The 42,934-nt window shown below is 64.3% G+C and carries 29 protein-coding genes and 1 pseudogene; 17 read left to right on the top strand and 13 right to left on the bottom strand.

Translation table 11 applies throughout. The features are described 5' to 3' along the window. Positions 1-175: 175 nt before the first annotated feature. Together QMX97_RS18800 and QMX97_RS18795 are read left to right on the top strand one after the other, a co-directional pair. Positions 176-343: a hypothetical protein gene (locus tag QMX97_RS18800; protein ID WP_162946051.1), complete on the top strand. Its 168-nt coding sequence runs from the start codon at positions 176-178 to the stop codon at positions 341-343. A 72-nt stretch (positions 344-415) separates the two neighbouring features. Beyond that, positions 416-2,601 (top strand): annotated as a pseudogene (locus tag QMX97_RS18795) (mechanosensitive ion channel family protein). A gap of 392 nt (positions 2,602-2,993) precedes the next feature. Here QMX97_RS18795 and QMX97_RS18790 read toward each other — a convergent pair. The 5 genes from QMX97_RS18790 to QMX97_RS18770 all read right to left on the bottom strand — a co-directional run bounded on the left by QMX97_RS18790 (position 2,994) and on the right by QMX97_RS18770 (position 7,762). After that, complete coding sequence (locus QMX97_RS18790; RefSeq protein WP_065903458.1) at positions 2,994-3,215, bottom strand: MbtH family protein; 222 nt, start codon at positions 3,213-3,215, stop codon at positions 2,994-2,996. A gap of 82 nt (positions 3,216-3,297) precedes the next feature. After that, positions 3,298-4,710 carry an aspartate aminotransferase family protein gene (locus QMX97_RS18785; RefSeq protein ID WP_262135792.1) on the bottom strand — a complete coding sequence of 471 codons (1,413 nt, stop codon included), beginning with the start codon at positions 4,708-4,710 and terminating at the stop codon, positions 3,298-3,300. 162 nt (positions 4,711-4,872) lie between these two features. Further along, positions 4,873-5,640, bottom strand: a complete 768-nt coding sequence (locus QMX97_RS18780; RefSeq protein WP_282397374.1) for an N-acetylmuramoyl-L-alanine amidase — start codon at positions 5,638-5,640, stop codon at positions 4,873-4,875. Between the two features lie 122 nt (positions 5,641-5,762). Further along, complete coding sequence (locus QMX97_RS18775) at positions 5,763-7,085, bottom strand: ATP-binding protein (protein WP_065903466.1); 1,323 nt, start codon at positions 7,083-7,085, stop codon at positions 5,763-5,765. Next, positions 7,082-7,762: a response regulator gene (locus tag QMX97_RS18770; protein WP_065903475.1), complete on the bottom strand. Its 681-nt coding sequence runs from the start codon at positions 7,760-7,762 to the stop codon at positions 7,082-7,084. Before QMX97_RS18770 ends, QMX97_RS18775 begins: the two co-directional genes overlap by 4 nt. 176 nt (positions 7,763-7,938) lie before the next feature. On the opposite strand from QMX97_RS18770, the gene dsbD reads away from it, so the two are divergent. From dsbD to dsbG, 3 genes are read left to right on the top strand one after another with little or no spacing between them, the layout of a single operon-like run. Further along, positions 7,939-9,666, top strand: coding sequence for a protein-disulfide reductase DsbD (gene dsbD, locus QMX97_RS18765; RefSeq protein WP_282397373.1), 1,728 nt, complete (start codon positions 7,939-7,941; stop codon positions 9,664-9,666). After that, positions 9,666-10,517, top strand: a complete 852-nt coding sequence (locus QMX97_RS18760) for a prolipoprotein diacylglyceryl transferase family protein (RefSeq protein WP_282397372.1) — start codon at positions 9,666-9,668, stop codon at positions 10,515-10,517. The genes dsbD and QMX97_RS18760 overlap by 1 nt, the downstream gene beginning before the upstream one ends. Continuing rightward, the gene (gene dsbG, locus QMX97_RS18755) at positions 10,493-11,269 is read left to right on the top strand and encodes a thiol:disulfide interchange protein DsbG (protein ID WP_065903488.1); all 777 of its coding nucleotides are present in this window, start codon (positions 10,493-10,495) and stop codon (positions 11,267-11,269) included. Before QMX97_RS18760 ends, dsbG begins: the two co-directional genes overlap by 25 nt. A gap of 87 nt (positions 11,270-11,356) precedes the next feature. Here dsbG and QMX97_RS18750 read toward each other — a convergent pair whose 3' ends face one another. Together QMX97_RS18750 and QMX97_RS18745 are read right to left on the bottom strand one after the other, a co-directional pair. Further along, complete coding sequence (locus QMX97_RS18750) at positions 11,357-24,253, bottom strand: non-ribosomal peptide synthetase (protein WP_282397371.1); 12,897 nt, start codon at positions 24,251-24,253, stop codon at positions 11,357-11,359. 51 nt (positions 24,254-24,304) lie between these two features. After that, on the bottom strand, positions 24,305-25,057 hold the full coding sequence (locus QMX97_RS18745) for a thioesterase domain-containing protein (protein ID WP_065903494.1): 753 nt from the start codon (positions 25,055-25,057) through the stop codon (positions 24,305-24,307). Positions 25,058-25,359: 302 nt separating this feature from the next. Between QMX97_RS18745 and QMX97_RS18740 the strand changes: the two genes are divergently transcribed. Next, the gene (locus QMX97_RS18740) at positions 25,360-25,911 is read left to right on the top strand and encodes an RNA polymerase factor sigma-70 (RefSeq protein WP_282397370.1); all 552 of its coding nucleotides are present in this window, start codon (positions 25,360-25,362) and stop codon (positions 25,909-25,911) included. On the opposite strand, the gene QMX97_RS18735 is transcribed toward QMX97_RS18740, so the two are convergent. From QMX97_RS18735 to QMX97_RS18725, 3 genes are all read right to left on the bottom strand, one after another. Then, positions 25,908-26,147 (bottom strand): hypothetical protein, encoded by a 240-nt coding sequence (locus tag QMX97_RS18735; protein ID WP_141697273.1) that lies wholly within the window; start codon positions 26,145-26,147, stop codon positions 25,908-25,910. The genes QMX97_RS18740 and QMX97_RS18735 overlap by 4 nt on opposite strands. Before the next feature lie 68 nt (positions 26,148-26,215). Beyond that, complete coding sequence (locus QMX97_RS18730) at positions 26,216-27,004, bottom strand: transporter substrate-binding domain-containing protein (RefSeq protein WP_083221366.1); 789 nt, start codon at positions 27,002-27,004, stop codon at positions 26,216-26,218. 94 nt (positions 27,005-27,098) lie between these two features. Continuing rightward, entirely contained in the window at positions 27,099-27,722 is a 624-nt protein-coding gene (locus tag QMX97_RS18725) for a TetR/AcrR family transcriptional regulator (protein WP_106803048.1), read from the bottom strand. Positions 27,723-27,875: 153 nt separating this feature from the next. On the opposite strand from QMX97_RS18725, the gene QMX97_RS18720 reads away from it, so the two are divergent. The 8 genes from QMX97_RS18720 (at position 27,876) to QMX97_RS18685 (ending at position 37,197) form a co-directional block, all read left to right on the top strand. Beyond that, positions 27,876-29,654: an acyclic terpene utilization AtuA family protein gene (locus QMX97_RS18720; protein WP_282397369.1), complete on the top strand. Its 1,779-nt coding sequence runs from the start codon at positions 27,876-27,878 to the stop codon at positions 29,652-29,654. A 12-nt stretch (positions 29,655-29,666) separates the two neighbouring features. Next, positions 29,667-30,539 carry an SDR family oxidoreductase gene (locus QMX97_RS18715; protein ID WP_065903510.1) on the top strand — a complete coding sequence of 291 codons (873 nt, stop codon included), beginning with the start codon at positions 29,667-29,669 and terminating at the stop codon, positions 30,537-30,539. Positions 30,540-30,542: 3 nt separating this feature from the next. Further along, complete coding sequence (atuC, locus tag QMX97_RS18710; RefSeq protein ID WP_065903514.1) at positions 30,543-32,159, top strand: geranyl-CoA carboxylase subunit beta; 1,617 nt, start codon at positions 30,543-30,545, stop codon at positions 32,157-32,159. 20 nt (positions 32,160-32,179) lie between these two features. Then, positions 32,180-33,337 carry a citronellyl-CoA dehydrogenase gene (gene atuD / locus QMX97_RS18705; RefSeq protein WP_282397368.1) on the top strand — a complete coding sequence of 386 codons (1,158 nt, stop codon included), beginning with the start codon at positions 32,180-32,182 and terminating at the stop codon, positions 33,335-33,337. Beyond that, positions 33,334-34,095: an enoyl-CoA hydratase-related protein gene (locus QMX97_RS18700; protein WP_282397367.1), complete on the top strand. Its 762-nt coding sequence runs from the start codon at positions 33,334-33,336 to the stop codon at positions 34,093-34,095. The genes atuD and QMX97_RS18700 overlap by 4 nt, the downstream gene beginning before the upstream one ends. Positions 34,096-34,220: 125 nt before the next feature. Then, a complete protein-coding gene (locus QMX97_RS18695; RefSeq protein WP_282397366.1) occupies positions 34,221-36,143 on the top strand; it encodes an acetyl/propionyl/methylcrotonyl-CoA carboxylase subunit alpha in 1,923 nt (640 codons plus the stop codon). A 74-nt stretch (positions 36,144-36,217) separates the two neighbouring features. Beyond that, entirely contained in the window at positions 36,218-36,760 is a 543-nt protein-coding gene (locus QMX97_RS18690; RefSeq protein ID WP_065903525.1) for an exonuclease domain-containing protein, read from the top strand. Between the two features lie 152 nt (positions 36,761-36,912). Next, positions 36,913-37,197: a pyrimidine/purine nucleoside phosphorylase gene (locus tag QMX97_RS18685; RefSeq protein WP_058424671.1), complete on the top strand. Its 285-nt coding sequence runs from the start codon at positions 36,913-36,915 to the stop codon at positions 37,195-37,197. A 66-nt stretch (positions 37,198-37,263) separates the two neighbouring features. Here QMX97_RS18685 and QMX97_RS18680 read toward each other — a convergent pair whose 3' ends face one another. Both QMX97_RS18680 and QMX97_RS18675 read right to left on the bottom strand, forming a co-directional pair. Next, a complete protein-coding gene (locus tag QMX97_RS18680) occupies positions 37,264-38,070 on the bottom strand; it encodes an MOSC domain-containing protein (RefSeq protein WP_120449320.1) in 807 nt (268 codons plus the stop codon). Positions 38,071-38,109: 39 nt separating this feature from the next. Beyond that, positions 38,110-39,045: a chemotaxis protein CheV gene (locus tag QMX97_RS18675; RefSeq protein WP_065903528.1), complete on the bottom strand. Its 936-nt coding sequence runs from the start codon at positions 39,043-39,045 to the stop codon at positions 38,110-38,112. Positions 39,046-39,596: 551 nt separating this feature from the next. On the opposite strand from QMX97_RS18675, the gene QMX97_RS18670 reads away from it, so the two are divergent. The 3 genes from QMX97_RS18670 (at position 39,597) to QMX97_RS18660 (ending at position 41,933) form a co-directional block, all read left to right on the top strand. Next, positions 39,597-40,046: a hypothetical protein gene (locus QMX97_RS18670; protein WP_201145654.1), complete on the top strand. Its 450-nt coding sequence runs from the start codon at positions 39,597-39,599 to the stop codon at positions 40,044-40,046. Between the two features lie 337 nt (positions 40,047-40,383). Then, positions 40,384-41,277 (top strand): sensor histidine kinase, encoded by an 894-nt coding sequence (locus QMX97_RS18665; RefSeq protein WP_282397375.1) that lies wholly within the window; start codon positions 40,384-40,386, stop codon positions 41,275-41,277. After that, positions 41,274-41,933, top strand: coding sequence for a response regulator transcription factor (locus tag QMX97_RS18660; protein ID WP_106803042.1), 660 nt, complete (start codon positions 41,274-41,276; stop codon positions 41,931-41,933). The genes QMX97_RS18665 and QMX97_RS18660 overlap by 4 nt, the downstream gene beginning before the upstream one ends. Here the strand turns inward: QMX97_RS18660 and yegS are convergent. Further along, on the bottom strand, positions 41,892-42,812 hold the full coding sequence (gene yegS, locus QMX97_RS18655; protein WP_065903534.1) for a lipid kinase YegS: 921 nt from the start codon (positions 42,810-42,812) through the stop codon (positions 41,892-41,894). The genes QMX97_RS18660 and yegS overlap by 42 nt on opposite strands. Positions 42,813-42,934: the final 122 nt, after the last annotated feature.

The raw sequence follows: 42,934 nt of genomic DNA, 5'->3' as shown, positions 1-42,934 counted from the left end.
CGCGAAGGCGGTGTGTCAGCCACTGAATCGGCTGACTGATGTATAGCCTTCGCGAGCAAGCCCGCTCCCACATTCATTTCTGCCCACACCTGATCTGTATCACCTGCATTTTCTGCAATCCGGCCTAGACTTGTCAGAATTCCCACTCTGACAAGGCCGTCGCCCGATGATCTCCATGTCCTCCTTCCACGCCATGCTTATCCCTATTGTGATCGGCATGATCATGCTCGCGGTCGGCTTCAACTTTCGTGACAAGCCTGCCGGGGTGTTCGGCATGTGGGTGGGCATGCTGCTGATCCTGGGCACCGTGGTGTACAAGATCCTCGCCAAACTGGCCGAATGACAAATGCACTCGCATTGGGCATAGCGGCCTCGTACACTCGGTCAATTCGTCGTTTCCAAGGTTGACCGCCTCGTGCTTTCCCGTCTGTTCGCCCTGCCCTGTTACCTCCTGATCGCTCTGCTCACGCTGCTGCCGCTCGCGCCTGCCCAGGCCGTGAGCCTGCCCAGGCCGTGAGCCTGCCCGGCCTGCTGGGCAGCACCAACAAGACCCAACCCCAGGCCGAAGTGCCGCTCGGCCAGTCCCTGGACGAGGTGATCAAGACCCTGGAAAACGACCAGCAACGCACCCAGTTGCTGAGCGACCTGAAGAAACTGCGCGAAGCCACGCAAAAGGCCCAGCCGGCCGCTGAACAAGGCGTGCTCGGGTTGATCGGCAGTACGCTGTCGGGCCTCGAGCAACAGTTCTCCGGTGCCGACAGCCCGCTGGGACGCTGGTCCAATGAAGTCGACCTGGCCAAGGATGAACTCGGCGCGCTGATGCTGCCGGCCAGCGAATGGCTGCCGATCATTTTCGGCTTTGCCTTGATCCTGGCGGTGTGGAGCCTGCTCGCAGCCGCGCTGATCTGGCTGAGCCACCGCGTGCGTGAGCGCTTCGGCCTGCCCGAGGAACTGCCGCAACACCCGCGCACCTGGGACATGCTGCGCTTTGCCCTGCGCAAACTGGGGCCGTGGCTGATCGCGCTGGTGATCACCGTGTACCTGAGCTACGCGCTGCCCTCGTCCCTGGGTAAATCCCTGGCGATGGTGCTGGCCTACGCCCTGGTGGTCGGCACGTGTTTCTCGGCGATCTGCGTCATCGCGTTTTCGGTGCTGGACGGCCCGCACCGTCACCGCGCGCTGTATATCCTGCGCCACCAGGCGTTTCGTCCGTTGTGGCTGATCGGCAGCTTTGCGGCCTTCGGCGAGGCGCTGAGCGACCCACGGATGATGCAGGCCCTGGGACAGCACCTGGCGCACACCGCCGCGACCGTGGCGAATGTGATGGCCGCGCTGTCTACCGGCGTGTTCATCCTGCGCTTTCGTCGTCCGATCGCCCACCTGATCCGCAACCAGCCGCTGTCCCGCCGCCTCACGCGCCGCGCCCTCAGCGACACCATCGAAATCATCGGTTCGTTCTGGTACATCCCGGCCTTGCTGCTGGTGGGTATCTCGCTGTTCGCCACCTTCGTATCCGCCGGCGACACCAGCACCGCCCTGCGTCAGTCACTGTTGTGCACGGTGCTGCTGGTGTTGTGCATGGTGATCAACGGCCTGGTCCGCCGCCACGCCCTCAAGCCGCAACGCGGGCACAAGCGCCATGCGCTGTACTCCGAACGCCTGAAAAGCTTCGTCTACACCCTGGCTCACCTGGTGGTGTGGCTGGTGTTTATCGAGCTGGGGCTGCGGGTCTGGGGCCTGTCGCTGATCCGCTTTACCGAAGGCGACGGCCATGAAATCAGCGTCAAGCTGTTCGGCCTGGGCGGCACGCTGCTGTTTGCCTGGCTGATCTGGATCCTCAGCGACACCGCGATCCACCACGCCCTCACCCGCTCGCGCAAAGGCCTGGCGAATGCCCGCGCGCAGACGATGATGCCGCTGATCCGCAACGTGCTGTTCGTGACCATCTTCATCATCGCGGCCATCGTCGCGCTGGCGAACATGGGCATGAACGTCACGCCCCTGCTGGCCGGTGCCGGTGTGATCGGCCTGGCCATCGGTTTCGGTGCACAGTCGCTGGTGGCGGACTTGATCACCGGCCTGTTCATCATCATCGAAGACTCCCTGGCCATCGATGACTACGTGGATGTCGGCGGCCACCTCGGCACGGTCGAAGGCTTGACCATCCGCACCGTGCGCCTGCGCGACATCGACGGCATCGTGCACACCATCCCGTTCAGCGAGATCAAGAGCATCAAGAACTACTCGCGGGAGTTCGGCTACGCGATCTTTCGCGTGGCGATCCCCTACAACATGGAAATCGACGACGCGATCAAGCTGATGCGCGATGTCGGCCAGAAGATGCGCAACGACCCGCTGCAACGCCGCAATATCTGGTCGCCACTGGAGATCCAGGGGGTGGAAAGCTTCGAATCCGGCAGCGCGATCCTGCGCGCGCGGTTCAAGACGGCACCGATCAAGCAATGGGAAGTGTCGCGGGCGTTCAACTTGTCGCTCAAACGCCACCTGGACGAAGCCGGCCTGGACCTGGCCACCCCGCGCTTGAGCGTGCAGGTGGTGACGGGGGCGTCGGGCGGGTTGGAGAAAGAGAAGAACGCATGAGTGGGAGGGGCCTGTGGTGGCCCGGGGCCGTGTAGTGGTCTGAGGTCTTGTTGGGGTGATCGGGGCTTTTGTGGTGAGCCGGCTTGTTGTGGTGAGCGGGGCTTTTGTGGTGAGCGGGCTTGTTGTGGTGAGCGGGCTTGCCCCGCGTTGGGCTGCGTAGCGGCCCCCTCTCAAGAAACACTCAGTGCATCAGGTAAACCTCAGCGGCTGGTTTTGGGGCTGCTTCGCAGCCCAACGCGGGGCAAGCCCGCTCACCACAACAGCCCTGCTCACCCCAACAAGCTTTGAGGCCACAGCCCCCTCAGACCACAGGAAACCCTCCAACCACAACCCCCCTCCAATGCCACAACAGGCCCGCATACCAAAACAATCGGGCCTGCTGCAGCGCGGGCTCAGGACAGCGCGGCGCCGTCCATCTTCTGGCGCAGGCTCAACGGACGCATGTCGGTCCAGGTTTCTTCGATGTAGGCCAGGCATTCTTTCTTCAGGCCGCTCTTGCCCACGGTGCGCCAGCCTTCTGGCACCGCCTTGTAGTCGGGCCAGATGGAATACTGTTCTTCATGGTTGACCACTACCTGAAACAGGATGTCGTCGCGGTCAAATACTGAGGTCATTGCTGTTCTCCATCGCTCAAAGGCTGGCTGCGCACCACGCGCAGCGCTGATATCTGTAGAAACGTACCAAAGCGTAAAAAAATTAGAGGCTGGCCACCGCTGCGGCCAGGGCGCGCCCGAAGATCTCGGCGACTCGGTCGACTTCGGTGGCGGTGATCACCAGCGGCGGCAGGAAGCGCACCACGCTGCCATGCCGGCCGCCGAGTTCCAGGATCAGGCCGCGCTTGAGGCATTCACGCTGCACCAGCGGCGCCAATTGGCGGTGCACCGGTGGATGGCCCTGGATATCCAGGGTGCCCTCGGGGTCGACCAATTCCACGCCGAGCATCAACCCACGCCCGCGAATGTCGCCAAGGTGCGGGAATTCACGCTGCAGGATTCTCAGGTGTTCACCGAGGCGTTCGCCCATGGCGGCCGCGTGGCCAGCCAGGTCGTGTTCCTTGAGGTAGCGCATCACCGCCGAGCCCGCCGCCATGGCCATCTGATTGCCACGGAAGGTCCCGGCATGCGCGCCCGGCAACCAGGTGTCGAGCCAGTCGCGATACACCACCACCGCCAACGGCAGGCTGCCGCCGATGGCCTTGGACATCACCACCACGTCCGGAATGATGCCGGCGTGTTCGAAGGCAAACATCTTGCCGGTACGGCCAAAACCGCTCTGGATTTCATCCACGATCAACGCCACGCCGGCCTGCTCGGTGATCCGCCGCAAACCGCGCAGCCAGTCGAGATCGGCCGGGATCACGCCGCCCTCGCCCTGCACCACCTCGACGATCACCGCCGCCGGCAGCAACACCCCGGCTTCCGGGTCATTGAGCAGGTTCTCCAGGTAATGCAGGTTGACCCGCACACCCTCGGCGCCGCCGAGCCCGAACGGGCAACGGTAGTCGTAGGGATACGGCAGGAATTGCACGCCATTGCCGAGCAAGGCGCCCAAGGGTTTCTTCGGCCCCAGGCTGCCCATCAGGCTCAACGCGCCCTGGCTCATGCCGTGGTAGCCGCCCTGGAACGACAACACCGTGCTGCGCCCGGTGGCGGTGCGCACCAGCTTCAACGCGGCTTCCACCGCGTCGGTGCCGGTCGGGCCGCAGAACTGGATCTTGGCTTCGCGCGCCAGCGCAGTCGGCAACAGGCCGAACAGGTCCTGCACGAACTGGTCCTTGACCGGCGTGGTCAGGTCCAGGGTGTGCAGGGGCAGTTCGTCACTGAGCACCTGCTGGATGGCTTCGATAACCACCGGGTGGTTATGCCCCAGCGCCAGGGTGCCGGCGCCGGCCAGGCAGTCGATGAAGCTGCGGCCTTCCACGTCTTCCACGTAGATACCCTTGGCGCGCTTGAGCGCCAGGGGAATGCGCCGCGGGTAGCTGCGCGCGTTGGATTCCTGCTGGCGCTGTCGAGCCAGCAGCGGGGTTTCGTCGAACTGGTAGAGCGTTTCCGCGGGCGCCGGGCTGGCATGCACCGGGGCATCTTCGATACGGCTGATAGCGACTGACATCTCTCGATCCCTCAATACGCTGATGATGGTGACCAAACTGCCAATCCGTTGGCGTCTGGCCCAAGGGCATGCGCACGGATTTCCTGTTCTGGAAACGCACCAGCGAGAAGAGGATTTAGGGGACAGTGACGGTTAACGGATGGATGAGCCTCGCACCCGGCGTCACAACCCGAGGTATTTTTCGTTCAGCGCATACAAAATCGCGCAGGTCTCCGCGTCCAGGCACCCGCCGTAATCCCGCGGGCGAAAGTGCATCTGGAAGGCGCGCGTGCGCCGCTCGAACATCTGGCGATTCTGCGCCGGTTTATAGCCATAGCGCTGGAACGCCCGCTCCACCTCCACTTCAGGCGGCAACCCCAGGCGAAACCGGCGCTGGTACATGGCCCGCGTCGACTCGTCAAACCACGCGCCCACTCCCGCCTCGAACAACGTGCGCCACGGCAGGCGCGGCCCCGGGTCACTCTTGCGCCAGTAGGCCACGTCCGAGTGCCCCAGTACGTCTGCCGGGCCGATCTGCGGATGGCGCCCCAGGATGTCGCGCATCAGGGCGATGAGCACCTCCACCTGCGCCTGGCTGTACGCGGGAAAGGTAAACACCCCGCCATCGTCGCGCGCCAGATTGACGATCTCGATGCCGATCGCCCGGCTGTTGAGGTTGTCACGCCCGCCCCAATGGCTGGCCCCGGCATGCCACGCACGCAGGTCCTCGCCCACCAGGCGAAAGACACGCAATTCTTCATACCCGGCGGCGCGGTAGCCGGGCTCATCGGGATCGGGCAGCAGATAGTGAGCGCTGACCCCGTTCTGCGTCAGGGTCCGCAAGGACGACGCGAAAGGCGCCGCGGTGTAGTGCAGGACCACCTGGCGCACGGGCTCGCCGCTGCGTTCGTTGAAGTCCCGCGCAGGGAAACTGGTATCGATGACCAACATAAGAACTGTCCTTTTCAGTACAGGCCGAGTCTTTCGGCCCGTTCAAGCGCAAAAAAATTACCGCCATCCTGAAGGGTTGATCTTCAGCAGGGCGGTAACTATTTGGCACATGAGAAAACGGATCAGCGTCGCAATGGCATGCCCAGGTCGACGCGCAGGCCATCTGCCTGGCTGTCGAATGTCAATGAACAGGAACACCGCTGCACGATGGCCTGCACGATCGCCAGGCCCAGGCCACAGCCTTCGCTGTTGCCATTGCGCCAGAAGCGTTGGGTAAGGTACTGCAGGTCCTCGGCGGAAATCTGCGTGCCGTGGTCACGCACGCGGAACACCACCTGATCGCCAGCGTTGAACACATTCAGCTCCACCCGGGTGTCGGCCGGGGTGTGGCGCAAGGCGTTGTCCAGCAGGTTGCGCAGGGCCGCGACGGCCAGGCCCACCGGCATTTCCACCGGAGCGCTGGTGAGGGTGTCTGCCAGGACCAGGTCGATGCGCTGATTGTCGCCGGCGTTCGCATCCTCGATCGCCAGCCGCGCGACTTCTTCGGCGCTGGACTGCAAGCCATCGTCGAATGACAGGCTGCCCTCCACCCGCGCCAGTAGCAGCAATTGCTCCAAGGTCCGGTGCAGGCGGTCGGCGCCTTCCTCGGCGTGGGCCAGCGACTGGTCGCGCGCCGCGCCCTCGGTCATGCGTGCGACTTGCAGGTGGGTCTTGATCGCGGTCAGCGGGCTACGCAACTCGTGGGCCGCATCGCCGGTCAGGCGGCGTTCGCGCTCGATGGTCTTGGCGATGCGCTGCAGCAGTTGGTTCTGCGTATCGAGCAGCGGCTTGAGCTCGCTGGGCAACGGGTGAATCTGCAGCGGCTCGAGGGAATCGGCGCTGCGGCGCATCAGCGCGTCACGCATGCGATTGAGCGGCAACAGGCTCTGGCCGATGCCCAGCCACAGCAGGCACAGGCAACCCAGCATCGCCACGCCGACCGGCACCGAGGCAGCCAGCAGGATCGACAGGTTCAGCGCCTCGCGCTCCACCTGGCGGTCGGCCGTGGTGATCAGCAGGTCGCCACGCGACAGGGTAAAACTGCGCCAGCCCACACCGTCGACCACCTGGTCGCGGAAGCCGCTCTTGCGCGACTCCAGGCCCTCTTCCGGGGTGGTATGGCTGCGCGCGAGGATTTCGCCGCGCAGGGAGCTGACCTGGCAGGCCATGCCGCCCGGCACATGCAGTTGTTCGGCGCTGAAATGCGCGCCGCCGCTGACACTCGCGAGCCCCGGCATTTGCTCGGTCAGCCCGGCCACCATGCGCGCGGACGCCACCAGGCGCTGGTCGAGGGAAAACATCATCTGGTTGCGCAGGTCATTGAGCATCCAGGCCGCTGCCAGGGCCCAGATCAGCACAAAAGCGGCGCCCAACTTGAAGGTCAGGCGCAGGCGCAGGCTTTTCACGACACGTCCTCTCCCCCGTCCGCCGGCCCGAGGCGGTAGCCCAGGCCACGCACGGTTTCGACGATGCCATTGCCCAATTTGCGCCGCAGGTGGTGGATATGCACGTTGAGGGCGTTGCTTTCCAGTTCGTCGTTGAAGCCGTAGACGCTGTCCTTGAGCTGTTCGCTGGACAGCACCCGGCCCTTGTTATGCAACAGGGCCTGCAGCAGCGCCTGCTCGCGGCGCGACAGGTCGACCGGCTGGCCGCCGAGGAAGGTCTCGCGGCTGCTGGGGTCGTAGGCCAGGCGGCCGTGCTCGATCAGGTTGACGCTGCGCCCCGCCACGCGCCGCAGCAGGGTCTGCAGGCGGGCGGCGAGTTCACGCAGGTCGAAAGGCTTGAGCAAATAGTCGTCGGCCCCGGCTTGCAGGCCGTCGACACGATTGGTCACCGAATCTCGCGCGGTGAGGATCAGCACCGGGATTTCGAGGCCCTGGCTGCGCTGCTGCTGCAACAGCTTGAGGCCATCTTCGTCGGGCAGGCCGAGGTCGAGCACCATGATGTCGAACGTGGCCGCCTTGAGCATCGCCCGCGCCGCCGCCGCCGTGGCCACGTGCTCGACGGTAAAGCCCTGGGCGCCAAGGCCGGCGACGATGCCGCTGGCGATCAGCTTGTCGTCTTCACAGACCAGTACGTGCATGGTGAACCCTTCATGAAAGATGGGGAGGATTAAAGGTGCCGCGGATTAAGCGCCGATTATGCCGTGAAAAGAGGCGCGCTCAGTCATCTCCTTCACTTTAGAATAGCGCCCGGTTAATCATCGGTTAATCAACGCCACACATTGTGTGCCTACTTGCATCGAACTAAGGCTTGACCATGCGGCATCTGTTTACCTTTCTGCTGGTGTTGTTCGCGGGATTCGCCCAGGCCGCGCCGGGCAACCCGTTCGAGACCAAACCCGACTTCCTGCCGGTGGGCAAAGCGTTCACCTTTACTTCCGAGCGCCTGGAATCCGGTGAGACCCAGCTTTACTGGCAGATTGCCGACGGGTACTACCTGTACAAGCAGCGTATGAAATTCGATGGCCTGGCCGAACAGCCAGTGCTGCCGCAGGGCGAGGCCCATAGCGATGAGTTCTTCGGCGAGCAGGAGGTGTATCGCCAGGGCCTGGAAGTGAAGATCCCCGCCGGCGCCACCGGCCAGGTCAAGCTCGGCTGGCAAGGCTGCGCCGATGCCGGCCTATGCTACCCACCGCAATCGATCACTGTAGACCTGGGCGGCAACCCCGCCGTTGCCGCTACCGCCGAGGCGCAGGACCAGAGCCTGGCCAGCGGCCTGCAGCAACGCAGCCTGGGTTGGAGCCTGCTGGTGTTCTTTGGCCTCGGGCTGCTGCTCGCGTTTGCCCCCTGTTCGTTACCGATGCTGCCGATCCTCGCCGGCCTGGTGGTGGGCAGTGGCGCCAGCCCGCGTCGTGGCTTTGCCCTGGCCAGCAGCTATGTGGTGTGCATGGCGCTGGTGTATGCCGCGCTCGGCGTGTTGGCCGCCTTGCTCGGCGCCAACCTTGCCGCACTGCTGCAAACACCGTGGATCCTCGGCAGTTTCGCCGCGCTGTTCGTGATCCTCGCGCTACCGATGTTCGGCTTCTTCGAGCTGCAACTGCCGGCCTTCCTGCGTGACCGCCTCGACAACGTCAGCCGCCAGCAAAGCGGTGGCAGCCTGCTGGGCGCCGGGGTTCTCGGCGCGCTGTCGGGCCTGTTGGTGGGGCCCTGCATGACTGCGCCCCTGGCCGGCGCCCTGCTGTACATCGCCCAGAGCGGCAATGCCGTGCACGGGGGCTTGATCCTGTTCGCCATGGGCATCGGAATCGGCATTCCGCTGTTGCTGCTGGTGACCGTGGGCAACCGCTTCCTGCCCAAGCCGGGCACCTGGATGAACGTGCTCAAGGGCGTCTTCGGCTTCCTGTTCCTGGGCACCGCGGTGCTGATGATTCGCCCGGTGGTCGACGACAGCCTGTGGATCGGCCTGTGGGGCGCACTGGCCTTGGTGATGGCTTACTGCGGCTGGACCCTGGCCCGCGAGTACGGCCTGGCCGCCAAGGTGTTCGGTGCCGGTTCGCTGGTGCTCGGCCTGTGGGGCGCGCTACTGGTGGTGGGCGCAGCCGGTGGCAGCGATGACCTGTTCCAGCCATTGAAGGTCTACAGCGGTTCGCGAGTCGCCACCGCAACGGACGCCCACGACGCCTTCATGACCATCAAGGATCCAGCCGTGCTGCAAAGCCAGCTCGACAGCGCCAAGGCCCAGGGCCAATGGGTGCTGGTGGACTACTATGCCGACTGGTGCGTGTCGTGCAAGGTCATGGAAAAACAGGTGTTCGGCAAACCCGAGGTCATGGCCGCCCTGAAGGATGTCCGCCTGCTGCGCCTGGACGTCACCGCCGACAACGCCGCCAGCCGTGCGCTGCTCGGCCGCTACAAGGTGCCGGGGCCGCCGAGCTTTGTCTGGATCGGCCCCGACGGTGAGGAGCGCCGTGCCCAACGCATCACTGGCGAAGTGGACGCCGCCGCTTTCCTGCAACGCTGGACCCAGACCCGGGACGCCCTCTGATGCTGACCCTGACCATCGGCACCTTCGCCATCGCCCTGAATCACATCCTGTTGATCGGCGCGCTGATTCTCGCCACCCTGGTGGGTTGGCGCGTGGCCAAGCGTGGCGGTGAAAACCCGGAATCGGTGCTGTTCAGCCTGTTCCTGCTGGGCATGCTGGTGGCCCGCATCAGCTTTGTGCTGATGTACTGGAGTGACTACAGCAACGACTGGCTGCAGATGGTCGACCTGCGCGACGGCGGTTTCCTCGCCTGGCCTGGCGTGATCGCACTGGTGCTCGGCGCACTGGCCTACGGCTGGCGTCGCCCGGCCCTGCGCAAGCCGCTGAGCGCCGGGGTGATCACCGGCCTGCTGTTCTGGGGCATGGCCACCCTGTCCCTGAGCCTATACGACAAAGGCACGCAACTGCCGGACATCACCCTGCGCAATGCCAATGGCGAGGTGGTGCAACTGGCCGACTACAAGGGCGGCCCGCTGGTGATCAACCTGTGGGCCACCTGGTGCCCACCGTGCCGGCGGGAAATGCCGGTGCTGGAACGCGCGCAACACCAACGCCCGGACGTGACCTTCCTGTTCGTCAACCAGGCTGAAAGCATGCAGAGCGTCAGCACCTTCCTCGCTACCCAGGGCCTGACCCTCGACAACGTACTCTTCGACGCCAGCGGCCGCCTCGGCCAGGCCGTGGGCTCCATGGCCCTGCCGACCACGTTGTTCTACCGGGCCGACGGGCGCCTGATCAACAGCCACCTGGGCGAGTTGTCCCAGGCCAGCCTGGCCCGTGCCATGGAACCCTTCGACACCGAACCTGCCGCCATAAGGAAACCGACATGCCCCGCCTCCGCCACCTGCTGACCCTGCTGCCGCTGACCTTCCTGTCACTCAGCGCGACAGCCACCCTGGCCCAGGCCGAAGACTGGCCGGCACCGATCAAGCAGATCGAGGCCAAGGGCGCCAAGATCCTCGGCAAGTTCGATGCGCCCAGCGGCCTCACCGGCTACGCCGCGCAATACCAGAATCGCGGCATGGCGCTGTACCTGACCGCCGACGGCAAGAGCGTAATCGCCGGCAACCTGTACGACGCCCAAGGCAATGACCTGAGCAGCGCGCCCCTGGAAAAACTGGTGTACGCGCCGATGGCCAAGGCAGTCTGGGCCAAGATGGAAAACAGCAGCTGGATCCAGGACGGCGACAAAAACGCGCCACGCACCGTCTACCTGTTCAGCGACCCTAACTGTCCTTACTGCAACATGTTCTGGGAACAGGCGCGGCCATGGGTGAAAGCCGGCAAGGTGCAGTTGCGCCACATCATGGTCGGCATCATCCGCGAAGACAGCCCAGGCAAATCCGCCGCACTGTTCGCCGCCAAGGACCCGCAAAAAGCCCTGGAAGAACACGAAGCCGCCGGCAAAGCCAGCAAGTTGCAGGCGCTGGCCAAGATCCCGGCGACTATCGAAGCCAAGCTCGATGCCAACATGAAGTTGATGGATGAGCTGGAACTGTCGGCAACGCCGGCGATTTTCTACCTGGATGACAAGGGCCAATTGCAGCAACAGCAAGGGGCGCCGTCGCCGGAGAAGTTGGTGAAGATTCTGGGGCCAAAGTAAGCAACGCCTGGCCTGACATCATCGCCGGCAAGCCAACTCCCGCAGGAGCCGGCTTGCCGGCGCTAAGGCCCTGGCAGACCACAACGATCAAAGCCCCTCCAGCTCCGCCATCAAATCACTCAACCGATCCACTTTCTCCGCGCTGATCTCGTTCGCCGCCAGCCCATCAATGTACTCGGCCAACTCCGCCACCGTGCTGCACTCGAACATGGCTCGCAGTGGTACATCGCGTTGCAGAGACTTCTGCACGCGCGAGGCAATCTGCGTGGCCAGCAACGAGTGGCCGCCCAGCTCGAAGAAGTTGTCCTGCACGCCCACCCGCTCGACTTTCAGTACCTCGGCCCAGATGGCGGCCAGGGTGGTCTCCAGTGCGTTGCGCGGCGCCAGGTAGTCCTGGCTGTGCAACTGGCCGATTTCGAGTGCCGGCAGGGCCTTGCGGTCGAGCTTGCCGTTGGCGTTGAGCGGCAGGCGCTCGAGCCATAACCAGTGCAACGGCACCATGTATTCCGGCAGTTCGGCGCGCAGGCGTTGCTTGATGCGGTCCAGGCGTTCGCTTGAACTCAGCGCTTCATCGGCCGCCACCAGGTAGCCGACCAGATGCTTGCCGTTGACGCCTTCCTGCACGCCCACGGCGGCATCACGCACGTACGGCTGCTCATGCAGGCGCGCTTCGATTTCACCCAGTTCGATGCGGTAACCGCGAATCTTCACCTGATGGTCGATACGCCCGACGTATTCCAGCACGCCATCACTGCGCCGACGCGCGAGGTCGCCGGTGCGGTACAGGCGCTCGCCCGGCGCGCCGAACGGGTTCGGCACAAACACCTGGGCGGTGCGCAGCGGATCGCTGACATAACCGCGGCCCACACCGGTACCGGCCACGCACAGCTCGCCGACTGCACCTTGCGGCACCAACTCCAGCGCGCCATCGAGCAGGTACAGGCGGTTGTTGTCGGTCGGTGTACCGATCGGCAGGTAAGTGCCACGGGTCGACGCCACATCGACACGGAAGAACGCCACATCGTCCGAGCATTCCGCCGGCCCGTAGGCGTTCACCAGGCCAATCTGCGGGTATCGCTGCAGCCACTGGTGCGCGAGTTCCGGCGGCATCGCTTCGCCGGTCGGCAGCATCCAGCGCAGGCCGTCCAGGCTCATGCGCTCCTGGGCCAGCATGCCCTGGATCAGCGACGGCACGCTTTCCAGCACGGTAATGCCCTGGGCCTGTACATGCGCCAGCAAGCCTTGCGGATCGTGGGCAATAGTGTTCGGCACGATGTCCACCCGCGCGCCGAACAGCGGCGCGGCAAGGAACTGCCACACGGAAATATCGAAGCTTTGCGAGGCGGTCTGGGCGATCACATCCGCCGGCCCGAGGTCCAGGTACGGCACCTTGCTCAACTGGTTGTTGAGCATGCCGCGCTGCTCGACCATCACGCCTTTGGGCAGGCCGGTGGAGCCCGAGGTGTAGATCACGTAGGCGAGGTTGTCCGCTGCGCTGTAGATGCCGGGATTGGCACCACGGCCAGGCACTTCTTCCCACACCAGCAGTTGGCAATCAAAGCCCTCCAGCAGTTCGATGGCCTGCTCGCGGCACGCCTCGGTGCACACCAGCAACGGCGTGCGGCTCAGGTCGATGATGCGGCTCAGGCGCTGGCTGGGCAGCCCCGGGTCCAGCGGCAGGTAACCGGCGCCGGCCTTGAAGCTGCCGATGATCATGCCCAGCAGGTCCAGGTTGCGCTCAGCCAGCAACGCCACCGGTTGATCCAGGCCCACACCCGCCGCTATCAACGCGTGGCCGAGGCCGTTACTGCGCCGGTTCAACTCGTCATAGGTCCACTGCTGGTCGAGGCAGCTGGCGGCAATCCGCTGCGGATGCGCGGCCACCTGCGCCTCGAACAACTCGATGTAGCTGCTCTCCAGTGGATAGGCGTGTTCGCTCTGGTTGCAGCCGTCTACCAGGAACTCGCGCTCCTGCTCGCCGATCAGCGGCAGGTCGGCCATGTCGCCATGGAAGCCCTGCACCAGCGCCAGCAGCAGGCGCTTGAATTCGCCGAGCATGCCTTGCACGGTGGTTTCGTCGAAATAACGCTGGTCGTAGGACAGGTGCAAACCGAGGTCATCCCCCGGATAACACACCGCCGTCAGCGGGAAGTTGGTGTGGGTGCGGCCGGAGTCCGAAGTGGCATTCAAGCTTTGCGCACGGTCCAGCACCGAGACTTCCACCGGAGCGTTTTCGAACACGAACAGGCTGTCGAACAGCGGTTGGCCCTTGGGCAGCTCACTGTGTTCCTGAATAGTCACCAGCGGCAGGTATTCGTACTCGCGCAGTTGCATATTGCTGTCGAGCAGGCCGTTCAACCACTCGCGCACGCTGCAACGCTGGTCGTCCTCGGGCAGCTTCACACGCAGCGCGATGCTGTTGATAAACAGGCCGACGGTGCGTTGCATCTCGGGCATTTCCACCGGGCGCCCGGCCACGGTGACGCCGAACAGCACGTCGCGGTCGCCGCTCAGGCGCCGCAGCACCAACGCCCAGGCTGCCTGGGCGAAGGTGTTGACGGTGAGCTGATGGGCCTGGGCCAATTCGCGCAACTGCGCGCCGTCGCGGGCATCGAGGCGGGTGTAGCAGTCGCCCACCACCATGCCGCCACTGTGACCGGCATGTTCACGCAGGAACGGCCGATCGCTCGGGATCGGCGTGGTGCGCTCGAACCCCTGCAGGTTCTGCTGCCACCACTGGCGCGCTGCGTTCAGGTTCTGGCGTTGCAGCCAGGCGATGTAGTCGCGATAACGCGGCGGCGTGGCCAGTTGCGCCTCGCGGCCTTCGCCGAGGGCCGTGTAGAGCTCAAAGAAGTCATTCATCAGCAGCGAGCGGCACCAGGCATCGATGAGGATGTGGTGGTTGCTCATCATGAACCAGTAGCGCGCTTCGCCGACACGGATCAGGCGCAGGTGGAACGGCGCCTGGTTGAGCAGATCGAAACCGGCTTCGCGCTCCTGCTTGAGCAGCGCCTGCAGACGCGGCTCCTGCTCGCTCTCCGGGTCGGCGCTCCAGTCCAGATACTCGATGGGCGTGCTGCCGGGCTTGTGGATCACTTGCAGCATGTCTTCGCCGACATTCCAGCAGAATGACGCGCGCAACGCTTCGTGACGGGCAATCACCGCCTGCCAGGCCTGGGCGAAACGCTCGGGGTCCAGCGCGCTGTTGATGCGGTAGCGGTCCTGCATGTAGTAGAGGCCGGTGCCCGGTTCCAGCAGCGTGTGCAGCAGCAGGCCCTCCTGCATCGGGGTCAGCGGGTAGACGTCTTCGATGGCACTGGCCGGCACGGGCAACGCGTCCAGTTGCGACTGGGTCAGGTGGGCCAGCGGGAAATCGGACGGGGTCAGCCCGCCCACGCTGTCCTCAAGGCAATGCGCAACCAGGCTTTGCAGTTCGGCCAGGTAGGCATCGGCCAGCGCCTGGAGGGTCTGCGGGTCGTGGCGTTCACGGCTGAAGGTCCAGCGCAGCACCAGTTCACCGCCGTAGACCTGGCTGTCCACGCTCAGCTCATTGGGCAGCGGGGCGTCCGGGTCATGGGCCAGGCCGGCGGACTCGTCCAGCGGATGGAACAGCGCATCGGCGCCGAAGCTCTGGTCGAACTGGCCGAGGTAGTTGAAGGTGATCGCGGCACTCGGCAACGCGGCCATGCTGCGCTTGCACAGATCATCCGCCACGTAGCGCAGCACGCCATAGCCGAGGCCCTTGTGCGGCACGCCGCGCAGTTGCTCCTTGATCGCCTTGATCGAGTCGCCCTGCCCGGCTTGTGGGGTCAGGCGCAATGGATAGGCACTGGTGAACCAGCCAACGCTGCGGGTCAGGTCGATGTCGTCAAACAGCGCTTCGCGACCATGCCCTTCGAGTTGGATCAGCGCCGAAGCGTGGCCACTCCAGCGGCACACCACGCGGGCCAGGGCCGTCAGCAGCAGGTCGTTGACCTGGGTGCGGTACGCGCTCGGCGCTTGTTGCAGCAGCTGACGGGTGTGTTCGGCATCCAGGCGCACGCTGATGGTGTCGGCATCGCGGTGGCGCAGCGACCCTTGCGGGCGAGCCACCGGCAACGCCACCGCTGGGCCGGCCAACTGGTCCTGCCACACGCTCAACTCTTCGCGCAGCGACTCGCTGCCGGCATACGCCTGCAGGCGCGCGGCCCAGTCACGCAAGGCACTGGTCTTGGCCGGCAGGTTGACGGATTGGCCGTCGCTCAGTTGCCGGTAAACGGTCTGCAAATCCTCCAGCAACACGCGCCACGACACGCCGTCCACCACCAAGTGATGGATCGCGAGCAAAAGACGTTGCTGGCCTTGCGGGCCATCCACCAACAAGGCCCGCAGCAGCGGCCCGTGTTCGAGGTCGAGGCTGCGTTGGGTGTCGGTGAACAGCGCGGTGCACTGCGCCATATCACGCACTTTCGCTTGCATCAGCACGCCGCCTTCGGGCACGGCCAGGTGTTCGGTGTGCCACTGCGCATCGCGCGGGGTGAAACTCAGGCGCAGGGCGTCGTGGTGTTCGAGCACCGCCAGCAGCGCCTGTTCAAGGCGATGGGGTTCCAGCAGTTGCAGCGGTTTGAGCAGCAAGGCCTGGTTCCAGTGCTGCCGGTTGGGAATGTCCGTATCGAAGAACCAGTGCTGGATCGGTGTCAGGCCCGAGGGCCCCGTGAGCACGCCCTGCTCGGCGATGACATGCTCGGAACGCGTAGCCACGGCGGCCAGGGTTTGCACGGTCTGGTGCTGGAACAGGTCACGCGGGCTGAAGTGAATCCCGGCCTGCCGCGCGCGGCTGACCACCTGGATCGACAGGATCGAGTCGCCGCCCAGTTCAAAGAAGTTATCGTCCAGGCCCACCTGTTGCACGTTCAACACCGCGCACCAGATGGCGGCCAGGGTCTGTTCCAGCTCGTTGCGCGGCGCCACGTACTGTTGGCGGTTGGCCTCGGGGTCGGGTTGCGGCAAGGCGCGGCGGTCGAGTTTGCCATTGGCGGTCAGCGGCATGCTGTCCAGCACGATCAGGTGCGCGGGCACCATGTAGTCCGGCAACTGCGCCTTGAGGTGCGCCTTCAGCGCGTCACGCAAGGTGCCGTGGTCGGCGTCGCTGACCAAATACGCCACCAGTTGCTTGCCGCTCGGCGAATCCAGCGCCAGCACCACCGCTTCGCGCACGGCTTGGTGTTCCAGCAGGCGGGTTTCGATCTCGCCCAGCTCGATGCGGAAACCACGAATCTTCACTTGATGGTCGATGCGCCCGAGGTACTCCACCAGGCCATCGGCGCGTTGCCGAACCAGGTCGCCGGTGCGATACAGACGCCCACCGTTGGCCGCAAACGGATCCGCGACAAACCGCTCGGCGGTCATGCCTGGACGCTCGTGATACCCCTGGGCCAGGCCGGCACCGCCGACGTACAACTCGCCGGTCGCACCCTGTGGCACCAACGCCAGGTCGGCGTCGAGAATGTAGGCCACGCGGTCACCGATAATGCTGCCGATCGGCACGCTGGCCGCGCCCTCCTCCACGTGCTGCGGCGCCAGGCTGGCGAGCGGCATCACCACGGTTTCGGTCGGGCCATAGGCGTTGAAAAACACGTCGGGCTGGAACGCTGCGCGGATGCGCTGCAGGTGCTCGCCGGTGAGGGCCTCGCCACCGGTGATGCACATGCGCACCGGCAACGTCTGGTGTTGGGTCGCCAGCCATTGCGCCAACTGGCTGCCATAACTCGGGGTGAAACCGAGGATGTTGATGCGATGGGTGCGGATCAGCGCGCAGATTTCCTCCGCATCCCACTGGCCCTGGGCACGCAACACCACCTGCGCGCCGCTGAGCAGCGGCACCAGCAGGCGCTCGGTGGCGGCGTCGAAGTTGATCGAATAGAAATGCAGCTCGCAGTCATCCGGGCGCATGCCGAAGCGCTCGATCACCGCCTGGCAGTGCATGGCGATTTCACCGTGGGCGACCACCACGCCTTTCGGCTTGCCGGTGGAGCCGGAGGTGTAGATCAGGTACGCCTGGTGCTGCGCCAGGCTAATGAACGGCAGCTCGTCGGCCGCGTAATTTGCCAGCACCGGCAAGTCATCTTCCAGGCACCAGCAGGCCACGGTGGCCGGCAATTCGCCGAGGGCTGCGAACATCGCCGCATCGCTGAGCAACAGGCCGATGCCACTGTCTTCGATCATGTAGTGCAGGCGGTCGAGCGGGTATTCCGGGTCGAGCGGCACATAGGCGCCGCCCGCCTTGAGGATTGCCAGCAGGCCGATGACCATTTCCAGCGAACGCGGCAACGCCAGGCCGACCCGCACCTGCGGGCCGACGCCGCGCTCGCGCAGCATCCAGGCCAGGCGATTGGCGCGGGCATCGAGTTCGGCGTAGGTGAGGGTCACGCCGGCAAAGGTCAGCGCCGGGGCATCCGCACGCTTGGCCGCCTGTAGGCTGAACAGTTGATGGATGCACTGGTCGAGGCGATGTTCACCGGCCTCGACGCCCAGGCTGTCCTGCAAGGCTCGTTGCTCAACCGCGGTCAGCAACGGCAGATCGCTGAGGCGCTGCGCGGGATTTGCGATCAGGGCTTCAAGCAGGTTGCGCCAATGTTCGGCCATGCGCGCAATGCGCGGTTCATCGAACAGGTCGGTGCTGTAGGTCAGGCAGCAACCCAGGCGATGGTCGAGGTCGGTGACTTCCAGGTTGAGGTCGAACTTGGTCGCGCGGGCATCGTTCGCCAGGTACTCGACAGTCATGCCGGCGAGTTGGCGGCTCTGCTGGAACTCCCAGCGCTGCACGTTGCACATCACCTGGAACAGCGGGTTGTAGGCTGCGCTGCGGGGCGGTTGCAGGGCTTCGACCAGATGATCGAACGGCAGGTCCTGGTGGGACTGGCCTTCGATCACGGTGTGGCGAACCTGCTCGAACAGCTCAGCGACATGCATCTGCCCATTGAGCTGGCAGCGCAGCACCTGGGTGTTGAGGAACGCACCGATCAGGCCTTCGCTTTCCGGGCGAATCCGGTTGGCCACCGGCGCGCCGATGCGCAGGTCGGTCTGGCCGCTGTAGCGGTAAAGCAACACGGCCAGGGTCGCGGTCATGGTCATGAACAGCGTCAGGCCGCGTTCGGCGTTGAACGCGCGCACGCGGGCGGCCAAGTCGTCACTCAGGTCGAAGCGGTAGAGCTCGCCCTGATGACTTTGCACCGGTGGCCGCGGACGATCACCGGGCAGTTCCAGCAGCGGGTGCTCGCTGCCCAACTGCGCCGTCCAGTAGTCCAGTTGGCGCTGGCGTTCGCCGCTTTCCAGCCACTGGCGTTGCCACACGCTGTAGTCCAGGTACTGCACCGGCAACGGCGGCAGCGGCGACAGGCGTTCATCGATAAACGCTTCGTACAGGGCGCTGAGTTCCCGGGCAAAGATGTCCATGGCCCAGCCTTCGGTGACGATGTGGTGCAGGGTCAGCACCAGGTAGTGCTCCTGATCGCCCGCCTTGACCAGGCACGCGCGCAGCAACGGCCCGGTCTCCAGGTTGAACGGGGTGTGAGCTTCCTGATCGGCACGTTGCTGCAGGCGCTGCTGGCGCTCGGTTGCGTCCAGCGCCGAGAGATCCTGCCAGTCCATCCGCAGGCCGGTTTGCGCCGAGACTTTCTGATAGGCCACGCCATCGACACTCGGGAAGGTCGTGCGCAGGGTTTCGTGGCGCATGACCAAGGCCTGCAACGCCGCCTCGAATCGCCCCACATCCAGCACGCCACGCAGGCGCGCCATGCCGCCGACGTTATAGGCCGGGCTGTCCGGTTCCATCTGCCACAGGAACCACATGCGCTGCTGGGAATAGGACAGCGGCACCTTCTGGCTGCGGTCGACCTGGGCAATTGCGGTCTGCTGGTTGCGGTGGCCGGAGGCCTGGATCAGCGCCACTTGCTCGGCAAAAGCGCCCAACTCGCTGGCTTCGAACAACGTGCGCAACGGCAACTCGACGTCGCAGGCCTGGCGGGTGCGGGAGATGATTTGCGTGGCCAGCAACGAATGGCCGCCGAGGGCGAAAAAGTCATCGCGCAGGCCCAGGCGCGGCACGCCGAGCACTTCGCGCCAGATCGCCGCGATCTGTTGCTGCAGCGCGGTTTGCGGCTCGATATGTTCGCGGGTTTGCCACACCGGTGCCGGCAAGGCACGGCGGTCGAGCTTGCCGCTGGGGCTCAGGGGCATGGCGTCCAGGCGCATCAACAGCGCGGGCACCATGTACTCCGGCAGTTCGGCGGCCAGCGCGGCCTTGACGTCCTGTTCATCCAGCGCGGTGCTGGCGGTGTAGTAACCGATCAACTGCGCATCGCGCACCAGTACCACGGCCTGGGCGATACCGTCCAGGGCCAGCAGGCGCGCTTCGATCTCTTCGGGCTCCACACGGAAGCCGCGCAGCTTGACCTGCTGATCAAGGCGGCCCAGGTATTCGAGCACGCCGTCGGCGCTCCAGCGCGCGCGGTCACCGGTGCGATACAGGCGTGCGCCGCCCTCGCCCAGTGGATCGGCGACGAATCGTTCAGCGGTCAACCCGGCACGTCCGAGATACCCGCGTGCCAGGCCGATGCCGCCGATGCACAGCTCACCCGGCACACCGGCCGGCAACGGATTGAGCTGCTCGTCCAGCACGCGGCAGATCACATTGCCCAGCGGCCGGCCAATCGGCGAGCGCTCGCCGTCTGCGGCCGTGCACTGCCAGTGGGTGACGTTGATCGCGGTCTCGGTCGGGCCATAGCGGTTGTGCAGCTGTACTGCCGGCAACTGTGCCAACACACGGTTGCGCAACTCGGCGGGCAAGGCTTCGCCGCCGGAAAACAAGCGGCGCAGGCTGGTGCATTCGACCGCCAGCGGCTCATCGATAAACAGCTGCAACAGCGGCGGCACAAAGTGCAACGTGGTTACGCCGTGCTCCTGCACCAATTGCGCAATGCGATGCGGGTCGCGATGCTCACCGGGGCCGGCCAGTACCAGGCGGCACCCGGTGATCAGCGGCCAGAAGCACTCCCACACCGACACGTCGAAACTGATCGGCGCCTTCTGCATCAGCACATCGGTGTCATTGAGTTGATAAGTCGCCTGCATCCACTGCAAGCGCTCGGCCAGGGCCGCATGGGTATTGCCCACGCCCTTGGGCTGGCCGGTGGAGCCGGAGGTGTAGATCACGTAGGCGAGGTTATCGCCCTCCAGGTGCAGGCCCGGTGGCTGGGTCGGCCAGCTGTCCAGGTGCAGGCTGTCCATGGCAATCACGCACACGCCGGGCGCAGCCGGCACGCGGTCCAGCAATGCAGTCTGGGTCAGCAGCAGGTGTACGCCGCTGTCCTTGAGCATGTAGGCCAGGCGGTCGGCGGGGTAGTCAGGGTCCAGCGGCACATAGGCACCGCCAGCCTTGATGATCGCCAGCAGGCCGATCAACAGCTGCGGCGAACGCTCGGCGGCGATGGCCACGCACACGTCCGGGCCGACGCCTTTGTCGCGCAGGTAGTGGGCCAGGCGGTTGGCCTGGGTGTGCAACTGGGCGAAGGTCAGGCTAGCGTCCTGCCAGACCAGCGCGGTGCGGTCCGAGGTCTGCTGGTTGAGCAACTCGGGCAGCCACTGCCGGGCCGGCGCACACGGTGCCGTGCTCCACGCGGGCTGTTCGTCCTGCAGCCTCAACGGCAGGTCGCCGAGGGTTTGCTGCGGCTGCTCGCAGACCGCTTGCAGCAGCTGGATAAAGTGCTCGGCCAGGCGCTGGAGGGTCGCGTGTTCGAACAGTTCATCGGCGTAATCGAAGGACAGGCTCAAGCGCCCGTTACGGTCTTCTTCACTGTGCAGTTGCAGGTCGAACTTGGCTTCGCGGCTGTGCCACGGCAGCTCCTCGGCGAGCATGCCGGGCAGGCGGCGCAAGGCGCTCAAGTCGCGTTGCTGGTGGTTGAACATGACCTGGAACAGACCTTGTTCGCGCGCCTGCGGAAAGGCTTCCAGCAGTTGTTCGAATGGCAAGTCCTGATGCGCTTGCGCGCCTAGTACCGTCTCGCGGGTCGAGGCCAGCAGTTGGCTGAAGGGCAGGCGCCCGTCCAACTCGGCGCGCAGCACCAGGGTGTTGATGAAGAAGCCGATCAGGCCTTGGGTTTCCTGGCGCGGACGGTTGGCATTCGGCACGCCAATGCGGATATCGCGCTGGCCGCTGTAGCGGTAGAGCAGGCTCTGGAACGCCGCGAGCAACACCATGAACGGCGTGGATTGATTGGCCTGGGCGGTCTGGCGAATCGCTGCGCTGAGGCCGGCGCTCAAGCGCACACTGTGGCGCGAAGCGCTGTAGCGTTGCTGCGCCGAACGTGGGCGATCGGTGGCCAGGCTCAGGGGCGGATGCTCCTCGCCCAGCTGCGCTTTCCAGTACGCCAGTTGCCGCTGGCCTTCGCCCTGGGCCAGCCATTGGCGCTGCCAGCTGCCGTAGTCGGCGTACTGCAGGGTCAGTGGCGGCAATGTCAGGGCCTGGCCCTGGCTGGCGGCGGCGTACAGGCGCGAGAACTCGTCGAGCAGAATATTCAGCGACCAACCGTCGGCGATGATGTGGTGAAGGGTGACCAGCAATTGGTGATCTTCATCGTCGAGGCGCACCAGGGTTACCCACAGCAACGGGCCTTTTTCCAGGTCGAACTGGGTGCGGGCTTCGTCCTCGCGGATCTGTTGCGCGCGAGCCTCACGCTCGGCGGCAGGCAGGTCACTGAGGTCGATGACTTGCAGCTCGAAATCGGCGTGAGCAGCCACGCGCTGGAAAGCCTGGCCATCACGTTCGTAGAAACGCGTGCGCAAGGCCTCATGTCGCTGGATCAGTTGCTGGAAGCTCACGCGCACCGCGTCTGCGTCCAACTCGCCCCGCAGGCGCAGGCCACCGGGGATGGTGTAGGCGCTGCTCTGCGGGTCCAGTTGCCAGGTAATCCACAGGCGGTTCTGTGCCAGCGATTGCGGCAGTTCGTCCTGGCGCGACAAGGCAGCAATCGCGCCTTGGGCCAGGCCACCGTCCTGTTGCAGTTGCGCCACACTCGCGGCGAACGCCGACAGCGTCGGCGCCTCGAACAGCAGGCGCAGGTTCAGTTCCAGGCCAAGGGTTTCGCGCAGCCGCGCGACCACCTGGGTGGCGGTGATGGAGTTGCCGCCAAGCAGGAAGAAATGGTCATCGGCGGCCACGCTCGGCACCTGCAATTGCTCGCACCAGATCGCTGCGATCCGGCTTTGCAGCTCGGATTCCAACGCCGCATCGCTTGCCTGCACGTGCAGGTCGGGGAACTGCGCATAGCTGTCGAGGCTGCCATCGGCGTGACGCAACGCACACGCGGCACGCTGCACTTTGCCGCTGGAGGTCTTGGGCAAGGCGCCGGGGTTGAGCAACACCACCACGCTCGGCGCTTGCTGACAGGCCTCGGCCACCGCTTGGCGGATCGCCTTGATCAGCGCGTCGGGCGGCAGGATTTTCTGCACGCTGCGGCTGATTTCCACGGCGATGCCGATTCCTTCCAGGCCCTGGTCATTCACCGCGAACGCCGCAACGCGGCCCTTGCGCACCACCTCGACTTCGCGCTCGATGGTCTGCTCGATATCCTGGGGATACAGGTTGTGGCCACGCACGATCAGCAGGTCTTTGAGACGCCCGGTGATGTACACCTCGCCGTCTCGGATAAAGCCCAGGTCACCGGTGCGCAGCCACGTACGGCCGGCGTGTTGGACGAAAGTCCTCGCGGTGGCCTCGGGGTTGCGCCAGTAGCCATGGGCGATGCTCGGCCCGGTGGCCCAGAGTTCGCCGACGCAGTTGTCGGCCAGTTCACTCAAGGTGTGGGGGTCGGCGATCAGTACCGCGTGTTCCGGCTGGCTGGTGCCGCAACTCATGATTGCACTGCCCTGCCCAGGCTCAGCGCGATTGGCAGCCAGGGCCTGCTCGTCGACACGCAACGCCGGGATGCCCTGGCCACGGCGGCCACCGGCGACAAACAGGGTGGCCTCGGCCAGCCCGTAGGAGGCAAAGAAATTGTTCGGGGTGAAACCGCAGCTCGCGAACTTCTCGGCGAAGCGTTCCAGGGTGTCGAGGCGAATCGGCTCGGAGCCGGAATAGGCCACGCGCCAGCGGCTCAAGTCCAGGCGTTCCAGCGCGGATTCACTGACCCGCTCGCTGCACAGGCGGTAGGCGAAATCCGGTCCGCCGCTGATGGTGCCGCCGTATTCGCTGATCGCTTCCAGCCAGCGCAACGGCCGGCCGAGGAAATACGCCGGCGCCATCAACACGCACGGCACGCCACTGAAGATCGGTTGCAGCAGGCCACCGATCAGGCCCATGTCGTGGTACAGCGGCAGCCAGCTGACGATCACGTCGTCGGGGTTCAGGTCGATACCGAAGCCACGGCGGATCAGCACTTCGTTGGCCACCAGGTTGCCGTGGCTGACTTGCACGCCCTTGGGCAACGCCGTGGAGCCGGAAGTGTATTGCAGGAAGGCAATGTCGTCGGGCTGCAGCTCAGGCGCCAGCCAACGCTCGGCGATGGCGGCATCGAGGGTGTCGACACTCAGCACCGGCGGCGCGTTGTCGATCTGGGCCAGGCCATCGCCGAGGCTGGCGATGGTCAGCAGCAGGCGCGGTTCGGCATCGGCGATGATCGACAGCAGGCGCTCCTGATGGTGACGGCGCGTGGACTCCGGCGGATAGGCCGGCACCGCGATCACCCCGGCGTACAGACACCCAAAGAACGCTGCGACGTAGTCCGGGCCGCTGGGGAACAGCAACACTGCGCGATCGCCCAGCGTCGCCTTGGCCTGCAAGGCGGCGGCGATGGTCCGGGCGCGCTGGTCCAGGTCACGGTAACTGAGCACCACGCTGTGCTCGGCCGACTCGGCGAGGAAGCGCAGGGCCACCTGGTCCGGGGTCTGCGCAGCACGACGTTGAAGGGACTCGACCAGGTTACGGGGAAGTTCGAAGGCGTCCATCATGGGGTTCCTGCCTGAAATCGGCTTACGGGAAATTCGGGAAGTGGGGAGCTGTCAGCCGGCGGCCAGTTGCCGCGCCGCGCCATTGCGCCAGCGGGCCAGGTGTTCATCGGCGTAACGGCGCACGCAGCGCAATACGGCGCTTTCGTGCTGCACAAGGAAGAAGTGGTGACCGTCGAACATGTCGAGGGAAAAGCCGCTGGCGGCATCGAGTTGCCAGTCGAGCAACTGGTCGGCGCGCACGCTGTCCTGCTTGCCGCCGAACACATGGATCGGCATGTCCAGCGGCGTGCGCTGGCCATAGATGAAGCTGCCGCACAGCAGGAAATCGGCGCGCAGGATCGGCAGCATCAACTGCATCAACTCGGGGTTGGCCAGGGCTTCTTCGGCGGTGCCTTGCAGCTCGCGCAGGCGGGCAATCAACTGCTCATCGGTTTTCTCGATGGCGTATTCGCTGACATCCCGGCGCGCCGGCCCGGCGGTGCCGGAGGCAAACAACGCGAGCGGCGCGGGCACACCGCGGGCCTTCAAGGCATGCGCCAGTTCGAACGCCAGCAGGCCGCCGAGGCTGTGGCCGAACAAGGCGTAGGGGCCGCTCAAGTCGCGGCTGATCTCTTCCGCGAGCTGCGCCGCCAGGGCCTTGATATCGCGCTGCAGGGGCTCGTCCATGCGCATGCCGCGCCCGGGCAATTCCAGCGGGCACACGTGCAGCCATTCCGGCAGGGCTCGGCGCCAACGCGCGTAGACCATGGCGCTGGCACCCGAATAGGGCAGGCAAAACAGGCGCAGTCGCGTCGGCGCAGTCATCGGCCGACGACTCCAAACTGAAACACGCTGTATGCACGATAGAAACCCATTTCGTCCTCCTGCGGGGGCTGATCCTTGGCCGTTTTACTAACGGACCTGTCACCCAGAAGAACGGACGGCACCGGCAAATAATTAGTCGCCGGGGGCGAGCGCGACGTGGTTCACATCTAACAAGAAAGCATAAGATTAGTTCGTCTTCTCATTTGACAATCATTATCATTAAGCATAATTTGTTGCCCGATGTGTAGGAGGCCTCAGCAAGGACGCCCTCCCCTAACCTCTTTTGCGACAAGGTGATTTCCATGACGGAACCAGTAACCACAGGCAGGTGCGACTCACCACTTCTCCAGGCTTTCGTCGACAATCGACTGATCTTGGTGAAGATCGCGGCACGCATTACCGGCTGCCGCTCGCGGGCCGAAGACGTAGTGCAGGACGCCTACTTCCGGCTGCAATCCGCGCCGACGATCACCTCGTCGTTCAAGGCCCAGTTGAGCTATCTGTTCCAGATCGTGCGCAACCTGGCGATCGATCACTACCGCAAGCAGGCCCTGGAGCTCAAATACTCCGGGACGGAAGAGGAAGGCTTGAATGGGGTTATTCACGGCGCTTCACCGGAAACCTCGCATATCAACTTCAATACCCTGGAAAACATCGCCGACGCCCTGACGGAGCTGCCGCAGCGCACCCGCTACGCGTTCGAGATGTACCGCCTGCACGGCGTGCCGCAAAAGGACATCGCCAAGGAACTCGGCGTCTCGCCGACCCTGGTGAACTTCATGATCCGCGACGCGCTGGTGCATTGCCGCAAGGTTTCGGGCAACCACAGCGATACGTTTGCACGCCGGGTCTAAACGTTGATGCGCGAAGGGCCGGGCCGTTGCGCGCCAAGAATCAGCAGCGCCGCGCGTTTATGGGCGAAGTCGAATTCTCGCTGGCAATGGGGGCAACGATTCTGCGCGGGGCCTGCCGCCCCTTCTGCACACTGCGCATCCAGGTAGAAGTAATGCACCATCGCCGCCAACCGCGCATCGAAACGCCGCAGGACTTCACCGTGGGAAAGGTCGCAAAGATCAGTGGGATGTGACATGAAGGGCACTCGCAAACATCGTCAACCGTTGGTTGAGATGACGTGAGCAGCGCTAGGAAATTTAGCCGTCAGGGCGTCGGCATGACGTCAATGCGATAGGGTTCGAAAATCTTCAGCAGCTCGCCGCTGTCACGCAGGCGCTTGAGCAAGGCGGAAAAGGCCGCGCCGGTGATCGGCGCCTTGGGGCGCAGCAAGGCGTAGTGGTGATAGACCTGGTCGATGCGCTCCGAAACCAGGAACTGGCCGGCCATGTCCGCATTGCGCACCAGGAAATCACTCAGGTAGGAACGCGTGACCAGCGCAATATCCGCACGCCCGCGCACCACCATCAGCAGGTTGCTGTCATGGGAATACGTCAACGTGGCGTTGAACTGCTCGGCCAGGTATTTGGGGTCAGGGTTGAAATGCGCGAAGGCGTAGTGATAGCCGCTGAACACCGCCAGGCGTTTGCCGGTGAGGTCGGTGAAATAGTCCTGGCCGCGATCAAGCTGCCGCTGGGCGACGAAGATTTCCGCGTCTTCCAGCCCCATGTCCACGCTGGTGTGAGGAATTTTCTGCCAGCCCCAGTCGGGGTTTTCGAAAATGGCCATGTCGATACGGCCCTGCTCGAAATCACGAAAACGTCGCGGGATGGAGGTGGGCACCAGCACAAACTGGTAGTCGGCCTGTGAAGCATTGAGCGCTTCGACCAACTGCGGCAGCAGCCCGGTGTCGGCGCCCTGCTCGGGGCGCACGGTGTAGGGTGGAAAGTGCGCGGCGCCGATCCGTACCAATTGCGCAGCCGAAGCCGGCATCCACCACGCGGTGCCCAGTGCCCAAAAAGTAAGTCCTGCAGCCAGCCGCCATGGCGAAAACATCAAGGCACACACCGTTCACTACGTTAATGGCGATAAGCTAGGCGTTTTTGTCTGGCGAGACAACTTTTTCACCGTCAAATGAATAGCTTGCGCCTCAGTCGGGCTTCAACACCATCAGCAGGGCTTCTTCAGCCAACTCTTCCAGCGTCAGGCTGCCCTCGGCGCGAAACCAGGTGGTGGTCCAGGACAGCGCACCCGTGAGGAAACGCCGGGTGATAAACACATCGCCCTTGATGTAGCCCGCCGCCTTGGCCTCACCCAGCACCTGCAGCCAGATCTGTTCATATACATCGCGCAGGGCCAGTACCTGGGCCTGGCCCTCGGCCGACAGCGAACGCCATTCATAGACCAACACCGCCATGGCTTCGCCACTGCCGCCCATGATCGACTGCAACTCGCAACGGATCAGCGCCAGCACGCGTTCGCGCACGGTGGTCGCTTCTTCGAGCGAGGCGCGCATCATCGCCGTGTTGTAATGAATGGTTTCCTCCATCACCGCCCGCAGGATCTCGTCCTTGCTCTTGAAGTGATGAAAGATGCTGCCGGACTGGATGCCCACGGCGCCGGCCAGGTCGCGCACCGTGGTGCGTTCAAATCCCTTGTTGCGAAACAGGTGAGCCGCGGTCTGCAGCAACTTGCCCCGGGCACTGTCGGGGTCAGTCAATTGGCCACCGTCGACCATGGTGCGCATCACCCGCAGGGCTTTTTGCTCATCCATGCTGCTCTCCTCTACTTCTACGGACGTCTTGGCCGGCAATTTAGGCCGTGGCCGCCACCCAAGCAAGCGCTTGGGCAAAACTTGTGCCTGGAGTTTACAAACCAAGCGCTTGCTTGGTAGTCTCGTTGCCAGCCATTCGAGGAAGGATTTCTCATGAGCAAGACGGTTCGTATCGGCTGCGCCAGCGCCTTCTGGGGCGACACGTGCACGGCCGCCGCCCAATTGGTGCACGGCGGCGCACTGGATTACCTGGTGTTCGACTACCTGGCGGAAGTCACCCTGTCGATCCTCGCCGGTGCGCGGATCAAAGATCCCCAGGCCGGCTACGCCACGGATTTTGTCGAAGTGTTGACGCCGCTGCTCGGCGAGATCCAGCGCCAGGGCATCCGCGTGATCAGCAACGCCGGCGGTATCCACCCGCAGGCCTGCGCCGCCGCCCTGCAAGCGGCCTGCGACAAGGCCCAGGTCCCGCTGAAAATCGCCGTGTTGCTGGGCGACGACCTGCACCCTCAACTCAAGCACCTGCAGGGCATCACCGATATGTTCAACGGTGCGCCGCTGCCGCCACTGTGCGTGTCGGCCAATGCCTACCTCGGCGCACCCGGGATTGTCCAGGCACTGCAGTTGGGTGCGGATATCGTGATCACCGGTCGCGTGGTCGACAGCGCGGTGGTCAGCGCAGCGCTGGTGCATGCCTTCGACTGGTCCTGGCAGGACTATGACCGCCTGGCCCAGGCGGCACTGGCCGGGCACATCATCGAGTGCGGCGCGCAATGCACCGGCGGCAACTTTACCGATTGGCGCGAGGTGCCGGACTACGAGCACATCGGCTTCCCCATCGTCGAAGTGAGTGCCGACGGCCAGTTCACCGTGAACAAAGTCGATGGCACGGGCGGCCTGATCAGCGAACTCAGCGTGGCCGAGCAACTGCTGTATGAGATCGGCGACCCACGCGCCTACTTCTTGCCCGATGTGATCTGCGATTTCAGCCAGGTCAAATTGCACCAGCAAGGCAAACACAGCGTGCGCCTGCACGGTGCCAAGGGCTTGCCGCCGACCGACCAGTACAAAGTCAGTGCGACTTACCCGGACGGCTTTCGCTGCACCGCCAGTTGCCTGATTGCCGGCATCGACGCGGTGGCCAAGGCCGAGCGCGTCAGCCAGGCGATCATCAACAAGACCGCCGAACTCTTCAGCCAGCGCGGCTGGGCGCCCTACACCGACGTGAACATCGAGCTGCTCGGCAGCGAGGCCACCTACGGCGCCCACGCCCAGCGCCAGGATTGCCGCGAGGTGGTGGTGAAGATGGCGGTGCGGCACCCGAGCAAACAGGCCTTGGTGCTGTTCGCCCGCGAGATCGCCCAGGCGGCTACCGGCATGGCGCCAGGGCTGACCGGCATTGTCGGGGGACGCCCGACGGTGTACCCGCTGATTCGCCTGTTTTCATTCCTGATCGACAAGTCCGCCTGTGAGGTGGTGATCGACTTCCAGGGCGACAAACACCCCTGCGTGCTGCCGACCGCCGACGCCCCTCTCCTGCCGGCCGCTGCCGTGGATCCGCCCAAACCCCAAGGCCGCGCCGACGCCAGTGTGCCGTTGGTGAAGCTGGCCGTGGCGCGCTCCGGCGACAAGGGCAACCACAGCAATATCGGCGTGATCGCGCGCGCGCCGGAGTACCTGCCGTGGATCGCCGAGGCGCTGACCCCGGAAGTCATCGTCGACTGGATGGATCACGTGCTCGACCCCGTGCACGGCCGCGTCGAACGCTGGTACCTGCCCGGCAGCCACAGCCTCAACTTCCTGCTGGAAAACGCCCTGGGCGGTGGCGGCATCGCCAGCCTGCGCATCGACCCGCAAGGCAAGGCCTTCGCCCAGCAACTGCTGGAAATTCCCATCGCCGTGCCGCAACACATCGCTGATCAACTCACTTAAAGGAGCGTTGCCGTGGCCTTCGACTCGATCTTCAAAGCCGACCTGTTCCAGGGACATACCGTGATCGTCACCGGCGGTGGCAGCGGGATTGGCCGCTGCACCGCCCACGAACTGGCGGCCCTTGGCGCCCGCGTGATCCTGGTCGGACGCAAGCCGGAAAAACTGCAGAAGGTCGCGGCGGAAATTGCCGAAGATGGCGGCACTGCCCATTGGCAGGCCTGCGATATTCGTGATGAAGAGGCGGTGAAAGCGCTGGTCACGCAGATCATTCAAGCACATGGCCCTGTGCATGGCCTGGTGAATAACGCCGGCGGCCAGTACCCGTCGCCGCTCGCGTCGATCAACCAGAAGGGCTTCGAAACGGTGCTGCGCACCAACCTGGTGGGCGGTTTCCTGATGGCGCGGGAAGTGTTCAACCAGTCGATGAGCAAGCATGGCGGTGCCATCGTCAACATGCTTGCCGACATGTGGGGCGGCATGCCCGGCATGGGCCACTCCGGCGCGGCACGCTCGGGCATGGACAACTTCACCAAGACCGCCGCTTTCGAATGGGGGTATGCCGGGGTACGGGTCAATGCCGTGGCGCCGGGCTGGATCGCCTCCAGTGGCATGGACACTTACGAGGGCGCGTTCAAGGCGGTGATCCCGACCCTGCGTGAACACGTGCCGCTCAAGCGGATCGGCACCGAGTCGGAAGTCAGCGCGGCCATCGTGTTTCTGCTCAGCCCCGCCGCGGCCTTTGTCAGCGGCAGCACCCTGCGCATCGACGGCGCCGCCAGCCTGGGCAGCCGCGCCTGGCCGTTGCACAAGGCCGCGTCGCCGAGTGAACCGTTCAACGGTTTTCACCGCGCGTACCTGCCCGATGTCCTCAAGGCGGAGCGCTGAACCATGCCGGTGATTGAAAGCCTGATCGACGCCCACAGCCCGCAGTTTGCGCAGAACCGCGAAGCCATGCTGGAAGGCATCCAACACCTGCGCCAGCTGGAACACGCGCTGCTCGCCAAGGCGCAGGCGGCCAAACCCAAGTTCGACCAGCGCGGCCAACTGCTGCCACGCGAACGCCTCAATTTGCTGCTGGACCCCGGCGCACCGTTCCTCGAACTGGCGAGCCTGGCCGGCTACAAACTGCATGATGACAAGGACGGCAGCGCCGCCGGTGGCGGCTTGATCGCCGGCATCGGCTACGTCAGCGGCGTGCGCATGCTGGTGGTGGCCAATAACAGCGCAATCAAGGGCGGCACCATTTCCCCCACGGGCCTGAAGAAATCCCTGCGCCTGCAACAGATCGCCATGGAGAACAAACTGCCGGTGGTGACCCTGGCCGAAAGCGGCGGGGCCAACCTCAACTATGCCGCCGAGATTTTCGTCGAAGGCGCGCGCAGCTTCGCCAACCAGGCGCGCATGTCGGCCATGGGCTTGCCGCAGATCACCGTGGTGCACGGCTCGGCCACTGCAGGTGGGGCGTATCAGCCGGGGTTGTCGGACTACGTGGTGGTGGTGCGCGGCAAGGCCAAGCTGTTCCTCGCCGGGCCGCCGCTGCTCAAGGCCGCCACCGGTGAAATCGCCACGGATGAAGAACTGGGCGGCGCCGAGATGCATGCGCAAACCGCCGGCACCGCCGAATACCTGGCGGAAAACGATGCCGACGGCGTGCGCATCGTGCGCGAGATTGTCAGCCTGTTGCCGTGGGATGAGCGCCTGCCGCCGGCGTCGAGACGGGCGTATGCCGAGCCGCTGTATCCCATCGACGAGCTGTTGGGGTTGATCCCCGATGACCCGAAGAAACCCTATGACGTGCGCGAGATCCTCGCGCGGCTGGCGGACGGCTCGCAGTTCCTCGAGTTCAAGGGCGAGTTCGATGCCCACACGGTCTGCGGCCACCTGCAGATCCAGGGCCGCGCCGTCGGCGTGATCGGCAACAACGGCCCGATCACGCCCAAGGGCGCGAGCAAGGCCGCCCAGTTCATCCAACTGTGCGACCAGAGCCGCACGCCGCTGCTGTTCCTGCACAACACCACCGGGTTCATGGTGGGCACCGAATCGGAGCAACAAGGGGTGATCAAGCACGGTGCGAAGATGATCCAGGCGGTGGCCAACGCGCGGGTGCCTAAACTCACGGTGGTGGTCGGCGGTTCGTACGGCGCCGGCAACTATGCGATGTGCGGGCGTGGCCTGGACCCGCGGTTTATCTTCGCCTGGCCCAACAGCCGCACGGCGGTCATGGGCGGTGCGCAGGCGGGCAAGGTGCTGCGGATTGTCACCGAGGCCAAGCAGTTGAAGGACGGCCTGGTGCCGGATCCCAAGGTGCTGGACATGCTGGAGCAGGTCACGGCGCAGAAGCTCGACAGCCAATCCACTGCGCTGTATGGCAGTGCGAATCTGTGGGATGACGGGCTGATTGATCCCCGCGATACCCGCACGCTGCTGGGGTTGCTGCTGGATATTTGTCATGAGGCTGATGTGCGGCAGTTGCAGCCCAACAGCTTTGGCGTGGCGCGTTTCTAACGCTCAGGAGAACAACAACAATGATCTTCACCCAGGAACACCAGGCACTGCGCCGCACCGTCCGCGCCTTCGTCGACCGCGAGATCAACCCCCATGTGGATGAATGGGAAAAAGCCGGGCGCTTCCCCATCCACGAGATCTTTCGCAAGGCCGGCGACCTCGGCCTGCTGGGTATCTCCAAGCCGGAGCAGTTCGGCGGCATGGGCCTGGACTACAGCTATTCGATCGTCGCCGCCGAAGAGTTCGGCACCATCCGCTGCGGTGGCATCCCCATGTCCATCGGCGTGCAGACCGACATGTGCACCCCCGCCCTCGCCCGCTTCGGTTCCGATGAACTGCGCGATGAATTCCTGCGCCCGGCCATCAGCGGCGAACAGGTGGGCTGTATCGGCGTGTCGGAAAGCGGCGCCGGTTCCGACGTGGCCGGGCTGAAAACCCACGCGCGCAAGGACGGCGACGACTACGTGATCAACGGCAGCAAAATGTGGATCACCAACTCGCCCAGCGCCGATTTTATCTGCCTGCTGGCCAACACTTCCGATGACAAGCCGCACATCAACAAGTCGCTGATCATGGTGCCGATGAACACCCCGGGGATCAGCGTCAGCCCGCCCCTGGAAAAGCTCGGCATGCACAGTTCGGAAACGGCCCAGGTGTTTTTCGATGACGTGCGCGTGCCACAGCGCAACCGCATCGGCCATGAAGGTGCAGGCTTCATGATGCAGATGCTGCAGTTCCAGGAAGAACGGCTGTTTGGCGCGGCCAATATGATCAAGGGCCTGGAGTACTGCATCGACAGCACCATCGCCTACTGCCAGGAGCGCCAGACCTTCGGCAAGGCGCTGATCGACAACCAGGTCATCCACTTTCGCCTGGCCGAACTGGCCACCGAAATCGAATGCCTGCGCGCGCTGGTCTACCAGGCCACCGAGCAATACATCAAAGGCCAGGACGTAACCCGCTTGGCCTCCATGGCCAAGCTCAAGGCCGGGCGCCTGGGCCGTGAAGTCAGCGACAGTTGCCTGCAATACTGGGGCGGCATGGGCTTCATGTGGGACAACCCGGTGGCGCGGGCTTATCGCGATGTGCGCCTGGTCTCGATTGGCGGCGGCGCCGACGAAATCATGCTGGGCATCATCTGCAAACTGATGGGCACCTTGCCGGGGAAAAAAGCATGAACACGCTCTTGCTGGAGCCGCATAACGGCGTGCTGCACATCACCCTCAATCGCCCTGAAAGCCGTAATGCGATGAGCCTGGAAATGGTCAATGAACTGCGCGCGGTGCTGGCGCAACTCGACGGCCAGGTGCGCGCCTTGGTGATCAGCGGCGCCGGCGGGCATTTCTGCGCCGGGGCCGATGTGAAGGACCTGGTCACGGCGGGTAATCAACTCCAGGCGCTGAACCGGGCGTTTGGCACCTTGTTGCAAGAAGTCGAGGCGGTTCCCCAAGTCGTGATCGTGGTGCTGCAAGGCGCAGTGCTGGGCGGCGGCTTTGGCCTGGCGTGCGTGAGTGATATCGCGATTGCCGATCACCAGGCGCAGTTCGGTTTGCCGGAGACCAGCCTGGGCTTGCTGCCGGCGCAGATTGCGCCGTTCGTGGTCAAGCGTATCGGCCTGACCCAGGCCCGCCGACTGGCACTGACGGCGGCGCGCTTTGACGGCCTTGAAGCCGAGCGGCTGGGCGTCGTGCACTTCACCGAGCGCGACCCGCAGGCATTGGCGGAGCGCCTGGACGAGGTGCTGGGGCAGGTACTGCGCTGCGCGCCGGGAGCGAATGGACGGACCAAATCCCTGTTGCTGGCGAGTGTGGATGAGCCGCTTGAGGCGGTGCTGGATCGCGGCGCGCAGTGGTTTGCCGAGGCGGTGAGAAGTGAAGAAGGGATTGAGGGGACGCAGGCGTTTGTGCAGAAGCGCAAACCGCGCTGGTGCAAATGACGTCTTCGCAGGCAAGCCAGCGCCCACAGGGAAATGCATTCCAACGGTGAGAGCGGCGCTGCGACAACCCGACCTGCCCGCAATGAGGCCCGAACCATCACCCCCATCAGTCAAGGGATAAGCCCATGCCCGACTTCACCAAGATCCTGATCGCCAACCGCGGCGAAATCGCCTGCCGTATCCAGCGCACCGCCCAGGCCCTGGGCTACCGCACAGTTGCGGTCTACAGCGACGCCGACGCGCAGGCGCTGCATGTGCAGATGGCCGATGAGGCGGTGAATATCGGGCCCGCGCCGGTGCAGCAGTCCTACCTGAATATCCCGGCGATTATCCAAGCGGCCAGGCTCACCGGCGCCGATGCGGTGCATCCCGGCTACGGTTTTCTATCGGAAAACCCCGCGTTCGCCCACGCCTGCCAGCAGGCCGGCCTGACGTTCATCGGCCCCAGCGCCGAGGCCATCGAGCTGATGGGCAGCAAGCGCCTGTCCAAACTCGCCATGCTCGAGGCCGGGGTGCCGTGTATCGCTGGCTACCAGGGCGCGGCCCAGGACGACAGCACACTGCAGCGAGAAGCCGAGCGCATCGGCTATCCCTTGATGATCAAGGCCAGCGCCGGTGGCGGCGGCCGAGGCATGCGCCTGGTGCATCAACCCGAGGCGCTGTTGGACAACCTGCACACCGCCCGCTCGGAGGCGAAAAACGCCTTCGGCAGTGACGAACTGATCCTCGAACAGGCGTTGATCGAGCCGCGCCACGTCGAAATCCAGGTGTTTGGCGACAGCCACGGCCACCTTATCTACCTGGGTGAGCGTGACTGCTCGATCCAGCGGCGCCATCAGAAAATCATCGAAGAAGCACCCTGCCCGGTGATGACGCCCGCGCTGCGCCAGGCCATGGGCGAAGCCGCACTCAGGGCGGGACGCGCGGTGAATTATGTCGGCGCAGGTACCGTCGAGTTCCTGCTCGATCGCAACGGCCAGTTCTACTTTCTGGAAATGAACACCCGCCTGCAGGTGGAGCATCCGGTCACCGAATTGATCACCGGCCTCGACCTGGTGGACTGGCAACTGCAGATCGCCGCCGGCCACCCCCTGCCGCTGGACCAGGCAGGCGTGACCCTCAGCGGCCACGCCATGGAAGTGCGCCTGTACGCCGAAGACCCGGCGCAGGACTTTCTGCCGCAAACCGGCAAGGTCCTGCATTGGCAACCGGCGGCGGGCGTGCGGGTTGACCATGGCGTGCTGCAGGGCCAGCGCATCAGCCCGTTCTACGACCCGATGCTGGGCAAAATCATCGCCCACGGCGCCACCCGCGAAGAGGCCCGGCGCAAGCTGCTGCGCGCAGTGGAAGACACAGTGCTGTTGGGGGTGGCGAGCAATCAACACATGCTGGCCGACCTGCTCAAGCACCCGGGGTTTGTCAGTGCTGACTTCAGTACCGGGTTTATTGCCGAACACTTCAGCGAGGTGCCAGCCCTGGCGGCGACCGAGGAACAGCTCGCCGTGGCCGCCGCGCTGTTTTATCAACACAGCGCCGGCCAGCATCGCCAGGGGTTGGCGGGCTGGCGCAACAACGCCACGCTGACGTGGACCTACCGCCTGGCCGTCCACGACGAGGTCCGCGAAATCGCGGTCAGCGTGCTGGAGAACGAGCGCCTGCACGCCAATGGCCTCGACATCCACCCCCTTGCCACCGACGGGCGCTGGGCCAGCCTGATCATCAATGGCATCCGCCGGCGTATCGCCTATCACCATGATGGCGACCAGCTGTGGCTGCCCGGCATCACCGTGACCAACCGCACCCAGCAGGTCGTCGAGCGCCAGGCGGACGCCGGCAGCGGCCGGGTCAAGGCCCCGATGGATGGTGCCATCGTCGATGTGCGGGTCAGCGCCGGCGACACCGTGAGCAAAGGCCAGCTGTTGCTGGTACTTGAGGCGATGAAAATGGAGCACCCGCTGAAGGCCGACAGGGACGGCGTGGTCAAGGGCGTGCAGGTGACTGCCGGCGATCAGGTGCGCAATCGCCAGGTTTTGCTCGAGATCGAATAAGCGCTGGGCGGGAACTACAGGGCCGGGCTACGCTCTATCCCCATCAGTAAGGGATGAGTACGGGAAGCTGCACAATGCCTCATTGGCTGATTATTGACCTTGAAGCCACGACGGATGACGGCGGCTGGCCCGTGACGGAGATGGAAGTCATCGAGATCGGCGCGAGCCTGGTGAACCGCCAGGGCCGCGAGCTGGACCACTTCCAGCGCTTCGTACGGCCCCTGCGTCGGCCCTTGTTGACGCCCTTTTGCCGCAAGCTGACCCACATCACCCAGGCGAATATCGACAGCGCGTTGCCGATGATCGAGGTGTGGTCGCTGTTCGAGCGCTGGCTGGGCCAGCACCAGGCACGCCTGGAAGGCTGGGCCAGCTGGGGTGACTACGACCGTGTGCAACTGGAACTGGAATGGCAGCGCCATGAGCTGGCCAGTGCACTCGCCCACACGCCCCATGTAAACCTCAAGCAGCGCTTCGCCAAGGCCCGGCGCCTGGACAAGCCGCTGGGGCTCAACGCCGCCCTGCAATTGGCGGGGATGCAGTTCCATGGGCAGCAACATCGGGCCCTGGAAGACGCGCGCAACACCGCCCGGCTGCTGCCGCTGATTTTGCCGGTCTAGGCAGCTCCCGAAGGCTTGGGCATACTGGCCAGCCTTTTTGCGTAATCTGCTCTTCCTGCAGGCGCCGGCTTGCCGCCGATGAGGCCCTCAAGCCTTGCATCGGGCGCCTGCAGTAAGCAGGAAGCCTTAACCCACTTTCCGAGGAATCGCCCATGTTTAAAGTCAACGAGTACTTCGACGGCACCGTCAAGTCGATCGCTTTCGGCACCGCTGAAGGGCCGGCGACCATCGGCGTCATGGCCCCGGGTGAATACGAATTCGGCACCGCCCAGCGTGAAATCATGCACGTGGTGTCCGGCGCCCTGACCGTCAAGCTGCCCGACGCCAGCGACTGGGAAACCTTCGCCGCCGGCAGCCAGTTCAACGTACCGGCCAACAGCAAGTTCCAACTGAAGGTCGCCGTGGACACCGCTTACCTGTGCGAATACCGCGGCTAAGCCGTCGACCGGTCAAAAAAAATGCCCGTCTCCTGCGAGACGGGCATTTTTTATGCGCGCGGCACCCTATTCAAGCAGCGTCACCGGCATGCCGACTTCAAGCCGGCCCACGCCGTCATTGACCAGGTTCTGGCCAAAAATCGCGCCGTTTTCGGTCTTGCGATATGCCTCGAGGGTCGCGAAAGGCTCGCGGTCGGCACTGCGTTCGCCGGTGTGCGGGTCAATGGTGGTGAGGATGCACCGTGAGCACGGCTTGACCGCGCGGAACTCGACGTCGCCAATGCGCAGGCGCTTCCAGCCGTCTTCGGCAAAGGCGGCGCTGCCTTCGATCACAAGGTTGGGGCGAAAGCGCAGCATCTCCATGGGCCGGCCGATGCGTTGCGAGAGGTCGTCCAGGGAAGCCTGGCCGATCAGCAGCAACGGGTAACCGTCGGCGAACGCGACCTGGTCGTCATCGCGCCCGTAGCCCGCTTCGGTGGTACGCGCGCGTTCAAGGGGAATGTGCACCAGCCGGGTCGGCTTGCCGATAAAGTCACTGACCCACGCCGCCGCTTCGTCGCCTGCGTCCGGCACGCGCAAGGTGTCGCGCCAGATGGTCACACCGCGCAACGCGGCGTCGCCGGCCGGCAACGCCACGTCCAGCGGAGCATACCCGGGCGAACTCAAGCTCAGGCCACCGCTGCTGCTCCACAGCGCCGACAACTGGCTCATCTTCGCCACGGCCCGCTGCGTGAGGAAACGCCCACTGGCCTCGTCCACCAGCATCCAGCGTCGATCCCCGTCCAGCCCCAGCTTATCCAGGCCGATGTGTTGCAGGCTCTCGGCCTTGCCGGACTTCAAGGGGTAACGGTACAACGCGCTGAGACGAAGCATGAGCCTGCATTCCTGAGGGGCAAAGCCGTCACCCTAAGGTCAAGCCGGCACTTCGTCCAGCATCAGACGCTGACGCACCACATCGACGAGTTTGTCGGGCTGGAATTTGGACAGGAAGTTGTCGCAACCGACCTTCTTCACCATCGAATCGTTGAAGCTCCCCGACAGCGACGTGTGCAACACCACATACAGCCCACGCAGGCGCGGGTCGTTGCGGATCTCGGTGGTGAGGCGGTAACCGTCCATCTCGGGCATTTCGGCGTCGGTGAAGATCATCAGTAGTTTGTCGGTCATCACCTGGCCGCTGTCGGCCCAGGCCTTGAGCATGTTCAGCGCCTTGAGGCCGTCGCTGGCGATGTGCATCTTCACACCCAACTGGCCGAGGGTGTCGCGCAGTTGCGACAAGGCCACATTGGAGTCGTCGACCAGCAGCACTTCGCGGCCACGCGCACGTTCCAGCACCGGGTCGTCGAGTTTTTCGCGGGAGACCTTGGCGTTGTATGGCACGATTTCGGCGAGGACTTTTTCCACGTCGATGATCTCCACCAACTGGTCATCGACCTTGCTGATGGCGGTGAGGTAGTGCTGGCGCCCGGCGCTGGTCGGCGGCGGCAGGATAGCCTCCCAGTTCATGTTGACGATGCGGTCCACGCCGCCCACCAGGAACGCCTGCACCGAACGGTTGTACTCGGTGACGATAATCGTGCTGTTCGGCCCAGGCACCAAGGGGCGCATGCCAATCGCCTGGGACAGGTCGATCACCGGCAACGTCTGGCCACGCAGGTTGACCACGCCGCACACGAACGGGTGGCGCTGGGGCATCAAGGTCAACTTGGGCAATTGCAGGACTTCCTGGACCTTGAACACGTTGATCGCGAACAGCTGGCGCCCGGCCAGGCGAAACATGAGGATTTCGAGGCGATTCTCACCCACCAGTTGCGTGCGTTGGTCTACCGTGTCGAGAATGCCGGCCATTAAAAGCTCCTGGTGTGCGCTGAAAGTGTGGCGCGAGGGTGAGTGCATTGCATGGAGAGGTTATCGGCGGCGAGCGCCAGACCTTGACCCTGGTAAAATGCCATGTAAATTCGTTGATGTCACACTGACATCATGGTTTACTGCGAACGCCGCTCCAGAGGCGGTGCAGCGACGTTGCGCGACATTCAAATCGACGCAAGGTTCCGCTATCTAAGGGATTCCCTTAGACACAATCGGGCCCAACCTGATATTCGCAATATCTAATAGCCATTAATGTGACGCCATTCTCAATGCATGAATGGAGTCAGGCTTTTGTTTGCCATCCCAAGCCCTCGGCCCACGGGCCTTCCAGACCTCCACGCGAGGGTAACTGAAGGTGTGCAACGGACCCCGCTCATGAGGGCCACGCACCGCCGTCGCCATCATTCAAATAAGCGTCCTACTGAAATCTCAGAAGCGACCTACAGATTTCAGTCATATTTCAGCGCTAGTTTTAAGCCATTCACCCGGTGCGACATCTCATCACCCGACCTTAAGTTGTGGAGACTTGCATGATGAACGACGGTAACGAGTGGCAACTTGCACTTCCCGAGTTTCTGCATGAAGCCGAGAAGCTACTGGCCAAGTCCGAAGAGTGCCTCAGTCATCTGCATATGATCCGCAATGACAGCGACGCGATCGACTGCATGAAGATCAGCCTGATCAAGCTGGCCGAAAAGGCCGACGCCCTGGCGCTGCAGGCCATCAGCGAGTTCTCGCGGCACATCCAGTACCTGATCGCGAATGCCGAAAACCCTCTGCACCTGCATGACCAGGCCCTGGATGCGCTGCATGATTGCCTGACGTTACTGGCCTGGCAGCTGGAACTCATCGACGCCAAGACTGGCCAACTGACCCTGGACGAAACCGAGCAAACGACCTTGATTGCCACGGTCATCCTGCAGATCCCACAAAAAGACTTCAGCAGCAAACCGCAACAACGAATGCATCACACGTCCTGAACCAATGACAGGTCGTATTCGCACCCTGAGTTATCTAAAAACGACCGGAATAAATATCAAATAGCCACTAACGGACATATCGATACAAACCAACTTCGATAATACAACTTCCCACTGTTCCAAACTCTGTGGTTACCGCCCGGGTATTTGCCTGGATATAGGCACGGCAAAAGCAAAGTGCCAGGCGACCAACGGTTACAGGGGTGATACTATGCCCCGCTCGAAGTAACTCAACTTCATCATGTATAAAAACGATTCGGCCACGCATTCCACACAAAGCCCTGTCAGCCGCCGTGACCGGTCTTCCCGCAGCGAACCCTCATTGGCTCCATCCGCTATGTACGCCAACTTCAAGTCACTCCTCGCCAGGTCCGTGTCCCGCAGCCATGCTCGACGCCTGGTCCTTGCCTTGTGCCTTGTCTCGCTGCTGCTCAGCCTGTGGACCTACGCCCACGCCGAGCCGATGCCGCTGGTGGTGGTGCTGTTGAACCTGGCGATCGTGGTGGTGGTTGGCCTGCAGCAGTGGCGCTCACGCAAGTCCATCAAGTTCCAGCCCCAGGAACTTGCCGACCGCTTGCTGCAGGTGCAGGAAAACGAGCGCCACCGCCTCAGCCGCGAACTGCATGACGATATCGGCCAGCTACTGACCGCCGCCAAGCTGCAAAGCGAGTGGCTCAAACGCCGCCTGCCGGAAGACCTGCAGAGCCAATGCACGGTGCTGTGCAACACCCTCAACGAAACCCTGGCCAAGGTGCGTGACGTCTCCGCCATCCTCAACCCGCGCCAGCTGGCCAGCCTGGGCCTGGAAGCGAGCCTGCGCGCGCACCTGCTCAAGACCCTGGAAAACACCCCGATTCACTGGAGCCTGGAATGCCAGCAACGGCTGACCGGCATCCCGGAAGAAATGGCCGTGGCGGCCTTTCGCATTACCCAGGAAGCGGTGACCAACATGCTACGCCACGCCCAGGCGCGCAATTTGCTGGTACGCCTGCAACGCCTGCCCGAAGGCCTGTCGCTGTTTATCAGCGATGACGGCCTGGGCTTTTCGCCTGCCATCAACCCCGGCCTGGAAGGTCAACGGGGCATGGCCGGCATGTCGGAGCGGATTGATCAGCTGGGGGGCACCTTGTCCGTCAGCAGCCAGCCAGGCAAAGGGACACGGATCGACGCGCTCTTCCCCTGGGCGCCCCGCGCCCTCGAACGGGCCAGTTCCCCTAAGGTTCTCGAGTGACCTGCAAATTACTCCTGGTGGATGACCATGCACTGATCCGGGCCGGCGTACGCGCGCTGGTCCAGGACATACCCGGTTATACGGTGATCGGCGAAGCCAGCGATGGCGCACAACTGCTGGAGCAGTTCAGCGCGCTGTTGCCGGATATCGTGCTGCTGGACCTGTCGATGAAGCACACCGGCGGCCTGGATGCCTTGCAGCAACTCAAGCGCGGCTACCCCAAGAGCAAAGTGCTGATCCTGTCGATGCACACCGACCCGGAACTGATCATGTGCGCGCTGGAGTCCGGCGCCCATGGCTACCTGCTCAAGGACACCACCGCCAACGAGCTGGAACACGCGCTGCTGGCCTTGCGCAACAACGAGCGCTACCTGAGCCCGGCGATCGCCCACACCGTGATCAACCAGGCGCTGGTGCGCGGCCAGGGCGCCACCACGCCCGCCGGCCACAGCCATAACCTCACCGCCCGGCAGTTGGAGATCCTGCGCTTGATCGTGCGCGGCAAGTCCACCCGTGAAATCGCCCACGGCCTGGGCCTGAGCATCAAGACCGTGGAAGCGCACCGTTCGCAAATCATGAAGCGCCTGCAGATTTTCGACGTGGCGGGCCTGGTGTTATTCGCGGTGCGCGAGCAGATCATCAGCCTGGACGACTAACGGCGAATTCACCGGCAGGTGCACGCGCAAGGCCTTGGGCACGGCCTCGAAGTGCAAGTCGTCGCCTTCCAGCGGCTCGCCGTCGAGGTTGATGTACAGGCCCTGTGCAACCTTGATATTGACCCACGGCAGGCGCGCGCGGACGAACATGGTGTCCAGGCCCCAGCCGTTGGTCATCAGCTCGCGCAGGGTGCCGACCACCTCCTGGGGTGCCGGCAGGATGCTGACGTCCAGCAAGCCATCATCGGCCAATGCCTCCGGGCATAGCACATGCCCTCCCCCGGCCTGGCGCCCGTTGCCGATCCCGAGCGCGAGCAGTTCGCCTTTCCAGTGAAAATCCGGGCCTTCCAGCTCGCCATAGGCGGCCTTCAACTCGCTGAAACGGGTCAAGCCGGTGAACAGGTACGCCGCACCGCCGAGCACCTTCTTCAGGTCCTCGGAGGTGTTGGCGGTGACCTGGCTGCCGAAGCCGCCGGTGGCCATATTGAGGAAGATTTGCCCGCCGACCCGGCCGAGGTCGATCGCCTTGGGCGGCACGTCCAGCAATGCCAGGGCCTGGGCAGGTTCCAGCGGGACCCCGGCGGCGCGGGCGAAGTCGTTGGCGGTGCCCAGGGGCATGAGCACCAGGCTGGCATCGGTGTTGGCCTGGGCCATGGCTTCGGCGACATCGCGCAAGGTGCCGTCGCCACCGCCGGCGATGATGTGCGGGTAGCCGCCGTCCAGCGCTTCATTGACCAGGCGCTGGGCGTCGCCGCCTTCCCATGTGACCCGCACCGCCAGTTCCCAGCCCAGGTCGCGCCGGGCCTGCACGGCCGCGCGCACGTCCTCGTTGAGGGCTTGCTTGCCGTGGAGGATCAACAGTGCCTTGTGGGTGGTCATGGGGGGGTCTCCTGGGTTCTAAGGTGCTTGAAGGATGTTGACCTTTGGTGGGGAGGAAAAAGTCAGTGGGGGGTGGAAATAATTTGGGGGGGGTTGGGGGTTGGGGGGGTTCGGGGGTAGGG

The sequence above is a fragment of the Pseudomonas sp. PS01298 genome (assembly GCF_029959745.1).
GTDB lineage: Bacteria > Pseudomonadota > Gammaproteobacteria > Pseudomonadales > Pseudomonadaceae > Aquipseudomonas > Aquipseudomonas aylmerensis.
This window is presented reverse-complemented; position numbering and strand designations above follow the sequence as displayed.

Coding starts and splice junctions, on each gene's coding strand:
- QMX97_RS18800 (WP_162946051.1), top strand. CDS start 176: ATGTCCTCCTTCCACGCCATGCTTATCCCTATTGTGATCGGCATGATC.
- QMX97_RS18790 (WP_065903458.1), bottom strand. CDS start 3,215: ATGACCTCAGTATTTGACCGCGACGACATCCTGTTTCAGGTAGTGGTC.
- QMX97_RS18785 (WP_262135792.1), bottom strand. CDS start 4,710: ATGTCAGTCGCTATCAGCCGTATCGAAGATGCCCCGGTGCATGCCAGC.
- QMX97_RS18780 (WP_282397374.1), bottom strand. CDS start 5,640: ATGTTGGTCATCGATACCAGTTTCCCTGCGCGGGACTTCAACGAACGC.
- QMX97_RS18770 (WP_065903475.1), bottom strand. CDS start 7,762: ATGCACGTACTGGTCTGTGAAGACGACAAGCTGATCGCCAGCGGCATC.
- dsbD (WP_282397373.1), top strand. CDS start 7,939: ATGCGGCATCTGTTTACCTTTCTGCTGGTGTTGTTCGCGGGATTCGCC.
- QMX97_RS18760 (WP_282397372.1), top strand. CDS start 9,666: ATGCTGACCCTGACCATCGGCACCTTCGCCATCGCCCTGAATCACATC.
- dsbG (WP_065903488.1), top strand. CDS start 10,493: ATGCCCCGCCTCCGCCACCTGCTGACCCTGCTGCCGCTGACCTTCCTG.
- QMX97_RS18750 (WP_282397371.1), bottom strand. CDS start 24,253: ATGATGGACGCCTTCGAACTTCCCCGTAACCTGGTCGAGTCCCTTCAA.
- QMX97_RS18745 (WP_065903494.1), bottom strand. CDS start 25,057: ATGACTGCGCCGACGCGACTGCGCCTGTTTTGCCTGCCCTATTCGGGT.
- QMX97_RS18740 (WP_282397370.1), top strand. CDS start 25,360: ATGACGGAACCAGTAACCACAGGCAGGTGCGACTCACCACTTCTCCAG.
- QMX97_RS18735 (WP_141697273.1), bottom strand. CDS start 26,147: ATGTCACATCCCACTGATCTTTGCGACCTTTCCCACGGTGAAGTCCTG.
- QMX97_RS18730 (WP_083221366.1), bottom strand. CDS start 27,004: ATGTTTTCGCCATGGCGGCTGGCTGCAGGACTTACTTTTTGGGCACTG.
- QMX97_RS18725 (WP_106803048.1), bottom strand. CDS start 27,722: ATGGATGAGCAAAAAGCCCTGCGGGTGATGCGCACCATGGTCGACGGT.
- QMX97_RS18720 (WP_282397369.1), top strand. CDS start 27,876: ATGAGCAAGACGGTTCGTATCGGCTGCGCCAGCGCCTTCTGGGGCGAC.
- atuC (WP_065903514.1), top strand. CDS start 30,543: ATGCCGGTGATTGAAAGCCTGATCGACGCCCACAGCCCGCAGTTTGCG.
- atuD (WP_282397368.1), top strand. CDS start 32,180: ATGATCTTCACCCAGGAACACCAGGCACTGCGCCGCACCGTCCGCGCC.
- QMX97_RS18700 (WP_282397367.1), top strand. CDS start 33,334: ATGAACACGCTCTTGCTGGAGCCGCATAACGGCGTGCTGCACATCACC.
- QMX97_RS18695 (WP_282397366.1), top strand. CDS start 34,221: ATGCCCGACTTCACCAAGATCCTGATCGCCAACCGCGGCGAAATCGCC.
- QMX97_RS18690 (WP_065903525.1), top strand. CDS start 36,218: ATGCCTCATTGGCTGATTATTGACCTTGAAGCCACGACGGATGACGGC.
- QMX97_RS18685 (WP_058424671.1), top strand. CDS start 36,913: ATGTTTAAAGTCAACGAGTACTTCGACGGCACCGTCAAGTCGATCGCT.
- QMX97_RS18680 (WP_120449320.1), bottom strand. CDS start 38,070: ATGCTTCGTCTCAGCGCGTTGTACCGTTACCCCTTGAAGTCCGGCAAG.
- QMX97_RS18675 (WP_065903528.1), bottom strand. CDS start 39,045: ATGGCCGGCATTCTCGACACGGTAGACCAACGCACGCAACTGGTGGGT.
- QMX97_RS18670 (WP_201145654.1), top strand. CDS start 39,597: ATGATGAACGACGGTAACGAGTGGCAACTTGCACTTCCCGAGTTTCTG.
- QMX97_RS18665 (WP_282397375.1), top strand. CDS start 40,384: ATGTACGCCAACTTCAAGTCACTCCTCGCCAGGTCCGTGTCCCGCAGC.
- yegS (WP_065903534.1), bottom strand. CDS start 42,812: ATGACCACCCACAAGGCACTGTTGATCCTCCACGGCAAGCAAGCCCTC.